This window comes from Spirosoma litoris (assembly GCF_054776755.1).
Window position 1 is genome coordinate 1 of sequence record NZ_BAAHBI010000031.1, and the last position, 57,010, is coordinate 57,010.

General features: G+C 45.8%; 55 protein-coding genes and 1 tRNA gene (1 of these 56 cut by a window edge). 28 read left to right on the forward strand and 28 right to left on the reverse strand.

All coding sequences use genetic code 11. The features are described from left to right. Positions 1 to 186 precede the first annotated feature (186 nt). Complete coding sequence (locus ACYVGR_RS17675) at positions 187 to 738, reverse strand: LOG family protein (protein ID WP_460959030.1); 552 nt, start codon at positions 736 to 738, stop codon at positions 187 to 189. A 36-nt stretch (positions 739 to 774) separates the two neighbouring features. Then, a complete protein-coding gene (locus ACYVGR_RS17680) occupies positions 775 to 2,148 on the reverse strand; it encodes a UDP-N-acetylmuramate--L-alanine ligase (RefSeq protein ID WP_460959032.1) in 1,374 nt (457 codons plus the stop codon). Positions 2,149 to 2,426: 278 nt separating this feature from the next. Here ACYVGR_RS17680 and ACYVGR_RS17685 point away from each other — a divergent pair, with 278 nt between their 5' ends. Beyond that, on the forward strand, positions 2,427 to 3,911 hold the full coding sequence (locus ACYVGR_RS17685) for a type III PLP-dependent enzyme domain-containing protein (RefSeq protein WP_460959034.1): 1,485 nt from the start codon (positions 2,427 to 2,429) through the stop codon (positions 3,909 to 3,911). Positions 3,912 to 3,998: 87 nt separating this feature from the next. Then, complete coding sequence (locus ACYVGR_RS17690) at positions 3,999 to 4,127, forward strand: hypothetical protein (protein ID WP_460959036.1); 129 nt, start codon at positions 3,999 to 4,001, stop codon at positions 4,125 to 4,127. 78 nt (positions 4,128 to 4,205) lie between these two features. Here ACYVGR_RS17690 and ACYVGR_RS17695 read toward each other — a convergent pair whose 3' ends face one another. Together ACYVGR_RS17695 and ACYVGR_RS17700 are read right to left on the reverse strand one after the other, a co-directional pair. Further along, positions 4,206 to 4,724, reverse strand: coding sequence for a D-glycero-alpha-D-manno-heptose-1,7-bisphosphate 7-phosphatase (locus ACYVGR_RS17695; protein WP_460959038.1), 519 nt, complete (start codon positions 4,722 to 4,724; stop codon positions 4,206 to 4,208). A 143-nt stretch (positions 4,725 to 4,867) separates the two neighbouring features. Then, positions 4,868 to 7,573: a valine--tRNA ligase gene (locus ACYVGR_RS17700; protein ID WP_460959040.1), complete on the reverse strand. Its 2,706-nt coding sequence runs from the start codon at positions 7,571 to 7,573 to the stop codon at positions 4,868 to 4,870. A gap of 164 nt (positions 7,574 to 7,737) precedes the next feature. On the opposite strand from ACYVGR_RS17700, the gene ACYVGR_RS17705 reads away from it, so the two are divergent. The 8 genes from ACYVGR_RS17705 to hisF all read left to right on the forward strand — a co-directional run bounded on the left by ACYVGR_RS17705 (position 7,738) and on the right by hisF (position 12,749). Beyond that, positions 7,738 to 8,649, forward strand: coding sequence for a DUF72 domain-containing protein (locus tag ACYVGR_RS17705; RefSeq protein ID WP_460959042.1), 912 nt, complete (start codon positions 7,738 to 7,740; stop codon positions 8,647 to 8,649). A gap of 14 nt (positions 8,650 to 8,663) precedes the next feature. Beyond that, positions 8,664 to 8,897: a DUF433 domain-containing protein gene (locus ACYVGR_RS17710; protein ID WP_182459463.1), complete on the forward strand. Its 234-nt coding sequence runs from the start codon at positions 8,664 to 8,666 to the stop codon at positions 8,895 to 8,897. Further along, entirely contained in the window at positions 8,894 to 9,244 is a 351-nt protein-coding gene (locus tag ACYVGR_RS17715) for a DUF5615 family PIN-like protein (RefSeq protein WP_182459464.1), read from the forward strand. Before ACYVGR_RS17710 ends, ACYVGR_RS17715 begins: the two co-directional genes overlap by 4 nt. A gap of 223 nt (positions 9,245 to 9,467) precedes the next feature. Next, positions 9,468 to 10,055 (forward strand): imidazole glycerol phosphate synthase subunit HisH, encoded by a 588-nt coding sequence (gene hisH, locus ACYVGR_RS17720; RefSeq protein WP_460959045.1) that lies wholly within the window; start codon positions 9,468 to 9,470, stop codon positions 10,053 to 10,055. A gap of 72 nt (positions 10,056 to 10,127) precedes the next feature. After that, positions 10,128 to 10,850 carry a 1-(5-phosphoribosyl)-5-[(5-phosphoribosylamino)methylideneamino]imidazole-4-carboxamide isomerase gene (gene hisA / locus ACYVGR_RS17725; RefSeq protein WP_460959047.1) on the forward strand — a complete coding sequence of 241 codons (723 nt, stop codon included), beginning with the start codon at positions 10,128 to 10,130 and terminating at the stop codon, positions 10,848 to 10,850. Between the two features lie 11 nt (positions 10,851 to 10,861). Continuing rightward, entirely contained in the window at positions 10,862 to 11,569 is a 708-nt protein-coding gene (locus ACYVGR_RS17730) for a hypothetical protein (RefSeq protein ID WP_460959049.1), read from the forward strand. A gap of 2 nt (positions 11,570 to 11,571) precedes the next feature. Next, entirely contained in the window at positions 11,572 to 11,994 is a 423-nt protein-coding gene (locus tag ACYVGR_RS17735; protein ID WP_460959051.1) for a GNAT family N-acetyltransferase, read from the forward strand. Continuing rightward, on the forward strand, positions 11,994 to 12,749 hold the full coding sequence (gene hisF, locus ACYVGR_RS17740) for an imidazole glycerol phosphate synthase subunit HisF (protein WP_460959053.1): 756 nt from the start codon (positions 11,994 to 11,996) through the stop codon (positions 12,747 to 12,749). The genes ACYVGR_RS17735 and hisF overlap by 1 nt, the downstream gene beginning before the upstream one ends. Positions 12,750 to 12,813: 64 nt before the next feature. Here the strand turns inward: hisF and ACYVGR_RS17745 are convergent, their stop codons facing one another. Then, complete coding sequence (locus tag ACYVGR_RS17745; protein WP_460959055.1) at positions 12,814 to 13,710, reverse strand: porin family protein; 897 nt, start codon at positions 13,708 to 13,710, stop codon at positions 12,814 to 12,816. 39 nt (positions 13,711 to 13,749) lie between these two features. On the opposite strand from ACYVGR_RS17745, the gene ACYVGR_RS17750 reads away from it, so the two are divergent. The 4 genes from ACYVGR_RS17750 to ACYVGR_RS17765 all read left to right on the forward strand — a co-directional run bounded on the left by ACYVGR_RS17750 (position 13,750) and on the right by ACYVGR_RS17765 (position 19,058). After that, positions 13,750 to 14,739 (forward strand): gliding motility protein GldB-related protein, encoded by a 990-nt coding sequence (locus ACYVGR_RS17750; protein ID WP_460959057.1) that lies wholly within the window; start codon positions 13,750 to 13,752, stop codon positions 14,737 to 14,739. A 71-nt stretch (positions 14,740 to 14,810) separates the two neighbouring features. Beyond that, a complete protein-coding gene (locus ACYVGR_RS17755; protein WP_460959059.1) occupies positions 14,811 to 16,616 on the forward strand; it encodes an ABC transporter ATP-binding protein in 1,806 nt (601 codons plus the stop codon). Positions 16,617 to 16,710: 94 nt separating this feature from the next. Then, complete coding sequence (locus ACYVGR_RS17760) at positions 16,711 to 17,127, forward strand: Fur family transcriptional regulator (RefSeq protein ID WP_460959061.1); 417 nt, start codon at positions 16,711 to 16,713, stop codon at positions 17,125 to 17,127. Between the two features lie 74 nt (positions 17,128 to 17,201). Continuing rightward, entirely contained in the window at positions 17,202 to 19,058 is a 1,857-nt protein-coding gene (locus tag ACYVGR_RS17765) for a MutS-related protein (protein WP_460959063.1), read from the forward strand. A gap of 244 nt (positions 19,059 to 19,302) precedes the next feature. Here ACYVGR_RS17765 and ACYVGR_RS17770 read toward each other — a convergent pair. Then, positions 19,303 to 19,378, reverse strand: a tRNA-Phe gene (locus ACYVGR_RS17770). A 126-nt stretch (positions 19,379 to 19,504) separates the two neighbouring features. Between ACYVGR_RS17770 and ACYVGR_RS17775 the strand changes: the two genes are divergently transcribed. The 7 genes from ACYVGR_RS17775 to nadD all read left to right on the forward strand — a co-directional run bounded on the left by ACYVGR_RS17775 (position 19,505) and on the right by nadD (position 25,013). Next, positions 19,505 to 20,878: a 4Fe-4S dicluster domain-containing protein gene (locus tag ACYVGR_RS17775; RefSeq protein ID WP_460959065.1), complete on the forward strand. Its 1,374-nt coding sequence runs from the start codon at positions 19,505 to 19,507 to the stop codon at positions 20,876 to 20,878. Between the two features lie 93 nt (positions 20,879 to 20,971). Beyond that, positions 20,972 to 21,772, forward strand: coding sequence for a (Fe-S)-binding protein (locus ACYVGR_RS17780; RefSeq protein ID WP_460959067.1), 801 nt, complete (start codon positions 20,972 to 20,974; stop codon positions 21,770 to 21,772). A 75-nt stretch (positions 21,773 to 21,847) separates the two neighbouring features. Continuing rightward, positions 21,848 to 22,345, forward strand: coding sequence for a hypothetical protein (locus ACYVGR_RS17785; RefSeq protein WP_460959069.1), 498 nt, complete (start codon positions 21,848 to 21,850; stop codon positions 22,343 to 22,345). A gap of 245 nt (positions 22,346 to 22,590) precedes the next feature. After that, positions 22,591 to 23,271: a sigma-70 family RNA polymerase sigma factor gene (locus ACYVGR_RS17790; protein WP_460959071.1), complete on the forward strand. Its 681-nt coding sequence runs from the start codon at positions 22,591 to 22,593 to the stop codon at positions 23,269 to 23,271. A gap of 129 nt (positions 23,272 to 23,400) precedes the next feature. After that, the gene (locus ACYVGR_RS17795; RefSeq protein ID WP_111350508.1) at positions 23,401 to 23,643 is read left to right on the forward strand and encodes a hypothetical protein; all 243 of its coding nucleotides are present in this window, start codon (positions 23,401 to 23,403) and stop codon (positions 23,641 to 23,643) included. Positions 23,644 to 23,739: 96 nt separating this feature from the next. Then, the gene (gmk, locus tag ACYVGR_RS17800) at positions 23,740 to 24,339 is read left to right on the forward strand and encodes a guanylate kinase (protein ID WP_182459478.1); all 600 of its coding nucleotides are present in this window, start codon (positions 23,740 to 23,742) and stop codon (positions 24,337 to 24,339) included. 101 nt (positions 24,340 to 24,440) lie between these two features. Then, positions 24,441 to 25,013, forward strand: a complete 573-nt coding sequence (gene nadD / locus ACYVGR_RS17805) for a nicotinate (nicotinamide) nucleotide adenylyltransferase (protein ID WP_460959073.1) — start codon at positions 24,441 to 24,443, stop codon at positions 25,011 to 25,013. A gap of 71 nt (positions 25,014 to 25,084) precedes the next feature. Here the strand turns inward: nadD and ACYVGR_RS17810 are convergent, their stop codons facing one another. From ACYVGR_RS17810 to cysS, 5 genes are all read right to left on the reverse strand, one after another. Then, positions 25,085 to 25,465, reverse strand: coding sequence for a hypothetical protein (locus ACYVGR_RS17810; protein WP_460959075.1), 381 nt, complete (start codon positions 25,463 to 25,465; stop codon positions 25,085 to 25,087). Positions 25,466 to 25,512: 47 nt separating this feature from the next. Continuing rightward, a complete protein-coding gene (locus ACYVGR_RS17815) occupies positions 25,513 to 26,535 on the reverse strand; it encodes a M28 family peptidase (RefSeq protein WP_460959077.1) in 1,023 nt (340 codons plus the stop codon). 201 nt (positions 26,536 to 26,736) lie between these two features. Beyond that, positions 26,737 to 27,084, reverse strand: a complete 348-nt coding sequence (locus ACYVGR_RS17820; RefSeq protein ID WP_460959079.1) for an element excision factor XisI family protein — start codon at positions 27,082 to 27,084, stop codon at positions 26,737 to 26,739. Next, complete coding sequence (locus ACYVGR_RS17825; RefSeq protein WP_460959081.1) at positions 27,069 to 27,485, reverse strand: element excision factor XisH family protein; 417 nt, start codon at positions 27,483 to 27,485, stop codon at positions 27,069 to 27,071. The genes ACYVGR_RS17820 and ACYVGR_RS17825 overlap by 16 nt, the downstream gene beginning before the upstream one ends. Positions 27,486 to 27,499: 14 nt before the next feature. Next, the gene (gene cysS, locus ACYVGR_RS17830) at positions 27,500 to 28,987 is read right to left on the reverse strand and encodes a cysteine--tRNA ligase (protein WP_460959083.1); all 1,488 of its coding nucleotides are present in this window, start codon (positions 28,985 to 28,987) and stop codon (positions 27,500 to 27,502) included. A gap of 257 nt (positions 28,988 to 29,244) precedes the next feature. Between cysS and ACYVGR_RS17835 the strand changes: the two genes are divergently transcribed. After that, positions 29,245 to 30,441 carry a hypothetical protein gene (locus ACYVGR_RS17835; RefSeq protein ID WP_460959380.1) on the forward strand — a complete coding sequence of 399 codons (1,197 nt, stop codon included), beginning with the start codon at positions 29,245 to 29,247 and terminating at the stop codon, positions 30,439 to 30,441. 124 nt (positions 30,442 to 30,565) lie between these two features. Then, the gene (locus tag ACYVGR_RS17840; RefSeq protein ID WP_460959085.1) at positions 30,566 to 31,483 is read left to right on the forward strand and encodes a PfkB family carbohydrate kinase; all 918 of its coding nucleotides are present in this window, start codon (positions 30,566 to 30,568) and stop codon (positions 31,481 to 31,483) included. 82 nt (positions 31,484 to 31,565) lie between these two features. Here the strand turns inward: ACYVGR_RS17840 and ACYVGR_RS17845 are convergent, their stop codons facing one another. Both ACYVGR_RS17845 and ACYVGR_RS17850 read right to left on the reverse strand, forming a co-directional pair. Continuing rightward, on the reverse strand, positions 31,566 to 32,375 hold the full coding sequence (locus ACYVGR_RS17845) for a ferritin-like domain-containing protein (protein ID WP_182459488.1): 810 nt from the start codon (positions 32,373 to 32,375) through the stop codon (positions 31,566 to 31,568). Positions 32,376 to 32,389: 14 nt separating this feature from the next. Beyond that, positions 32,390 to 33,124: a ferritin-like domain-containing protein gene (locus tag ACYVGR_RS17850; RefSeq protein ID WP_460959087.1), complete on the reverse strand. Its 735-nt coding sequence runs from the start codon at positions 33,122 to 33,124 to the stop codon at positions 32,390 to 32,392. 510 nt (positions 33,125 to 33,634) lie between these two features. Between ACYVGR_RS17850 and ACYVGR_RS17855 the strand changes: the two genes are divergently transcribed. Continuing rightward, positions 33,635 to 34,405, forward strand: coding sequence for an SDR family NAD(P)-dependent oxidoreductase (locus ACYVGR_RS17855; protein WP_460959089.1), 771 nt, complete (start codon positions 33,635 to 33,637; stop codon positions 34,403 to 34,405). On the opposite strand, the gene ACYVGR_RS17860 is transcribed toward ACYVGR_RS17855, so the two are convergent. From ACYVGR_RS17860 to ACYVGR_RS17870, 3 genes are read right to left on the reverse strand one after another with little or no spacing between them, the layout of a single operon-like run. Beyond that, entirely contained in the window at positions 34,391 to 35,338 is a 948-nt protein-coding gene (locus ACYVGR_RS17860; protein WP_460959091.1) for a polysaccharide deacetylase family protein, read from the reverse strand. The two genes, ACYVGR_RS17855 and ACYVGR_RS17860, sit on opposite strands and share 15 nt — an antisense overlap. Before the next feature lie 13 nt (positions 35,339 to 35,351). Beyond that, on the reverse strand, positions 35,352 to 35,771 hold the full coding sequence (gene ybeY, locus ACYVGR_RS17865) for an rRNA maturation RNase YbeY (RefSeq protein WP_460959093.1): 420 nt from the start codon (positions 35,769 to 35,771) through the stop codon (positions 35,352 to 35,354). Positions 35,772 to 35,829: 58 nt separating this feature from the next. Then, entirely contained in the window at positions 35,830 to 36,351 is a 522-nt protein-coding gene (locus ACYVGR_RS17870; RefSeq protein ID WP_460959095.1) for a GNAT family N-acetyltransferase, read from the reverse strand. A gap of 80 nt (positions 36,352 to 36,431) precedes the next feature. On the opposite strand from ACYVGR_RS17870, the gene ACYVGR_RS17875 reads away from it, so the two are divergent. The 3 genes from ACYVGR_RS17875 (at position 36,432) to bioD (ending at position 39,469) form a co-directional block, all read left to right on the forward strand. After that, positions 36,432 to 37,478: a zinc-binding dehydrogenase gene (locus ACYVGR_RS17875; protein ID WP_460959382.1), complete on the forward strand. Its 1,047-nt coding sequence runs from the start codon at positions 36,432 to 36,434 to the stop codon at positions 37,476 to 37,478. A gap of 183 nt (positions 37,479 to 37,661) precedes the next feature. Further along, entirely contained in the window at positions 37,662 to 38,828 is a 1,167-nt protein-coding gene (locus ACYVGR_RS17880; protein WP_460959097.1) for an aminotransferase class I/II-fold pyridoxal phosphate-dependent enzyme, read from the forward strand. Between the two features lie 20 nt (positions 38,829 to 38,848). Next, complete coding sequence (bioD, locus tag ACYVGR_RS17885) at positions 38,849 to 39,469, forward strand: dethiobiotin synthase (protein ID WP_460959099.1); 621 nt, start codon at positions 38,849 to 38,851, stop codon at positions 39,467 to 39,469. Positions 39,470 to 39,507: 38 nt separating this feature from the next. Here the strand turns inward: bioD and ACYVGR_RS17890 are convergent, their stop codons facing one another. The 12 genes from ACYVGR_RS17890 to fusA form a co-directional block, all read right to left on the reverse strand. After that, positions 39,508 to 40,329: an aminotransferase class IV gene (locus tag ACYVGR_RS17890; RefSeq protein ID WP_460959101.1), complete on the reverse strand. Its 822-nt coding sequence runs from the start codon at positions 40,327 to 40,329 to the stop codon at positions 39,508 to 39,510. Between the two features lie 205 nt (positions 40,330 to 40,534). Next, complete coding sequence (locus ACYVGR_RS17895; RefSeq protein WP_460959102.1) at positions 40,535 to 42,421, reverse strand: malate synthase; 1,887 nt, start codon at positions 42,419 to 42,421, stop codon at positions 40,535 to 40,537. Positions 42,422 to 42,470: 49 nt separating this feature from the next. Further along, entirely contained in the window at positions 42,471 to 44,255 is a 1,785-nt protein-coding gene (locus ACYVGR_RS17900) for a glycoside hydrolase family 9 protein (protein WP_460959104.1), read from the reverse strand. 14 nt (positions 44,256 to 44,269) lie between these two features. Then, on the reverse strand, positions 44,270 to 45,511 hold the full coding sequence (locus tag ACYVGR_RS17905) for an aspartate kinase (RefSeq protein WP_460959106.1): 1,242 nt from the start codon (positions 45,509 to 45,511) through the stop codon (positions 44,270 to 44,272). Positions 45,512 to 45,598: 87 nt separating this feature from the next. Then, positions 45,599 to 47,533: a 1-deoxy-D-xylulose-5-phosphate synthase gene (dxs, locus tag ACYVGR_RS17910; RefSeq protein WP_460959108.1), complete on the reverse strand. Its 1,935-nt coding sequence runs from the start codon at positions 47,531 to 47,533 to the stop codon at positions 45,599 to 45,601. Positions 47,534 to 47,767: 234 nt separating this feature from the next. Continuing rightward, positions 47,768 to 48,691 (reverse strand): rhomboid family intramembrane serine protease, encoded by a 924-nt coding sequence (locus ACYVGR_RS17915; protein ID WP_460959110.1) that lies wholly within the window; start codon positions 48,689 to 48,691, stop codon positions 47,768 to 47,770. A gap of 2 nt (positions 48,692 to 48,693) precedes the next feature. Continuing rightward, the gene (locus ACYVGR_RS17920) at positions 48,694 to 49,473 is read right to left on the reverse strand and encodes a rhomboid family intramembrane serine protease (RefSeq protein ID WP_460959112.1); all 780 of its coding nucleotides are present in this window, start codon (positions 49,471 to 49,473) and stop codon (positions 48,694 to 48,696) included. 37 nt (positions 49,474 to 49,510) lie between these two features. Next, a complete protein-coding gene (mutL, locus tag ACYVGR_RS17925; protein ID WP_460959114.1) occupies positions 49,511 to 51,547 on the reverse strand; it encodes a DNA mismatch repair endonuclease MutL in 2,037 nt (678 codons plus the stop codon). Positions 51,548 to 51,805: 258 nt separating this feature from the next. Further along, entirely contained in the window at positions 51,806 to 52,111 is a 306-nt protein-coding gene (gene rpsJ / locus ACYVGR_RS17930) for a 30S ribosomal protein S10 (protein ID WP_012930032.1), read from the reverse strand. 136 nt (positions 52,112 to 52,247) lie between these two features. Then, positions 52,248 to 52,571 (reverse strand): type II toxin-antitoxin system RelE family toxin, encoded by a 324-nt coding sequence (locus ACYVGR_RS17935; protein WP_460959116.1) that lies wholly within the window; start codon positions 52,569 to 52,571, stop codon positions 52,248 to 52,250. After that, the gene (locus tag ACYVGR_RS17940) at positions 52,561 to 52,794 is read right to left on the reverse strand and encodes a hypothetical protein (RefSeq protein ID WP_460959118.1); all 234 of its coding nucleotides are present in this window, start codon (positions 52,792 to 52,794) and stop codon (positions 52,561 to 52,563) included. The genes ACYVGR_RS17935 and ACYVGR_RS17940 overlap by 11 nt, the downstream gene beginning before the upstream one ends. A 124-nt stretch (positions 52,795 to 52,918) precedes the next feature. Then, positions 52,919 to 55,036 carry an elongation factor G gene (gene fusA / locus ACYVGR_RS17945; RefSeq protein WP_460959120.1) on the reverse strand — a complete coding sequence of 706 codons (2,118 nt, stop codon included), beginning with the start codon at positions 55,034 to 55,036 and terminating at the stop codon, positions 52,919 to 52,921. 214 nt (positions 55,037 to 55,250) lie between these two features. Here fusA and ACYVGR_RS17950 point away from each other — a divergent pair, with 214 nt between their 5' ends. After that, positions 55,251 to 57,010: the 5' portion of an ABC transporter ATP-binding protein gene (locus ACYVGR_RS17950; RefSeq protein ID WP_460959122.1), read on the forward strand. It continues 16 nt past the right edge of the window; 1,760 of the gene's 1,776 nt are visible here — the first part of the coding sequence; it begins with the start codon at positions 55,251 to 55,253; its stop codon lies beyond the right edge, outside the window.

A 57,010-nucleotide genomic window follows, 5' to 3' on the forward strand; every position in this document is an offset into this window, starting at 1 on the left:
CCCGTACTGCCGATGGTACTGCTGTCACAAGCGGGAGAGTAGGAAGGTGCCACCTGAATGAAATTAACAAAAAGCCTGTCCAGAAGACAGGCTTTTTTGTTGTTAGTTAATAATGTAAAATGCCCATTTTCATTGCGAGAATGGGCATTTTACATTATTGTCAGGTTTGAACCCTTTTTTGGTGAGCTACAAAGATTTCCAGAAATCACTTAATAGTTGCAAGGCTTCATCAACCGAACTAGCAACAAGCAGAAGCTTACGATTTTCGGCTTTCAAGAAGCCATCAGCGACCATACGATCTAGTTGTTGGAGCATTAGATCATAAAAGCCGTTAACGTTAATAACAACGACTGGCCCATCATAAAGCTTAAGTTGTCGCCAAGCTAAAATCTCAAATAATTCGTCGAGTGTACCGTAACCTCCTGGAAGTGTAATAACACCTTTTGCCAACTGCACCATTTTAAACTTTCGTTCGTGCATTGTTTCGACAAAATGTATTTCTGTAAGTGTAGTATGAGCAACTTCGAGATCGGCCAGGAAATTTGGGATTACGCCCGTTACTTCTCCACTACCCTGTAAAACAGCATTAGCGACATTACCCATTAATCCGAAACCACCGCCACCGTAAATCAGGCGAATGTTACGAGCAGCCATCTTTTGCCCAAGCTCAATAGCAACTTCGTTATAAATTGGATTGGTGCCAAGGCTTGATGCACAATAAACAACAATGCTTTGCATAAAAAAAAGACGGTTGTAAGCCGTCTGTGATTAGTGTTAGTAATGGGTTAGTTCGTCTGCCACAGCCTTTACTTTCATTCCATCGAATGTTCCAGAACTCATCAGCAGAAAAATGTAGTCTTCTTTACCTTGTTTAGTTCGTAGATAATCCTGTAAGGAAGCCGCATCAGTAAAAACGTGTAAATTCTTATGATCGAACGCGGCTTTAACTTCCTCAGTTGTGATCAGACTTAGATGATTATCTGCTAATGTTTTCGTATCAATAAATACTACAGCTTCATCTGCAGCATTCATTGTCCCATTATATTGATCCAGGAAGGCTTTGTTTAAGCTGCTAAACGTATGGAGCTCAACAATGGCTATTAATTCTTTAGAAGGATATTGTTGCTTTACAGCTTCCGTTGCCGCTTCAACTTTAGCTGGCGAATGGGCAAAATCACGATAAACAATCCGATTAGCTGATTCTGCGATTTTTTCTAATCTACAACTTACCCCTTTGAAACTTGGGATAGCTTCGTAAAACTGTTCTTCTGTGATGCCAATGCGGTCACAAACAGTCATAGCTCCAGCAACGTTTTTAAGATTATGCTGGCCAAATAACTGAATAGGTATCTGTTTGCCTTGTTTTGTAATTAGATAGGTTTGGCCGTTGATAACTTTGCCCGGATGAGGAAAATATGGGACTTTAGTTATATCATCCCGTTCCTTCTGGCCGATTACGTCAAGCATATCGTCTGACTCATCAAAAATCAGGATACCTGCTTTGGGCATGGCCTCTGCTAATGACTCAAACTGATCAACGTATTCATCCCAGGTTGGGTATAAATTGATGTGATCCCACGCAATCCCATTAATAAGCGCAATATGTGGCTTATAGTGAAGGAATTTTGGGCGTGAATCAATCGGTGACGATGCGTACTCATCCCCTTCAATAATAATTAACGGTGCTGTTGATGATAACTGGACAGTTGTGTCAAACCCATCAATTGGATCACCAATCCAGTAATCGAAGATTCGGTTATGGTATTTCAGCGCGTGCAAAATCATGGCTGCAATCGTCGTTTTGCCGTGACTACCCGCAATAACGATTCGCTGTTTTTGCTGACTCTGTTGATAAATAAACTCGGGATACGAATAAATGGGTAAACCTAATTCGAGTGCTTTCGCCAGCTCAGGATTGTCCTTCCGGGCATGCATGCCAACAATAACGGCATCTAAACCTGTATTGATTTTATCCGGAAACCAACCCATTTCAGCAGGCAGTAGATTATACTGTTGCAGTCGCGTTCGCGAAGGTTCATAAATCGTATCGTCGGAGCCAGTGATCGTGTGGCCTTGTTTCTGTAGGGCTAGTGCCAAGTTGTGCATGGCACTGCCACCGATGGAAATGAAATGAATAGACTGGGGCATTCGATAAATCAGTCAATGTCGATGGGCAAAAGTACGTCTTCTTTTTGGTTTGCCCGATGAACTTAAACAGTGTGCAGATTTTGTATGTTTTGAAACTGTTAAATTTCTACGATTCCCGAATCAAACTGCCTACTTTTTCGTTGACTAGCTTGCGAATAGGCTTTACTTGGAAAGCCGGATTTTCGGGGCCAAATTCGCGCCTATTTTTTTATTAACCAGAACCGCAACAGCGGAAAACCGGACCGCCGGATCACTCATTTTACGCGCTAACCGTAGGGATGAAGACATACTATGATCTGATTGACCAGACGTTTGAATTTCCAACACGGGAATTTAACGTCGAGAACAACGAACTGATGTTCAATAATGTCCCATTAATGGACATTGTCAAGGAGTACGGTACGCCCTTGAAATTGACGTATTTACCGAAAATTACGGAGCATATTGAACATGCCAAATTGCTGTTCAAAAATGCGATGAAGCGGTATAATTACAAAGGGAACTATACCTATTGTTACTGTACGAAATCATCTCATTTTCGGTTTGTACTCGAGGAAGCGCTTAAAAATAATATCCATCTTGAGACATCGTCGGCCTATGACATCCCCATTATTCGGGAGTTGGTTAAGATGGACAAGATTTCCAAGAGTACATATATAGTTTGTAACGGCTATAAGCGGCCTTTGTATACGCAGTACATTAGCGAACTCATCAACGATGGGTTTACAAACTGTATTCCGGTGCTTGATAACCTGAAGGAAATTGAGGCTTATGAAAATTCAATAACTGCCGATACTGTCAATTTCGGTATTCGAATTGCTACGGATGAGGAACCAAACTTTGCGTTCTACACATCCCGTCTTGGAGTTCGGTACAGCGATGTGAATGAACTGTATCGCAATAAAATCCAGCCCAATGAGAAGTTTAAGCTGAAAATGCTCCACTTCTTCATCAACACCGGTATTAAAGACAGCGCCTACTACTGGAGCGAGTTGAGCCGGTTTATGTACAAGTACTGCGAACTGCGGAAGATGTGCCCGGATCTTGATTCAATCGACATTGGTGGTGGTATGCCAATTCAAACGTCGTTCCAGTTCACTTATGATTATCAGGCCATGATTGACCAAATCGTGGAAAGTATTCAGTGGATTTGCAACAAGAACAACGTGCCGGTGCCGCATATTTTCACCGAATTTGGTTCGTATACGGTTGGCGAAAGTGGTGCGGTAATTTATAAAGTGATTGATCAGAAACTACAGAACGACAAAGAGCTGTGGTACATGATTGATGGATCGTTCATTACGCAACTACCTGATTCGTGGGGCTTGGGTCAGAAATACATTATGTTGTCGGTGAATAACTGGGATAATCCTTATCAGAAGGTAAATCTGGGCGGACTGACCTGCGATTCGCACGATTTTTATAATACCGAAGCTCACAGTGCTGACTTGTATCTCCCGATTTTCGATCAGGATACAGAAGATCAGTATATCGGGCTATTTCATACCGGAGCTTATCAGGAATCGTTGGGTGGCTACGGTGGTATCCAGCATTGCCTGATTCCGGCCCCACAGCACGTTATTGTTGATAAGGATGAGGAAGGTAACCTTCGGACTCGTTTGTTCGCTCCTGAGCAAAATAGCGAGGTTATGCTGAAGATTCTAGGCTATGGTGGTGCCGAACCCGGTATGACTGAATTAGAGGCTACAGAAGCCGCTGAAGAGCGCGAAGAGGAAGCCGAACTGTTGAAGGAGGAAAATTAGTCCCGATAAATCGTAAACTGTACAGGTTTTGGCACTATTTTCGTTTAATTATCTGGGTGTTAACGAGACAAACGGACGAACAACTTCATGAAAAAGCTACTGATTCTTGGGACTGTATTAGCTACCCTATCGCTTGGAGCCTGCTCGCGTAAGGCAAATTGTCCCGCCTATGGCAGTGTGCAGACGAAGCCCACACCAACGCAAGTACGAGCGTAAGGAAACGATTATTGACCAATAGTAAAGCCCGAATTATTCACAAATAATTCGGGCTTTACTATTGTGATAGAGTAAAAATTAGGCGTATTCCAGTACAAATCGGGAAGCTTCCAGCAAACTAGTTGCATAACCGTCACACTCGGCTGAATGCTCCGGATCGTGGGCAATACGCACCGTTCGAACACCTACACGCTTACCTGCCTGCATATCGCGTAAAGCATCGCCAATCATCCACGAGCCATCTGGCGCGATGTTGTATTTAGCCATCGCCTTTTCGAGCAGTAACGAACCGGGTTTACGAGTAAGTGATTCGCTGTCGTATTTAGGATGATGGGGACAATAATAAATATCATCAATGAGTTTGCCGCATTGATCCTGCAGGTAGTTATAACAGAGCATGACATCATCCCGCGTGTAGAGACCTTTGGCAATACCCGCCTGGTTTGTGATGACGATCAGCAAATAACCTGCATCTTTTAATAAACGCAATGCTTCCGGTACTCCATCAGGAATGATAAAATCCTCAACGCGATAGACGTAGTCCGTTCGATCTTCGTTCAAAACACCGTCGCGGTCCAGAAAAATACATTTGTTCATTGATGATAGAAAATGATAATCGGCAATAATACAATTATTCGATCAAATAATTGTATTATTGCCTTATAAGTTATTGTTATATTTCCTGAATGGCTAAAATATGGTCATAATCAGGAAGTAAACGGAAGAAAAGCCACTACTAACTACGCTCCTAAATCTCTGAGTCGCTGTTGTAATGCCTGAATTTTAGATTCGGCATCGGCCAGTTTCTGACGCTCGCGCTCAATAATTTCAGGTTTAGCATTAGCAACAAACTTCTCGTTCGATAGTTTTTTTAATACCGAATCGCGGAAGCCAATGTTATACTCCAATTCTTTACGAGTCGTTGCAATTTCCTGCTCCACGTCGATCTCGCCCGCCAGATTGATGAAAAACTCATCGCTCTTAATCAGGAACGAAACGCCCAACGACGATTCACTCTCGACCTTCTCGCTGATATAGCTAATGGTTGACACATTAGCCATTTTCTGAATCAGCGATTCCAGTGCCTCAAATCGTTTTGGGGTAGTTGTTTTTATCGCCAGTGGAAGTTCAGTTTTGGGCGAAATCTGCTTCGAGTTTCGAATATTCCGAACGTTGGAAATGATATCAAACAGCGTCTCAAAATCGGTCAGAATTTGCGAATCAACAGCTCCGGCTTTCGGGAAAGGTGCAATACAGATACTGTCTCCTTCTTTCCGTTCACGAATATCCTGCCAAATTTCTTCGGTAATGAATGGCATGAACGGATGCGCTAATCCCATCAGTTGCTCAAAGAAATTGATAGTAGCCTCATAGGTAGCTTTATCTATGGGTTGTGGTGTACCAGTCGAAGCATCAAAAGCAGGTTTAATTAACTCCAGATACTGTGAACAGAAATCATCCCAGATCAGCTTGTAAACAGCCTGTAACGCGTCGGAAATACGGAACTTGCTGAAATCGTCCTCAATTTGAATCAGCGTTGCGTTCAGTTTCGATTCAAACCAGTTAATAGCCGATTGATTAGTTGTACCATCGATCGATTCATTAACCGTCCAGCCTTTTACTAATCGGAAAGCATTCCAAACTTTGTTACTGAAGTTACGACCCTGCTCTACCAACTTCTCATCGAACATAAGGTCGTTACCAGCCGCTGAACTAAATAGCATACCTGTCCGAACACCATCGGCACCATATTTTTCAATCAGGTCGAGTGGGTCAGGCGAATTACCCAACGATTTCGACATCTTACGCCCCAGCTTATCACGGACAATGCCCGTCAGGTAAACGTTCTTGAATGGCGCTTCTCCCCGGTACTCGTAGCCTGCGATAATCATCCGGGCGACCCAGAAAAACAGGATTTCAGGCGCTGTAACCAGATCGTTCGTTGGATAGTAATAATTAATATCGGCATTGTTCGGATCTTTCAATCCATCGAATACTGATATAGGCCACAGCCACGACGAGAACCAGGTATCCAAAACGTCTTCGTCCTGCGTCAGATCGGCTTCGGTCATGGCGAAAAGCAGCATTTCGTGCTGTACTTTTTCCAGAGCCTCGTGTTTGTTTTTTGCCACGATGACTGTTCCATCCTGCATATAGAACGCTGGAATCCGCTGTCCCCACCACAATTGCCGACTGATACACCAGTCATGTACGTTCTCCATCCAGGACCGGTACATGTTCTTGAACTTGGGTGGAACCAGTTGAATGGTATCGTCCATGACGTTCTTGAGCGCAGGTTTCGACAGTTCGTCCATTTTCAGGAACCACTGCAACGACAGCTTAGGCTCAATAACGGCACCTGTTCGCTCCGAAGTACCAACGTTTGATTTATAATCTTCGGTTTTTACCAGATTACCCGATTCTTCCAGCAACTTAATAATCGCCTTCCGAGCTGCAAATCGATCCATTCCGACCAGAATCTGCGCTTTCTCATTCAGCGTACCGTCGTCGTTCAGTGTATCCAGAACAGGCAGGTTATGCTTAATGCCCAACGCGTAGTCATTCGGATCGTGGGCAGGCGTAACTTTCAGGCCGCCCGTTCCAAAATCCATCGTTACGTACTCATCAGTAATAATGGGAATTTCGCGATTAATGAGCGGAATGATGGCTTTTTTACCATGCAGATGCGTGTATCGCTCATCATTTGGATTGACCGCAATCGCTGCATCGGCCATGATCGTTTCTGGCCGAACCGTAGCAATAGTAATATAGCTCGGGGCATGGGGCAAGGAGCCGGGCCTTTGTTCGTTCCCTGCTCCTTGCTCCCTGCTCCCTGCTATCTCGTACTGAATGTAGACCAGCTTTTGCTGAATTTCTTTCGTGATAACTTCTTCGTCAGAAACGGCCGTTTTGCCTTGCGGGTCCCAGTTCACCATACGGACACCCCGATAAATCTGGCCTTTGTTGTAGAGGTCAACAAATACGTCGATAACCGAGTCGTGCAGAGACGGCTCCATGGTAAAACGAGTGCGATCCCAATCGCAGGAGGCACCAAGCTTACGAAGTTGCTGTAGAATGATACCACCGTATTTGTGAGTCCATTCCCATGCATATTCCAGAAACTCTTCTCGTGTTAATTCCTTCTTACTAATGCCTCTTTCTTTCAGCATAGCCACCACTTTCGCTTCGGTAGCGATGCTGGCATGGTCGGTGCCGGGTACCCAACAAGCATTTTTGCCTTCCATACGCGCTTTACGAACCAGCACGTCCTGGATGGTATTGTTGAGCATGTGGCCCATATGCAGTACGCCCGTTACGTTCGGAGGTGGGATGACGACCGTGTAAGGCTCTCGATCATCGGGTGTAGACTTGAAAAATTGGTTATCAAGCCAATATTGATACCATTTTTCTTCAATCTCCTGGGGGGCATATGTCTTTGAAATCATAATCTATGAAAACCCTATCGCGTTCTACTACTATGAACAAAATTCATACAGTAAATAGCGACTTGGGAGTTATGGATAAACCACAAAATTAGTTAAATTGGATAGGGGGAAAAAACGAAAGCGGGTCTTTGCCAGTTTTATCGCTACACTTCTCCAACATAGGTATGGAATTTGGAAAAATACAGAACCCTGATGCCGTAAATTTTACCCTGCCTCCCGGTTCGGCGTTCAACGCACGAATCTGGGCCGCCGTTGAACCAACGCATCGGCCTATAGTCTCTATTGGTGGCCCTATCTGGGCTAACAAAGACTATGTCGGGAAGGTATATCCGTCGAATGCCAAAGAGCGCGATTTTCTGCATTATTACACGCGCCAGTTCAATACAATCGAGCTAAACCTAACGCATTATCAAATTCCGACGGCGGGAATGATCGAGCGTTGGAAAGCCGAAGCTGCGCCGGGGTTTACTTATTGCCCCAAATTTCCGCAGATTATCAGTCATGAACGACAATTGATTGCTACAGAAGGGCTTACTGAAGAATTTATCAATGCCGTTTTGAATCTGGAAGAATTTCTGGGAATGACATTTTTGCAACTGCCGCCCAATTTCGGACCTGATAAATGGCCTGTCTTACAAACTTATCTCAAAAGCCTGCCCGATGAACTAGACGCAGCTGTTGAGTTCCGGCACCCGGATTGGTTCAGTAAGGCAACGGTCTGGCAACAGACGCTCGAACGATTACATTTACTACGTCGTCATGTCGTTATTACCGATGTAGCGGGTCGGCGTGATGTCTTGCACATGGGTTTAAGCAGTCCTGTACTAACACTACGATTCATCGCCAACGAAGGCCACCCTACAGATTATACCCGCACCGACGCTTGGATTCAACGATTGAAAACCTGGTTTGAAAAGGGTCTACAAACAGCCTACTTATTTATCCACGGTGGGGGTGATAACGACACAGCCCCAGAGTTGATCCTGTACTGGATTCGCGAATTAAACAAGCATTGCGGTCTGAATCTCCGCGAGCCAGTCTTGCAACCCAAAGTTGTACAAGGGAGTTTGTTTTGATTAATATTGTAGCAATGAACTATAAAGAACGAATTGAGTCTGACCATCGGGTAATGCTTGGTAAACCTGTTGTTAAAGGGACTCGCATTACCGTCGAGTTATTGCTCCGTAAATTGTCGGAAGGGGCCACAACACCTGATCTGCTAAAAATGTATCCACATCTTCAGGAAGCGGATGTTATGGCTGCCCTTATGTATGCGTCTGATGTACTGGCAAACGAAGAAGTAATTATGTTGAAAGCCGCATGATTATAGCGGACGAAAACATTGACCATAGCCTTATTTCGTCTATTCGCGATTTAGGAATTGAGGTATATTCTGTATATGAATCAAACCGGGGGATTCGCGATGAAGCTGTAATTGAATCATCTCGCAATCCGCCCCGTATTATTCTGACGGAAGACAAAGATTTTGGTGAGTGGGTATTTGCCCATAATGTAAAAGGAATTAGTGTCCTGTTTCTCCGATATCATTTCAAGGAAACAGAAGTCATGCGTCAAGTACTAACCCAGTTGCTTTCAGAACGTCTTACGGAGTTAATAGGTTGTTTTACGACCGTAACAATTCAGAAAATCAGAATTCGGCGAATCAATTGACTCAGCGCAAAAGTCTAAATACCTCCAAAAGAGTTTGTTTTGATTTACAATCCCAAGCTTTTACCTTTGCCCTATGATTTTAGCAATCACAAACCATCGGCATCATCATTCTGAGCGGTAGCGCAGCAGAACAAGATGCTCGTGTTTGTGAATTCGGAGAGATAATTCTGATTACCACAATATACAAAGCCCGGTTCTGCGAAGGAGCCGGGCTTTTTGCTTTATGAAAACCGTCATTATCAAATACAACGCGGGTAACGTTCAGTCCGTCATGTACGCGCTGGAGCGCCTGGGAGCCAGTTACCTGCTCACCGACGATGAAGCTGAAATTCGCTCGGCCGATAAAGTGATTTTTCCCGGCGTGGGCGAAGCCAGCACGGCGATGGCCTATCTGCGGGAACGCGGAATGGATAAGTTGATTCCGTCATTGAAACAACCGGTATTGGGAACCTGTGTAGGTATGCAACTTATGTGTCGGTATTCGGAGGAGAACGACACGACCTGCATGGGTATTTTCGATATTGATGTTCGGCGGTTTCCATCAGACGCTGGCTTGAAAGTGCCTCATATGGGCTGGAATAATATTCACAGCCTAAAAGGCCAGCTTACGGAAGGCGTGCCAGAAAACGCATATATGTACTTTGTGCATAGCTATGCGGCCGATGTTTGCGCCGAAACTACAGCTGTCTGTGATTACGTCCGACCATTCAGTGCCATGTTGCATCGGGATAATTTTTATGCCGCTCAATTTCACGCTGAAATTAGTGGAAACGTTGGCCAACAGATTCTGGATAATTTTTTGAAACTGTAACGCGGCCGGGCTGGCGTTCCAGCATTTTGGCCGTATGTCATTTAATAGGCGGACAGAATGTCCGCGTTACTTATGTATATCATTCCCGCAATTGACATTATCGAAGGCAAGGCCGTCCGCTTAACACAGGGCGACTACAGCCAGAAAAAAGAATACAATGCCCGCCCTCTGGAAGTGGCGAAGCAATTTGAAGATGCCGGCCTGACGCGGCTACATTTGGTTGATCTGGATGGCGCGAAAGAAAAGCGCGTCATCAACTGGAAGGTATTGGAGCTGATCGCATCCAAAACCAGCCTGCACGTTGATTTTGGCGGAGGGGTTCAATCTGACGATGATTTACGGATGGTGTTCGAATGTGGTGCTAAGCAGGTAACGGGTGGAAGCATTGCCGTAAAGCAACCCGATGTACTGGAACGCTGGCTCTCGCAACATGGACCGGATAAAATTATTCTGGGTGCCGATGCTAAGAACGAGAAAATTGCGGTGAGTGGTTGGGAAGAAGGTACCGAAGTCTGGATTTATGACTTTCTGGAAAAATGGACCGAAAAAGGCATAAAATATGTCATCAGCACCGATGTTGCTAAGGATGGTCTTTTGCAAGGCCCTTCGTTCGACTTGTACCGTAACATGCAGGATCAATTTCCTGATCTGAACATCATTGCCAGCGGTGGGGTCAGTAATATGGCTGATATCGAAATGCTGGCTGATATGGACGTTTTCGGCGTTATTGTCGGAAAAGCGATCTATGAAGGAAGGGTGACGTTGAAGCAGCTGTCAGACATCCACAATCTGTAAATACGATAACAGTGAAACGGGCATCACTAATACTATGCTTTTTTCTTCTACTTACTGTAGAAGCGTTTGCTAGTGCCTTATCAGATTCGACAGCGAAAAATTTGTACCCAAAATTAGCGGAACAGATAGGGTTGAAATATCCTGACCTAAAAGAAGATGAGTACGAAGTGCGGATTTGGTATCGTGCAGGGTTACTATATGGTGACTCGCAAACGGCTTATGTATTGCACAAAACAGAGAAGCGATTCACAATAGTAAAGTATATAATACAGTCGAATCAGCAAGGATTTCAGTTTGCTAAACGGCGGAAACCAAAAGTTACCATTACGCCAACTTTATGGCAACGGTTTTTGAGACAAAATATCTTGACCTTGCCGAATGAATCCATTGTATTTGATCGATTATATCCTAAACCAAAACCGCGTCCGCCTATAGATACAGTTGGCGCTGGAATGCAAGCAGATGGGAGTTTTACGGTTAAAGGGTATAAGCCGGAAAGAAGACGGAGCCTTTTTACAGATGGAGACGGATATTCATTTGAGTTGTTCGGGCCATCTAATTATCGTGTTTATCATTACAGTAACCCAGACGCTTATCTTAAAGATGACCCTCAATGCGAAGAGTTACAGAATGTAGTTGGTATTTTAGATGATTTGAGTTTACTATTTCGCACTGATAAGATAGGTCGAGAGAAGGCTAAGGTGATAAACGAAGAATAAAAATGAACCAGCAATACTCCATCAGTGCCGATAAAACCAAACTTGACCTGGAAGTCATTCACCGTTTTCTGAGTGAGGAAGCGTATTGGAGTCTTAATATTCCGCTTGAGATTGTCCAGCGTTCAATTGAGAATTCGCTTTGTTTTGGCGTTTACAAGGAGGAAAACCAAGTTGGTTTTGCACGGGTAGTTACGGATACGGCCACATTCGGGTACTTGGCCGATGTATTTATCCTGCCCGAACACCGGGGAAAGGGGTTATCGAAACAATTGGTAGCATATATCATGGCTTATCCATCCTTACAAGGCTTGCGTCGTATCATGCTTGTTACGCGGGATGCTCACGGATTGTACGAGCAATTTGGCTTCCGAACAATTGATACCCCCGAAAATACCATGTCCATTAAAGCTTTTACTGCCTACTAATGCTTACTAAACGAATTATTCCCTGCCTCGATATAAAAGACGGTCGCACAGTAAAAGGCACCAACTTTGTGAACCTGCGCGACGCTGGCGATCCGGTAGCACTTGCCGCTGTTTATGCTCATCAAGGTGCTGATGAGTTGGTTTTTCTGGATATTACGGCTACCGTAGATGGACGCAAAACGCTAATTGAGCTGGTTCGGAATGTTGCTCACACGATTAATATTCCATTTACCGTCGGAGGAGGTATATCATCTGTGGCGGATGTGTCAGCGCTTCTCAATGCCGGTGCCGACAAAATTTCCATCAATTCTTCGGCCGTACGAAATCCAGATCTGGTCAACGAACTGGCGTTGGAATTTGGTAGTCAATGCATCGTAGTAGCCATTGACACGCGCTATGTCAATGACGAACACATCGTTCACACACATGGTGGGCGTAAACCTACCGAACTTCGCACCATTGCCTGGGCGAAAGAAGTGGAAGACCGGGGGGCAGGTGAAATTCTGCTCACCTCAATGGATACCGATGGTACAAAGGCTGGTTTTGCGCTTGAGTTGACGGCCCAGATTTCGGGAGCCGCTAACATTCCAGTTATTGCCTCGGGTGGTGCTGGCTCAATGGAGCATTTCGTGGATGTTTTTACAACCGGAAAAGCCGACGCTGGACTGGCCGCCAGTATTTTCCACTTTAAAGAAATCGAAATCCCAGCCCTGAAAGGCTATTTGCGGGAAAAAGGAATTGAAATGCGGATTTGATTATTGTACCACGGACTTCAGTCCGTAATCTGCCTGATACGGACTGAAGTCCGTGGTACCAGGCTCAAAACTTGAATCCTAATTCCAGCGAAACAACACGGTTTTTAGAAATCAAATTATTATCGCGGGCTACATTGATAAGCCCGCGCTGATAACTCATACCCAGGTTAAAAGCGTTGTTCTGGTTGATTTTATATTGTATACCCGCTCCGAGCAATAACTCAACATCCCCAAATCCGTACTGCCGACGACTACCCCCGCTTTCGGCGGTATACAGTCCGTTTCGGGCCTCATCAAGTGCCTTTTCGGCCAGTTTGATGCTGAACAAACCGCCCGTTTGAATATATAATCGCATGTCTGGTGCAATGTTGTTGGCAAACATTTTTACCGTGGCTGGAATTTGTAAATACTGCAAATTATAGACCGATTCTTTTTCGGGTGCGCCCGGATTCCATACACTTGAGCCAAACGTACCGGGCATTTGAAAACCAGATCGTTTGATGGTATACCAAAGCCCCGAACTAAAGGCGTAGCGATCTTTGAAGAAAAAGTAATCGAGCGAAGGTCCAACACTCATCCGAATCCCTACGCCGTTCGAGCGGAAGCCTGCATAAGTCCCCGTTCCCTGGGCGGTATTCAGATCGAGCGAGGGAGCAAACCGGATGCTCATTTCGATGAGATGACTTACCCAGGAATAATCTGGGCCTGAGCCAAATCCGTTATTTTCGGTTTGTTCGCCCGTTTGCTGTTTTCGACGACGGCGTTTTCGATCATCGTCGTACTCTTTACGATTTTTATCTTGCCCATCGTAATTATCACCCAGAATTTTACGAAATCGTCGTTCTGTAACGTTCGATTCTTTAGTACGCATCTTGTATAAGGCGGGTGATGTTGACTGAGCCCAACCGTGGCTAATTGTCAGGATGACCAAAATCAAACCGAACCCTGCAACTTTTTTCATAATTTTGCACGTTTTCTATATTGAAAACTCGTGATTTTCATGCGAATACACACAGCCCTTGTGGGGCTTTTTTGCTTATTTTTATTGGCTTCGTGTACTAAAAACGAAGACATTACACTTATCCGGTTCGACCAGCAACTTTTCGCCGGTAAATCACCCGAGCAGATTAAAACATTGCTGAACCAGAATCCGGCTGTCGCTCAATTGTACTTTAACGCGAATGGAGCCGGAAATGATACAGCCCTCGTTCATGAATTGACCAACCGGGTCAATAACCCAGCTCTCAACGAACTCAATACCCAGATTCAGGGCGAGTTTGGCGATATGACTGATTTACGCAGTCAATTGGCCCAAGCCTTTACAAACATAAAAAAAGACTTTCCCGATTTCCACTCTCCCAAAGTTGTAACCGTTATGACGGGCTTCTTTGGGCCTGATCTGGTGGTTACGGATAGTCTAATCGTTATCGGTCTCGATTATTTCGCGGGTCCGAAAGCGAAATACCGACCACAAGGTCCTGAGTATCCGCAATACATTCTGCGTCGCTACGCGAAGGAATATATTGTTCCCGCTATAGTTTTCGCGATATCTGATAAATACAATGCCACGAACCGGGCCGACCAAACGATGCTGGCCGATATGGTATATTATGGCAAAGGTTATGTATTTACGAAAACAATGTTGCCTGATGTTGGGGGCGAACCCATCGCCGACAGCCTTGTTATCGGTTATTCAGACAAACAACTAACTCAAACGTTTAATGCACAGGATATTGTTTGGGGGCATTTTATTGATAATCAGTTGTTGTATCAGACCAACCCGGCGATAAAACAGCGATATTTGAATGAACGACCTTTCACTGCTGAAATTGGCCCGGATTGTCCCGGCGCTATCGGGCGTTGGCTCGGTTGGCGGATTGTGGGTCGGTATCACGACGAGCATAGTGGCGTAAGCATTGCCGATTTGATGCGCAATGCCGATGCCCGGCAAATTTTTGAACAATCAGGATATAAAGGACAAAAAGAATAATGCAGGTGGTGTCGGGTTCTCAAACCCGACGCTATTTAATGTCGGGTTTGAGAACCCGACACCACGAAACAATGGCAAAGCGAGGAGGAAATTTTGGCGAAGCAGCCAACGAAGAAGATAAAAAGAGATTTAGTAAAGAAGGGTTCAAAAAGGCCCTGAATATATTCCGGTTTGTAAAACCGTATCGGTTTCAATACATTATTGGGTTTGTATTCCTGATTTTATCGACGGGCACAACTATGAGCTTCGGGCTGCTCATTGGCCAGATTACCAGCGTTATTCAGGGAAAATCGGCGTTTACCTTAAATCAGGTAACACTATTTTTTGTGGGCGTACTAATTGCGCAGGCGGTTTTTTCGTTCTTCCGGATTTACTTTTTCTCGCAGGTAAGCGAGCGGGCCATGGCCGATGTACGCCAAGCCACCTATAGCAAAATTATTACGCTGCCAGTTCGATTTTTTGAACAACGTCGCGTTGGTGAATTAACCAGTCGCATCTCTGCCGATATCTCGCAGCTACAGGATGTACTAACCTTAACCGTGGCCGAGTTATTTCGCCAGGTTGGTACGCTGACAATCGGTACAGCCATCATTTTTTATGTTTCCTGGAAACTGACCCTGTTCATGCTGGCGACCTTCCCAGTTATCATCGTAGCGGCCATGTTCTTTGGTCGGTTCATCCGGAAACTGTCGAAGCAGGCGCAGGATTTACTGGCCGAGGCCAATATCATCGTCGAAGAAACGCTTCAGTCGGTGAATGTGGTGAAGGCGTTTACGAACGAAAAACTGGAAATCAATCGCTATGGAACAGCGTTGCAACGGGTTGTGGGTACGGCACTGCGGGCGGCCCGATTCCGGGGCGTGTTTGTATCGTTTGTGATTTTCGCTCTCTTTGGAGGAATCATCGGTGTCGTTTGGTTTGGCGGATCGCTGGTTATGGCTGGCGAAATGCCGTTTGCTGACTTACTGACCTTTATTGTTTATACAACTTTCATTGGTGGCTCGGTAGCAGGTATGGGTGATTTATACGCCCAGTTGCAGCGGACGATTGGCTCCTCGGAGCGGGTTCTGGAAATTCTGGACGAACCATCGGAAGTGAATGCGAATGAAGAAACACCGCTGTTTGTGCCCGTGCATGGCCACGTTCAGTTCAACGATGTGCGATTTGCCTATCCATCCCGTCCTGAAATCCCCGTCTTAAAAGGCATCTCGTTCGATGTCGCTGCCGGACGAAAAATTGCGTTGGTTGGCCAGAGTGGTGCCGGAAAATCGACTATCGTTCAATTGCTGATGCGCTATTATCAAATCGGCGGTGGGCAAATTACAGTGGATGATCGCGATCTGGCCGGTTTCAATGTGACAGAATTACGGAAAAACATTGCTGTTGTGCCTCAGGAAGTGATGCTGTTTGGGGGTACCATTCTGGAAAATATTCAATACGGTAAACCCGGTGCTACCGAAGCCGAAATACGGGAAGCTGCTCGTAAAGCCAATGCACTTCAATTTATTGAATCTTTCCCGGACGGGTTGCAAACCATTGTTGGCGAACGGGGTGTTAAATTATCAGGAGGTCAACGGCAACGGATTGCTATTGCCCGCGCTATTTTGAAAGACCCCGCCATTTTAATTCTGGATGAAGCCACGAGTTCACTCGATGCCGAATCGGAACGGCTGGTACAGGAAGCGCTGGACGTATTGATGCAGAACCGGACAACGATCATTATCGCCCACCGACTGGCAACGATCCGGAAAGTAGATCGAATTTATGTGATGCGCGAAGGCCAGATTGCCGAGTCGGGTACGCACGACGAGTTGGCGATTCAGGAAGATGGCATCTACGCAAATCTGGTTAAATTGCAGTTTGAGATAACAGAATAAATATGGTATTCTGTTTTAGGTTTACGGTAGCTGACGCGAGAGTAGCTGACGCACCAGCTACTGTAAACCTAAAACCGTAAACCTAAAATTAACCATGACACTAGCCGAAAAAACCCTGAAAGACTTCAGCCTCCGCCACACCAATGGCCGCGAGGAGGTACTGGATTTGTTTCTGAACGCCGGTCATGCGCTGGCGCACAACGATGTGGAAAACGGCCTTGGCCCCGACCACGATCGGGTTACGATTTACCGAACACTGCGCACGTTTTTAGATAAAGGACTCTTGCACAAAGTCCTTGATGATGAAGGAGGGACGAAGTATGCCCTTTGCCGCGAGCGCTGTGCCGATGGCCACCATCATCATGATCATGTTCATTTTAAGTGCGAAGCTTGTGGGCAAACGACCTGTCTGGATCAGGTTAGCATTCCATCGGTTGCGCTTCCAGAAGGCTATAACCGAAAAGAAATGAACTTACTCATTCAAGGCGTTTGCCTGGATTGTAATAAATAATGCGGCCGGGCTGGCGTACCAGTGGAAACCCGCGATTTTCAATACAATCGCGGGTGGAAACCCGCGTTACTAAAATGCTTACCGAAACCACTTTTCAAGACCGTCAACAACAATTCAGTAAGGCCGAACAAGCCGCTCAACGTCAGCATAATCAACTGGCGTTTTGGCGGCTTGTCTGGTTTATAGGCAGTGTTGCCGCTGTTTGGCTCCTTATTCGGCTCGATTATCAATTAGGAGCTGTACTCGTTGTTTTAGCGGGTATAGTTGGCTTTCTGGTCTTGTTGAAAAAGCACCAGTCTGTTCGACGTGAGCGCGATTTGAACCATCAACTGGTATTTATTAACCAAGACGAAGCTGCCCGGCTCAAACGACAATATTTGCGCCCCGAAACCGGCGACTTGTTTGGCAGTCAAACACATTATTACTCGGGAGATCTGGATGTGTTTGGGAAGCATTCACTTTTTCGATTGCTTAATCGAACACATACTTACGAAGGACAAAGCCGATTGGCAGCATGGCTCAAGGCTCCTTCTAATCCTGATGCCATTCGACTCCGTCAACAAGCCGTTACGGAACTAAAACCTCAACTCGATTGGCGACAACAACTGGAAGCTCTGGCTACTATAGAAGAAACGGTTGGCCGCTCGCCTGATGCGTTGGTCAAGTGGGCGATAGCGAAAACAACTCCGTTACCGGGCTACCTAAATGCCGTCCGTTTTTTATTCCCAGTCATTACGTTAGGCTTATTTATAGCTTGGTTACTGGGCTATGTACCTGGAACAGCCGTACTATTAGGGTTAGCCGTTCATGGTCTGGTGCTTAGTCAGACTTCAGCAAAAGCGAAGGAGGTAAGTGAACAAACCTTCGAGATTTCGGCCGCTTTACGAGCATTTCAATCACTCATTAAGCAAGCTGAGCAAGTGAAAGGCGATTCGGTTCGCTTACGGGCTATTCGGGAGGCACTGACATCAAAAGACCGTTCAGCATCCGAAGCGATTGGTCTGCTCAGTCAGCTAACCGAAGGGCTGAATTACCGACGAAATCCTTATTTCTTTCTTCTGTTCGGAATTGCTACCCTGTGGGATATTCATTACCTATTCCGGCTCGAACGTTGGCGGCAGCAGTATGGTCCTGACCTGAGTCGTTGGTTTAAAGCATTAGGTGAACTCGAAGCGCTCAATAGTTTAACTGGCTTTGCCTACGCCCATCCGACGTACACAACGCCCGATACTGTTGATGATGAGTTGCTGTTGGATTTTACACAAGCGTCTCATCCATTACTGCCTCCAGATCGTAGTGTGGCTAATTCACTTACCCTGAGTGGTGCTGGCCAAACGATATTGATTACTGGGTCGAATATGTCGGGCAAAAGTACGTTTCTGCGTACGGTTGGTGCCAATGTCGTGCTGGCACTGGCAGGAGCCGTTGTGAGCGCCGAACGATTCTGGTGCTCGCCTGTTCGCGTATTTACAAGCATGCGCACACAAGATTCGCTCGAAGAAAGCACATCATCGTTCTACGCCGAATTAAAGCGATTACAAACACTTATTGGTCTGACAAAGCAAACAACTGCATCTGCAGATCAAAATAGCTCTCCACAAGATCGTTTGCCTCAGGATCGCCTGCCGGTCCTTTATTTTCTGGATGAAATTCTGAAGGGCACTAACTCCGCCGATCGCCATCGTGGGGCCGAAGCCCTCATTCGGCAGTTGCATCAAACAAACGCTTCAGGTTTTGTTTCTACGCATGACCTCGAATTAGGTCAACTTACAGATGCCGATAATTTTGTGCGCAATTTCCATTTCCAGTCTGACCTTCATGATGGTGAGCTAGTATTCGATTACAAGCTTCGGAATGGTATCTGCGAGAGTTTCAACGCCAGTCAGCTGATGAAAGCGATTGGTATTGAAATGGATGCCGTTAAGAAATAAAGCTATCGAACAGAATATAACTTTATGTCATATTTATGGGCTTTCTATAAAGCTAAAACAACCCCTGTGAGTACTTGTTAGATAGTACGAAAGCAGTATATTTGCCTCACAAAAAAACAGTATGCTTGCATACTGTTTTTTTGTGATTGATAAAAGGGTATGCTGAAGAGCCAACTAATCACCAATGGAACTAAGATAGAGGCAATAAAAAAGCCTTCTCAATTGAGAAGGCTTAACGTTAGGGTGGTGGTGATGGACGGAATCGAACCGCCGACACAAGGATTTTCAGTCCTTTGCTCTACCAACTGAGCTACATCACCCTGAAACGTGGGTGCAAAAGTATGCATAGCACGCCATTTTGCAATACTTTGCTTGTAATATTTTTTAAGAAAGTTTTGGTACCTGATTTATTGCGTTGATTATCAGGTGAAATAAGTTAAAAGCGAATGGAGATTATTCAGCAAATTTTATTTGTAGCGGCTTTGGCGGCTACAGCTTGGTACATAGCTAAACGCGTACGACTTATCGCACGTGCTATTAACCTTGGCCGATCCGAAAATCGCTCCGATCACCCTGATGAGCGACTGAAAACAATGTTATTGGTCGCTTTTGGGCAGAAGAAGATGTTTACCAATCTGTTAGTGGGCATCATGCACTTTGTCATTTATGCTGGTTTCCTGATTGTTAATATCGAAGTTTTGGAAATTATCCTGGATGGCGTTTTAGGAACCCATCGACTGTTTGCACCCTATATCACGCCTATCTATCCAATTCTAATTGATGTTTTTGAACTACTGGCAGTAGGTGTACTGACCGTCTGCGTCATTTTTCTGTGTCGTCGATTTATTGCCAAAGTACCCCGGTTTCAGCAGGAGCGACATCGGGAAATGACCCGCTGGCCGCGAACTGATGCAGCTATTATCTTAACTGCCGAGATTCTGCTCATGATTGCTTTCCTGACCTGGAATGCTTCCGACAGTATTCTTCGCGATCGGGGCGTTGGGCACTATGCCGAACTGAAAGGCATTGTTCCCGACTTTTTGATCAGTCAGTTTTTGAAACCTCTTTTTTCGGGCTTTAGCGATACTGGCTTAATTGTTTATGAACGTACGGCTTGGTGGTTGCATATTTTGGGTATTCTTTCTTTTGCCATTTACGTCACCTATTCGAAACACCTTCACATTGCGCTTGGCTTCCCAAATGTTTATTTCTCAGACCTTCAGCCAAAAGGAGAAATGCAGAACATGCCCGAAATCACCAAAGAAGTTCAACTCGCGCTTGGGCTACCCGTTACGACCGAAGTAGACGGTTCTCAAGCTAATGACAATGGTGAACAAACCCCAGTAGAAATCGGGCGTTTTGGAGCTAAGGATGTTCAGGACTTGAAGTGGATTAACTTGATGAACGCCTACAGTTGCACTGAATGCGGGCGCTGTACATCAGCTTGTCCGGCTAATATTACCGGGAAGAAGCTATCACCTCGTAAAATAATGATGGACACTCGCGACCGGCTTGAAGAAATCCAGCAGGGTTGGAAGCGCAATGGATATGACTACAAGGATGATAAATCGCTTCTAAACGATTACATAACCGCCGAAGAACTCAATGCCTGTACAACCTGTCAGGCTTGCGTTAATGCGTGCCCGATCAATATAAATCCGTTAGATATTATTCTTCAATTGCGTCGGTACCGGGTTATGGAAGAGTCGGATGCGCCCGCTTCGTGGAATGCGATGTTTAGTAATATCGAAAATAACATGGCTCCCTGGAAATTCTCGCCAAGCGACCGTTTCAATTGGGCTGATCAAGTGAATGATTAATTGTTTCAGGTTTCAAGTTCAAAGTTATACGTTGGTTGATCCACAATCCACAGGAACCTTGAACCTGAAACCTGAAACCTTGAACAAAAAGAAATGACGACTGAAAAAACATACAAAGTGCCAACAATGGCCGATATGGCTGCATTGGGTGAAGAACCGGAAATCCTGTTCTGGGTTGGTTGTGCGGGGTCATTCGATGATCGTTACAAACGGGTGACTATTGCCTTTGTCCGTATTCTGAATTATGTCGGCATTAAGTTCGCCGTGTTAGGGCCAGAAGAAGCCTGTACCGGCGATCCAGCTCGTCGGGCAGGGAATGAGTTTTTGTTTCAAATGCAGGCGATGTCGAATATTCAGGTGCTGAACGGCTATAATGTCAAAAAAATAGTGACAGCCTGTCCGCATTGCTTCAATACGATTAAAAATGAGTATCCAGAGCTGGGTGGCAATTACGAAGTGATTCACCACTCCCAATTTTTGCAGGGCTTGATCAACGAAGGTCGTGTAAAGGTGAAAGACGGCCAACCATTTAAAGGGCGCCGGATAACGTTTCATGATTCATGCTATCTAGGCCGAGCCAATAAGGTGTATGAAGCACCACGTGATGTTTTGGCGGCACTGGATGCCGATCTGGTCGAAATGAAGCGTGTACGGGCTAATGGTTTATGCTGCGGAGCAGGTGGTGGTCAATATTTTAAAGAACCAGAACCCGGCAAAAAGGATGTGAACGTTGAACGTGTTGAGGAAGCGCTCAGCACTGGGGCCGATACCATTGCTGTAGCTTGCCCATTTTGTATGACTATGATGTCGGATGGCGTTAAGAATAAGAACCGCGAAGATTCTGTTCGTGTATTCGACATCTCGGAACTCATCGCCCAGGGGCAAGGGCTTTAAAAAAATGATGAATGATGAATGATTTTGGCTGTTAAATCATTCATTATTCATCATTCATCATTCATCATTTTCTCTATGTACATCGATTTTGATAAACTGCCTGATACTGCCCGCGTTTGGGTTTATCAGGCAAATCGTCCGCTTACGGATGGCGATATAAAAACGATTGAGGCCGCTTTGCAGCCAGCCTTGAGTCAATGGGCAGCACACGGTCAACCATTGTTAACCTCAGCTAAAGTGGTTGAAAATCGTTTTGTTGTAGTTGGTGTTGATGAAGGCTACAGCTTACCCAGTGGTTGCTCGATCGACTCGTCCATGCGGACAATACAGGAGATTGGCCGTCAAATTTCAGTCGATTTTTTCGATCGTTCGGCGGCTGTTCAATTAGCCAACGGCACTGTACAGACAATTGCATTGCCAATGATCAAAGCAGCTGTTGCAGACGGCGCTATAACACCCAATACGCCTGTGTTTAACACACTGGTGAAAACGAAAGCGGAGTTTTTGGCAGATTGGCGTATTAATGCTGCCAACTCCTGGCTTAAACGGTATTTTAAGACGATAGACGCATAAATAACCAGTTAATAGGTAAAGCCGGTCAAATTCTACCCACTAGAGTAGAATTTGACCGGCTTTAACGTTGTCTTATGTAAGAACGTTCACTGCCAAATCGTCATATTGACTAACTTTGCGCATTCTTTTTCAACAAAGGATTAATTTTTGTAGTAAGAAGTTTACGATGCTCAGCGAATCTGATTGTGTAATTATTGAATTCGTTGGTCATAGCCGATAGGAAACGGCGATTAACTCTTACTTTTATGGCGACTATTCCCGAAGTTATGTCAGATACGCCAATTCGCGACGACGACCAACTGGTACCCGACAGCGACCCGACCGAACAAACCTCGGCCGATACGCCTGCTCGTGGTTATTCCGACGCGCAGAAATACCAGATTTTCAATAAGGAGTTCATGCCCCACATTGACTCCATGTACAACTTTGCTTTTCGGTTGACAACCGACGAGGACGATGCGAACGACCTCGTACAGGATACGTACCTAAAAGCGTTTCGATTTATTTCGTCTTTTGAGCAAGGAACTAACGCCAAAGCATGGCTGTTTCGGATTCTGAAGAACAGTTTCATTAACGATTATCGGAAAAAAAGCAAAGAACCTGCCAAAGTAGATTATCAGGATGTAGAAACAACCTATAATTCTGAAGACGCAGAATCTGAGCATACGGTTGACTTACGGGCCGAATCTGTTTCCGACTTAATTGGCGATGAAGTGGCAACGGCTTTAAACTCGTTGCCAGTGGATTTCCGAACAGTCATTATCCTCTGCGACATCGAAGGGTTTACGTATGAGGAAATGGCAAAAATTTTGGATATCCCAATAGGTACGGTTCGCTCTCGATTACACCGGGCTCGTAACCTATTGAAAGAAAAATTGCGTGATTACGCGTCTTCGATGGGCTATAAAGAAGAAAATGAAGAATAAACCGAACTTTTTATAAGCCTAAATTGGTTCTGCTAATAACTTAATGGTATTATTATTCTTGGAATAAATAAAACTTTTCCAATGCAAACCTCGTTGCCGTCATCAGCTTCATCCAGTGGTAAGCCCGACATGAAAGAACATTGTAATCACAGCGCCGACTGCCTGAAGATGATTCAGTTGATTCTGGATGGAGAAGCTACAGATCAACAGCTTGTCAGAGTGAAAGCGAACCTCGAATCATGCAGACCCTGCATTGAGATGTATCAGCTTGAAAAGGAAGTGAAAGAGTTATTGACGAAGCGCATGGAGAAACGATGCTGCCCCGAGCAACTAGTTGCAACGATTAAATCCCGAATCCTGAGTTTCAGCTAAGAGTAATCAACGTAATTGGGGTAATTAAGGAAGCGCTTACGAAAGCAGCCTTAATTACCCCAATTACTTTTTTAATTAACCAACCCATCATCCACTGTGGACGGTAAACTTATTATTTTTTCAGCCCCCTCTGGTTCGGGCAAAACCACGATTGTTAAACATTTGCTGGCCGAGAATGCAAATCTCGGCTTTTCTATTTCGGCTTGCACCCGCGACCGGCGGGGACGTGCCGAGGAAAATGGCAAAGATTATTACTTTTTGACTCCTGAAGATTTTAAGCATAAAATTGATGCCGATGAGTTTGTTGAATGGGAAGAAGTCTATACGGGCGCTTTCTACGGTACGTTGAAGTCTGAAATTGAACGCGTTTGGGCAACTGGTAAGCACGTTTTGTTTGATGTGGATGTACAGGGAGGGCTGAAGCTGAAAAACTTCTATGGCGATAAAGCGCTGGCCGTTTTTGTAAAAGTACCGGATGAAGAAACTCTCCGCCAGCGCCTGATTGGACGTGGTTCCGAAACCGAAGAAAGCTTATCCCGACGCTTATTTAAAGTACACTTTGAAATGAGCTTTCAGGATCGTTTCGATGTCATTTTAATGAACGATGATTTAGAAACGTCGCTCCAAAAAGCCCAGAAACTGGTCAATGACTTTGTAAACGAAAACAAAGTACCTGCCAAAGCGACGATAATTTAACAGTATTAGAAACGAGTAGCGAGGAGTGAGAAGGGCTGACGCAAAACCAGATAGGTGGCGGAGCTACTATTCTCGCTCCTCGCTCCTCGCTCCTCGCTCCTATGAAAATCGGTCTATTCTTCGGTTCATTTAACCCCATTCATATCGGGCACCTAATTATCGCAAATACGATGGCGACCACAACTGATCTCGAACAAGTGTGGTTTGTAGTGTCACCCCAGAATCCCTTCAAAAAGACTAAAAGTTTGTTGCACGAGTTCGACCGACTCGATATGGTAGAGCGAGCCATTGCCGATAATAGTCGCCTGAAAGCCACGAACATCGAGTTTTCGATGCCCAAGCCGAGCTACACAATTGACACGCTGGTACGGTTGAGTGAAAAGTATCCACAGCATACCTTCCGCTTGATTATGGGCGAGGATAATCTGGAGCAGTTTGCCAACTGGAAGAACTACGACAAGATTCTGGAATACTACGGCTTGTATGTTTATCAGCGCCCCCGAGCTGTGGAAAGCCCCTTTAAAACGCACGCCAACGTCCGAATCATCGAAGCACCATTGCTGGATATTTCAGCAACGTTCATTCGAGAAAGCATTCGTGCGAATCGATCCATACGGTACATGGTGCCTGAAGTTGTGGAAGAAATGATCGAGCGGAAGAAGTTTTACGTGTAACGCGGACATCCTGTCCGCACGTATGCCTATTAGACATCCCTTATCCAGTACGGGCAAGATGTCCGCGTTACTCAAGGCAAACCATACTGAAACGTAACCTCGGTGGCCAGCCCGATAGCACTCATACGAATAGCCACCGAACGACTATTGGATTTCACACCAGGTTGGTCGCAGTGGGGGCCTTTTTCCAGAAAGTAGATGTAAAACTTCTGGTTACGATCGGCAATCTGGTTGATGTCTGGCCGGCCGAGGAGTTCGCCGATGGTGTTGGTTGTTTTGCCTTTCAGATTTTGTATTTCAGCTCTGAAATCGGGTATGAGCGTAGCCCGAACGCCATTACAGCCTCCCCGGTCACCACGCCATTTTTTCAGGTCTAACTTACCAAATTGGTCAGGAACGGAGCTACATTCCGACAAACTAATTACCAGAAGGAAGGTAGCAAACAAACGCATTAGAGATCTAGCGAAAATTTCGCTCTTTCGCTCTTTCATTCTTTCACTCATTGTTCATTGTAAAGTACCTGCAACAAAGTCTGACCAACGGCCTTCAAGGTTGCCCGATCAATATTACTCATGTTATCTTCGGCAGTATGCCAGGCTGGAAAGAAACCTCCTGTCGCGATGTTGGTATGAATAATGTCGATCATCGGAATCTTGGCGATCGTATTAGGGGCCACGTGATCATCGGTGATTTGGCCACCGGGCGTATCGACAAAATATTGACTGTAGCCTGCACGGCTAGCCGTTTGCCAAACATTATTAACAACCGTAGGGGCAAACTGCATCGACAATCCTTCTTTGGCAAACGTAGCTCCCTTGGCCCCAACCATATCCAGCAAAATGCCGAAATAAGCCGAGTAACCGGGTTTATGCAGGTTTTTGGACCAATAACGAGACCCTAAACAGAAGCCAATATAATCGAATTGATTACCGCTGGCCTGTTCAAAATCGTTGCTGGCTTTTTCGCCGTTGCCCCAATCTTCGGCGTCGAAGAAAATAATATCGATTCCTACGGTTGGTTTTTGCTGACTTTGTTGGATACTACGAGCCAGTTCGAGCAGAACACCGACACCACTAGCCCCATCATTAGCCGCTGTAACAGGCTTTGTTTGGTCCGCTTTGTCCTGATCCTGATCGGCATGAGGGCGTGAATCCCAGTGCGATGCCAGCACAATACGCTTGGTTGCAGTTGGATTGATACTCCCAATAATATTACGGGCATTCAGTTTCTTACCATCCCAGGTATTTGCCACAAATGTTTGCTCGATAACCGTACAGCCGAACTGCTTCAGCTTAGCCGCCAGGTAATTCCCTGTCTGAACGTGGGCAGGCGTGTTTGGTACGCGCGGCCCGAACTTCACTTGTTGATCAACGTAGGTATAAGCAGAATCGGCATTAAAAGCCGGTGCCGTAGCAGTAACAGCTTGCTCAGCGGTTTTTGTCGTATCGCTTTGCGACTGCTTGGTGCGACAGGCACTTGTTGAGAGTACTACAACTAAAAAGGCAAGGAGGATTTTTTTCATGATAGTGCAACATGACCTACTAAAGCCGGGATGTCATGCTGTAAAAACGATTTACTATCGGTTTTGTGTACCGGTCCGCAAAAATACCGAAAAGTCGGTCGTTTAAATAGTTAGATGGTGAGAATGAATAGGTGAAAAAAAGCGAAGAGGCTCGACTGTAACTCGTCAAGCCTCTTATATAGATATATGATGCAGTGGGAATTAAGCTATTGCATAGCCAGATAAAGCACGTTTATAAGGTGGTTGAAAGGCTAATACAATATCAGTCTTAGCGATACCCCGACGCTCCAATTCGCCTACTAAATCAAAATCCGTAGCATCTTCCTGGACCCAAATTTTTCCTTCCCGGATGTCAAGGTGGAACACAGGGTAATAGACTCGTTTGCCATTTTCCCAGCCAATTGTCAAAATTTGATAATGATCACGTTCTGAGTCTAAAATAAGCTGCTCCTCGATTTGATCACCGCCGACAGTTATAGCAGGTGCATTCGCGTAATTAGTCAATAACTCCGTAATGATATTCCGGTACTTTTTCAGCGTGTTATCCATTGCAGAATTCGTTTAGTCACTGTATCAAAAACAAGTAGTGAAACGGAATCACTCTCAAGAAGTTGAGCAATAAGTGATTTCTGAAAAAACGATTGGAAGATATCGCTATCAATGGCTAAATACAATTTTCGGGATAGAGAATCTTCCGACAAACCTTTCCTATATACATCATACTGCCCTTTTGCTTCGTAGAAATCATTGAGTTTTGACTTGCTCAGAAAGCTTTTCACTTCTACTGCAATATACTCAGCACCCCGTTCTGCAGCTAGTACTTGCTCAGCAGCCAAATCAATTTCCATCCGCAATCCACCTGATTTCAGAATCAATGGATCATTTGTAATAAGCCAGCCGTCTGCTTCTAGTGCTTCTCTGACTGCTTGATGAAATAAATCGCGTGCCATACCAGTTTTGAGACTTACTCTTCATAAGCCCAGTCGATCTGGTGCTTCATGTCTTTGATAGCCAGGCCTTGCGCTTTGAAATAGGAGCGGATCTGATCGACTTTGTCGTATTGACGTTGCTCCTTATATTCACGATAAAGAGTCAGTAGCCCTTCCAGAATAGGTTGATTGTCAGTGCCTTCTTCTTTCAGGCCTAGCACCTCAGTCATGAACGAGATGAACGACTCTTTCAGCAGAGTAAATACCTCTTCGCCAAGGACTGCTGCCTGAAGTTGGTTCAGATAGAGCATGTTGACGTATTTTAGCAGAGTAAACAATTGAGCAATGCCGACGGCCGTATTGAGATCATCGTTCATCGCTTCGTAAAACTGCTGAACTGTCTGACGAATCTCTTTCTGTTTTTCTTCGCTTACCGTAGCCGTCTCATCCGCCGAGTAGGTCAGCGTTTTAATAATGCGCAAGCCATTGGCTAATCGACGATAGCCTTTCTGGGCGGCTTTAAGGGCATCGTTCGAAAAGTCGAGTGTGCTGCGGTAGTGCGATTGCAACATGAAAAACCGAACCGTCATCGGGCTATAGGGCTGATCGAGCAGGGGATGATTGCCTGCAAACAACTCGGCGGGCAGGAATGAGTTACCCAGCGACTTCGACATTTTCTGGCCATTGACGGTTAGCATGTTCGAGTGCATCCAGTACCGAACGGGATCAATACCACTCAAGCCATCTCCCTGTGCAATTTCGCATTCGTGGTGAGGGAATTTCAAGTCCATTCCACCACCATGAATATCGAATTGTTTGCCCAGGTATTTGGTACTCATGCAGGTGCACTCCAGGTGCCAGCCAGGAAAGCCTTCGCCCCAGGGCGAGTTCCAGCGCATAAGGTGTTCAGGAGCGGCCCGTTTCCAAATCGCAAAATCGAGCGGGCTGCGTTTTTCGGATTGCCCATCCAGTTCGCGGGTCTCGTTTAGCAAATCGTCCAGAATTCGGCCGGACAGCTTACCGTAATTCCCCCCACGCTTGTTGTAGGTTTCAATGTCGAAATACACCGAACCGTTTGATTCATAAGCTAATCCATTCGCGAGTAATGACTGAACTGCTTCGATCTGTTCCACCATGTGGCCAGTGGCCGTGGGTTCAATGCTGGGTGGAAAGGTGTTGAACTGCGCCATCACCGTATGGAAATCGTTGGTGAAGCGCTGTACAATTTCCATCGGCTCAACTTTTTCCAGTTTGGCCATCCGTCCGATTTTATCTTCGCCTTCGTCGCCATCGCCAACCAAGTGGCCAACGTCGGTCAGGTTGCGGACGTACCGTACTTTATAACCGATAAAGGTTAAGTACCGATAGAGTGTATCGAAGGTGAGGAACGTACGGACGTTGCCCAGATGAACATAATTGTAAACCGTCGGGCCGCAAACGTACATGCCTACGTACGGTGCATTGATCGGTTCGAATAGTTCTTTTTTACGCGAAAGCGTATTGTATAAGTGAAGCGGTTGCATTGGTAGATTGACTATTTCGGGAATACTACAAAAGGAATTGAGTTGCCGGATCGGCATCTATAGGCGAGATAAAGCGTTCAGCGACAACAGCATGTCGATAAAGCAAGGTTTTCCTTAAGTAGCATAGCAAAAATGATACTGTTCATGAGGGCGAAGTTACGGATTGTTCGTTGTAAAACGCTAGCTCATCTACACGACCCGTAGCTTTTGGCTATATTCGCGTTTTGTTTTTACAAATCGCCCGCTTAGGCTCAGGGATGCAGGTAGTTGAAGTGGGCACAAATGCCCAATATCAGAAAGAATTTATTCAGTTTCCCGTCCGTCTCTATCGCAACGATCCCAATTGGATTCGTCCGCTGGATAACGACGTTGAGGAAGTGTTCGATCCAGTCCGCAACAAGCGGTTTGAGCATGGCGAATGTGTTCGGTTTTTGTTGCTAAACAACAAATCCGAAACCATCGGGCGAATAGCCGCATTCATCGATCACGAAATTGCGAATCTCGACAACGACCAGCCGACGGGTGGCGTTGGTTTCTTTGAATGCATCGAAGACCAACAGGCTGCTTTTACGCTGTTCGATGCGGGGAAAACCTGGCTTCAACAGCGAGGTATGGAAGCTATGGATGGCCCAATCAACTTTGGTGACCGCGACCGCTGGTGGGGTTTGCTGGTTGATGGGTTTGACCGGGAGCCGAATTACTGCATGCCGTATACAAAGCCATATTACATCCCGTTTTTTGAGAATTATGGTTTTAAGGACTACTTCAAGCAGTTCACGTTTGGGATTCCCACAACCTGGTCGAAGTTAGTCGATATGTCGCAGGCGGTGAAAGACCGCGCCCGGCGTATTTATGAAAATCCGGATTACAGTTTTCGGACGATTGATAAAAAGCAATTACCCGCAGCGGCTGAGCAGTTCCGACATATCTATAATGCTGCCTGGGGTGGCCATAGTGGCGTTAAGGAAATGTCGGCGGCACAGGCACAGTTGCTGATGCAGAAACTAAAGCCGGTTATTGACGAAAAGATTATCTATTTCGCCTATTATCAAGGCGAGCCAGTCGCTTTTTTCGTGTGTCTACCCGAATTAAACCAGGTATTCAAACACGTAAACGGCAAGCTTGATCTGATTGGGAAGCTGAAGTTTTTGTGGCATATGCTGCTGAAGACGAACCACAAAGCGTTTGGGGTTGTGTTTGGTGTAGCGCCTGAGCATCAGGGAAAAGGCGTTGAAGCGGCTATTGCCCTTCGAATGCCCCACGAAGCCGATCATAATCCGAACTTCCAGTACACCGAATTAGAAATGAACTGGGTCGGTGATTTTAACCCAATCATGGTTCGCTTTGTGAGTCAACTGGGTTCAAAAATCGTCAAAACACACATTACGTACCGCAAACTTTTCGACGAAACCAAACCATTTAAACGCTGCCCGGTTATTGGGCGGAAGAAATAAATTTATGGTATTTGGTATAAGGTTTTTGGTTTACGGTGGGCTGACACATGAATTGCTTATGCGTCAGCCCACCGTAAACCAAAAACCTTATACCAAATACTAACCATTACAAACCAAGAAATAAATGAGCTTAGTAACTGTTGGTTCCGTCGCATTCGACGCCCTGGAAACCCCGTTCGGTAAGACCGACAAAATCATCGGCGGTGCTGCCACGTATATCACCCTTTCGGCTTCGTACTTCACGAAAGAAAATAATCTGGTTGCGGTCGTGGGCGACGATTTTCCGCAGAGCATGATTGACGATCTCAATCAGCATGGAATCAATACCGAAGGTCTGGAAATTCGGAAAGGGGAAAAGACCTTTTTTTGGTCGGGTAAGTACCATAACGACATGAATAGCCGCGACACCGTTGAAGTGCAGCTAAACGTAATGGAACACTTCGATCCGATCATTCCCGATTCGTTTCAGGATTGTACGTACCTGATGCTGGGAAATACGGCTCCATCTATTCAACAAACTGTAATTGAGCGATTGCATAAACGGCCTAAGCTTATTGTGCTCGATACCATGAACCTCTGGATCGAAATCGCTAACCCTGATTTGATGAGTTTGCTCAAACTGGTTGATGTGCTGGTTGTTAATGACGAAGAAGCTCGTCAACTAACGCACGAATATTCGTTGGTGCGCGCTGCCGCTAAAATTCGGTCGATGGGCCCTCAAACGGTCATTATCAAGAAAGGCGAACACGGCGCTTTGTTATTTAACGAAGATCAGATCTTCTTTGCTCCAGCGTTACCGCTTGAAGAAGTCTTTGACCCAACCGGTGCGGGCGATACCTTTGCTGGTGGATTCATTGGCTATCTGGCCAAAACCGATGACATCTCGTTCGATAACATGAAACGGGCAATTATTTACGGTTCGGCAATGGCTTCGTTCTGTGTTGAGAAATTTGGTACTGAACGGATTATGAATTTAACTCAGGAGGAAATTCAGGCGCGGGTAAGCGAATTTGTGACGCTATCCGCTTTTGGACTGGTCTAAAGTATAGCTGATAATAAACGAACAAGCCGCTGGTAAGTTACCAGCGGCTTGTTCGTTTATTGGTGGATTCAGTTCGAGCGTGTTACGCAAAGAAGGGCGCAACAATGCCTAAAATAGTAGGTTTGTCTAACGGCTCATCAAAGGCCTGCATTACCATAGCAGGAGTTATCCGGCTGTCACCTGCCAATGCGGCAGCTAGATCGACACCCGCCTGAACGGTGTTTTCTTCCCCTTTGTAGCTAGCATCAACTACAGATGGAAGACCCTGCAAAGCAGCCGTGCCGCCTGTGATCCAGCCTTTCTGACCACGCATATAGCGTACATTAGCTGCGTGAGCTGCCTCTGTAGCGTGAATTTGCAAAGCTACCTGCAAAATAGCGGGTGCTGCCTGTAAATTACCTGCCTGACCTTTATAAGCACGAACACCGGTATCTTCAAACGTCTGAGCAATAGCCGAGAACGTAGCGAAATTGGTAAATGTATCCGTAAATGTGCCTTTTGCCGAGAAATCAAACTTAGGCATTGGAATCGCATCTGCACCCAATACCGTTTTTAACAGCCGAACGTGTACTTCTTCGTGTTGACGAATCAGTTCAAAGGCTGGCCGATAATTGACCGGAATCATGGATAGATTGCGACCGTAGTTGTAAAAATTGAATTCCAGATACTCTAATGCAAGTGCAAAATTGAGTACATCTTTCACACCTTGCGGTAATGAGCTAGACTGCCCATAGGACTTAGTCAAAGCTGAAGCCATAATGGCTGGAGCAGCTGCGGCAATCGTTTTTTTGGTCAGAGAGCTAAATAATCCCCGACGAGAAACATGGGCTAAGCGGTCAAAGATCTCGCCATCCACTTTCTCAATTTCGCTGAATAAGTTTTGTAAGTTCATTGGAGTTGAGTGGTTTATGCGAGGCTTTTAACTAAGGCGCTTGCGTCAAGTGTTTCAAGGATATATTTCTGTGCAATAGGGAGCACAAATGTTGGCTCATAAGCCAGGTGTAAGCCCGTATCGCTGGTAACAATTGTTGGACCCGCGAAGGCGTCAGAATAAGGATACTGCAATTCGCGAAGAATAGAGTGGTGGCGAGTTTCAACCGATACAATTTTACCCGCCAGTGTCAGATAACTAGCATCTTTGATGTACTTACCAGCACCGTTGTAAGCACCTACGCCTGTTTTTTCGAAGGCTTCTGCATTGGCAATTACATCTGCACGATTGTTAAAATCAATGCTAGAGAAATTGAACGTCAGATCTGGTACGTTGGCCGCTGTTCCAGCACCTACTGCTGCTTTGAAAAGCGCACGGTGGATAATTTCATGGCCGCGGATGTCATTCCATAAGGCCATGTCTGCCGAAGACATGTTAGGGTAAGGTTTCGCAAGCACCATTTCATAGAAAGCAGCTTCGAGCTGTTCTAGTACATAAGCGAAAGCAAGCACACCCGCATCACCAGTAGGAAGGGCGACAGTTGTGCCGGCAGCACGAGCACTTCCTGTTGGATTAACGAAAGCTTCGTCCCCTTTAGAGCAAGCTGTGAGTAGTCCGCCAGTTACGGCTGCCGCTCCAGCTACCCGCAGAAACGACCGGCGACTAGCTGCCGAAGATGGCGTTTCGGGCCGATTAGTAATGTTTTCCATTGAGCAAAATAGTTAGGTGATTTGTTGTCTTAGTTATTTGGCAACCAAGGTGATGTACCTACGCGCTCATCTGGAATAAGGATTTTTTAAATTTTAGAATAAGGTATAAATCCAACTCTGCGATAATGCTAATGGGCTATTATTATATATATCACGCTTATTTGGCTATTATTTTTTGAAATATTATTGAAAAAATACAAAATGCTTTTCGCCGAAAATTAGAACTATAAGCAAGCTATAGTTGCTTGAGAGGTGGGCTGAACGGTTTTGGGCGTGGCGTTTCCATCCAAAATAAATGATTCCCAAACTGCTCAATATGACTAATTTTTTCTGGACTACTGGCTTGAAGGACTCACCGTTTAGCCAGGTAAACCATAGGCCGAATGCGCCCCAGCTGAGCAAGAATACCGCGAGCAGGATAACCGAATATTTTCTTAGGGTACTCGCCATAAAAATGATAAATGAGCCACAAAATAGCCTTATTTTCAGGCATTATTAAGCGCTGTAACTATGTCATCATTTGCGAATCAGGTTGCTTTTATAACGGGTGCTGGCTCAGGAATTGGTAGGGCAACAGCATTGGCTTTTTCTAAGGCAGACGCAACTGTCGTTGTCGCCGAAATTAATGAATCTAGTGGCCGAGAGACAGTTGAATTAATAACGAAACAAGGTGGTAAAGCAATCTTTATTCTTTGTGATGTTATTGACTCAGAACAGGTTAAAAAAGCTATCTATCAAACTGTTCATTCATTTGGTCGTCTGGATATTGGTATTAATAATGCCGGAATCGGCGGTAAATTTGGCAAGTTACTCGATCAAACAGAACAGGACTTTAATAAGATAATGGCGATAAATGTTGGTGGAGTATTTTACGGCATGCAAGCCCAGATTCGCCAAATGTTAACGCAAAAAAGCAACCCTACGGGTGGCAAAATTGTGAATGTGTCCAGTATTGCCGGCGTTCGGGGAATGCCGATGGGTGCACCTTATAGTGCCTCCAAACACGCCGTAATTGGACTGACAAAAACGGCGGCTCTGGAATATGTGAAGCATCATATCCGAATCAATGCTGTGTGTCCTGTGTACACGCATTCGCCTATGGTGGATGAACTCATTAGTACAGCACCGGGTATGGAAGAACGGATGCGCCGAATGGTTCCGATGGGCCGTTTTGGCGAACCGGAGGAGATTGCCCAGACTATTTTGTGGCTTTGTTCAGACGAAAACGCATTTGTTACCGGGCAGGCACTTCAAATTGATGGCGGCTTAACGGCTGGGTAAGTTTAGGGTTCGATTCGCCAACTCATCGATCATTGCTGGGACCTCCGGTTCTCCTTTAAAAAAGGCGCCCCGTTTACCCCTCGTTAACGCCCAACGGTGCAGCCAGGAGATGCCGCCTTTTCCATAAAAATGATCTACCGATTGATAGGCGTTGTCAGTTAATGCCTGCTCCAGCGACACAAACGTATATCCCTTCTGCTTGAGTCTGGTCAGCAATTCACCCAGGAAATCAGCGTTGATCGTGTTGGCATGAAGTAGCAATGTCTGCGAAATCTGCCGATTGAAAAGGGAATCACTCTGGGCTTCGTAATAAGCCACGCAGTTGAGCATATACGTCACGTACTGCTTGCCAACCTGAGTGGCTAACGTAGTGTCGCCCAGGAGTATCGCATTATCGTAAGCGCCCGAAAATAACCAATCCGAATTGTCGATAGTAACAGGCGCTTCCAGATAAGCTCGTTGTTGCAAAAAATGCTCTAGTGAATCTTTTTTGGCTTGCGTATCACCTTTGCGTAGATAAGGATGTCTGAAATAGCGAAAGGGTTTGCCTCGTTGTTGAACAAGGTTCTTCACAATCTGCTCACCACCAACGATATCCGCTTTTGATTCGCTAAACGAAATAAGATTGTAGTCTTTATGGGCAAGTGTATGATTTCCTAATTCAAAGCCAGCATCGAGCCATAATTTTAATAGGTTGATCTGGCTTGAATCGGGTTGACGATTGGCCAGTAACGAATTGCCAATGACAAATCCAATTGCCGGAACCTGAAACGTTGTGCAGTGCGAAAGTAGTTTTTTAGTTAACTGGAATCGGCCTGGCGGGGATCGATAAACCTTTGATACAGTTGGCAGATCATCAATGGTAATGGCTATTTTTTTCTGCGCCTGTGCCGTGTATGCTAGAAAAAATATCAGAATGATCAGTAAACGCATGGGCTGAAACAAGCTAGGAACTGTATTGGCCCAACCATTCTTCTTCTTTCGCCCGCATCTGGGCAGCTTCTTCATCGGTTTTATCGCCATAGCCACACAAATGTAGCAGACCGTGAGCCAACACGCGTCGCATTTCCTGCTCAGCCGATACGCCTAATTGGGTAGCATTGTCGGCAACTCGCTCGACACTGACGAAAATATCGCCTTCGATTTTATCGTCTTCCTCGCTCTGATCGAACGTAATGATGTCGGTATAATAGTCGTGCTGAAGGTAATCGCGGTTAACCTGTAGCACATGCTCGTCGGAGCAAAAAATATAGTTTAAGTCCCCCACGGCAAAGCCTTCCCGCTCAACCTGTAGCTTCAGCCACTGGCGGGTTACTTGCTTCTTCGGAAGCTTATAAGGCACATCTTCATTAAAAAAGCGAATCATAAGGTCAGACTATCAATCGTTTGTGTAAAAGACTGAACAGCAAAATTAAGGCGATTGGTCAAATTAATTTCGTTAGGTCAGGCCAAACGTATCGATAAGCCTCGGACGAGCCACCGTCTGGGGTTTCGTGCGTAACTAATTCCTGATTGACTCCGTCCAGGTGCTCATAAAATTTTTGCGCACTGGTATTTTGCCTCAATACCCATAAATAGAATCCTGATTTAAGGTTTTTCGTATAGACCCACTGCGCTGCCGATTTAATCAGAACAGTGCCAATTCCGTGGCCTTTCTGCTCGGCGTGAACGTGCAAGTTGTCGAGCAGTGCCCCATACGTAGGGTCTTCATCGGCATAGGTACAGGAAAAACCACACACCTGACCTTCCGATTCGGCTACGATAATGTGCTGATTTGGGTCGGGTTGATTCAATCGACTGTACCAGGTTGCTCGTCTATTTTCAAGTACGGGGCCATCTAAAAACTCATCTCTCCAAATACCTCTGTAGTTTTGTTGCCAACTAAGGCTATGCAACTGAGCAATCTGCTCGGCATCGGTAGGAGTCGCTTCTCGATAAGTAATCATAGCCCCGTTAAACGTAGTCGGGCAAAGATAAAAAGCCCGGTATTGCTTTACGAATTCACCCTACAATTATGAATCAGTTTATGAAAGCAATTTATCTCGAAGGCATTCACCAACCTGTTCAACTGATTGATGCGCCAGTTCCTACTGCTGGCCCCGGTGAGGTACTGATTAAACTACAGGCTGCTTCCCTGAATCATCGCGATGTATTCGTGCAGCAGGGGTTATATCCGGGAATCAAATTGCCGGTTATTCTGGGTTCTGACGGGGCCGGTGTCGTTGTCGATACGGGCGAAGGTGTCGATCCGGATTGGCAGGGTCAGGCGGTTATTATCAATCCGGCCATGAATTGGGGCGATAATCCGAAGTTCTACGGTGCTGATTTTCAGATTCTGGGCATGCCTACCAATGGTACGTTTGCTGATTATGTTGTTGTTAACAGTCGATATATTCATCACAAACCGCAGCATCTGACTTTCGAGCAGGCGGCTGCATTGCCGCTGGCTGGTTTAACGGCCTGGCGAGCACTCATGACAAAAGCAGGGTTGAATCAGCGTGGTGTGAATGGGCCAGAAAAGGTATTGATTACGGGGATTGGTGGAGGGGCCGCTTTGTATGCCTTGCAATTTGCCGTAGCCGTTGGGGCTGAAGTCTGGGTTACGTCGGGTTCTGATGAAAAATTAGAAAAAGCGAAAGAACTCGGTGCCACGGGCGGAGTCAATTATCGTCAGGACGACTGGCATAAAGCTTTAGTAGCGCAAGCCAGAGCCGGAAAACAAGGCAATCCAGCCGGAGGCTATTTCGACGTCATCATCGACAGTGCAGGGGGCCCTGGTTTCGCTAAACTCATTGATGTGGCAGCTCCGGGCGGCCGAATTGCTTTCTTTGGTGGAACAACAGGCGCTATTACCAATATTATTCCTCCCAAAGTATTTTTCAAACAGCTCTCCATTTTCGGGACAACCATGGGTACCGAAAGCGAGTTTGCCGACATGATCAAGTTGGTAAATGATCAGCAGATTGTGCCCGTTTTAGACGAGATTTTTCCGCTTGCTGCTATCGAAACGGCCATGACTAAAATGGAGACGGGCAAGCAATTCGGTAAAATTATTCTCTCAATAGATAGCTAATCGGTTGCCATATTAACGTAGGGTTAACAGATGTACCTATTTATTCGAAAATTCAGCAGTAATATTTTCTTAAATCGAAGTTATCCACAATCAACATGTGGATAACTAACGACTTACACACATTTTCGTAATTAGCCCTTTAAAACGACTCATCATTCAATAGGGACGATTTACCTTTGTAGCATGGCTACATTGACGCACTCAGTTGCCCAGCTAGTATCAGAACGATTAGCAGTTTATAAACACAGAGGCCTGCTTCGTCAACTCCGAACAGCCGATGGTTTAGTCGATTTTTGCTCGAACGATTATCTGGGTTTTGCCCGGTCGGCCGAACTAAAGGCGGCTATCCAAAAAATAGATAAAGCACAAAAACGTGCTCGTACTGGCGCTACTGGATCGCGGTTATTGGCAGGGCAAACTACCCTGGCTAATGTGGTTGAAGAAGAACTAGCTCGATTTTACGGTACCGAAGCCGCGTTGATTTTCAATTCGGGTTACGATGCCAATCTGGGTTTACTGTCCTGCCTACCCCGAAAAGGAGACACCCTTCTGACTGACGAGCTGATCCATGCCAGTATGATTGATGGTGCCCGACTCAGCTATGCAACCCGCCATCGCTTTCGGCATAATGACTTACAGGATCTGGAAGATAAACTTAAGCAGACGAACGAGCCGCCTTTAGAAGGACAGGTGTTTGTGGCCGTGGAATCCATTTACTCGATGGATGGCGATGCGGCCCCTTTGCGTGAAATAGCCGACCTCTGTGATCGTTATCACGCGGCTTTAATTGTCGATGAAGCTCACGCAACTGGTCTTTATGGGTCAAATGGAGAAGGATTAGTGGTTGCCTTAGGTTTGCAGGATCGAGTGTTTGCCCGCGTTCATACATTCGGGAAAGCGTTGGGCGTTCATGGAGCGGCCGTGGTTGGACCAACTGTTCTGCGAGACTACCTCATTAATTTTGCCCGCCCATTCATCTATACAACAGCCTTGCCTCCACACAGCCTGCTCGCTATCCGTTGTGCACACGTGTATGTAACAACAAATACTGCAAACCGGACTCAGTTGTATAAGCGGCTTACGTATTTCCGCCAGCGTGTCAGCGAATTGTTGCCGGATGCCACCTGGACAAACAGTCAATCGCCGATACGATGCTTGCTTGTTCCCGGAAACGACAGTGCTCGTTATGTGGCAAGCGAGGCTCAAGCCATTGGCTTAGATGTGCGAGCTATTCTAAGTCCAACCGTTCCAGTTGGTCAGGAGCGGTTGAGGTTGTGTATCCATTCCTTTAATACGAACGAAGAAATTGACCAGCTATTAACGATTTTACAAAAGGCCTTATTGGGCTAACTCAACGTATAAATTTATCCATGTCGCATCAAATCATTGTTGCCGGAATTGGCACAGAAATAGGGAAAACGGTTGCATCAGCCGTATTGGTAGAAGCCCTGAAAGCCGATTACTGGAAACCCATTCAATCAGGAGAATTGACAAATTCTGATACAGATGTTGTTCGCGGATTGGTCAGCAATCCGACCTCTCAGTTTCATCCAGAAGCCTACCGATTGACACAACCTTTATCTCCGCATGCTGCTGCCGAGATAGATGGGGTGGTAATTGATTTATCCAAAATCAGTTTACCCGAAACAGACCAAAGTCTGATTATCGAGCTGGCTGGGGGCTTAATGGTGCCGCTGAATAACCATGATCTAAACATTGATCTGGTAAAGAAGATGGGCTTGCCCGTTATCCTGGTTTCCCGAAATTATTTAGGGAGCATTAATCACACCCTTCTATCGGTCGAAGCCTGTCGAAGTCGGAATATTCCGCTTCTGGGAATTCTGTTCAACGGGCCAACCGTTGAGACTACAGAGTCATTTATTTTGTCTTATACCGGGCTACGCTGCCTTGGACGAATAGGGCAGGAGGAGATTGTAGATAAGGAGGTTATTCTAAAATATGCTGACTTATTAAGCCTGACAGACCTATAAGCCGGGCCGTAGGGGAGAGTGGTTTATAGGTCTGAAAATCACCAGGTTTTTATCAGTTCATCGAATCGCTCTAAGAGAAATTTAGCGGTTGGTCCTGGATTACCGTCGCCAATTGTCAGTTCGCCAATCTGAACAATAGGAAGCACTTTCTTGGTCGAACTGGTTGTAAAGGCTTCACTAGCGTCATAAAGTTCGGATAGTAATACCGGACGCTCTTCGATCTGAAAGTCGTTTTGCGCTAGTTGAAGAATTGTCCGGCGGGTAATGCCGTGCAGAATATGCCGATTGGGCGTAATCAGGCGATCTCCTTTTACGATAAAGAAATTGCTTCGGCTCAACTCACTGATTTCCCCGCCTTTCTGATACAACAGATCGGATGCTCCAGCCGATTTAATGGCTTGTGCCATCAAAATCACTCGTTTATAGTCCGTGCTTTTCACTTCGGCCATCTCCCGAACATATTCGTCCAGAATAACTTTGATTCCCTTTTCATACTGAATCAACGGAGTTGGATGAATTGATTCAGTCAGAATAAGCAGATTTGGACGCTCAATTGAGATGCTATCGGCCGAATAGCCACCTGTCATTACAAACCGGAAGGCTATGTCAACGCCACCACTACGTTCGATCAAATCTAGCAGGATGTTATACGTTTCATCTTTGCCAAGAGGCAACGGTAAGTGCATCCGGGAAGCAGAATTCTGGAACCGCTCCCAGTACCAATCCCACTGAAAAGGACGCCCGTTGTAGGTTAGGAAATAATCGAACAAACCATAGCCCCGAAGCAGGCTGAGATCCGTAACCCCGACAGCAAGCTGGTCGGTAGGAGCGATAGTACCGTTGAAATAACCGTAATGCATAATGAAGCGTTGGAATTCCTAACCTCAAAGATAGGGCAAATGGGCTTATTATGCCCTGTGTAGAGCATAGAGAATAATAGCCCGTTTGTCATTTCGACCGTAGGGAGAAATCTCAAGTTTAACTAATGAGAAACTTGAGATTTCTCCCTACGGTCGAAATGACAAAAGTCAGCTTAGATTTTTCCACTGAAGGGTGTGCGTAACTTCAACCTATGAAATCGAGGTTTTCAGTGATGCGAGTACCCTGGTTGATTAGCGTATCCATGTATAAACGGATTCGCTGCTTCGCTATATCCAGATCGGTGTTATTGAGGTTGATGTTCAGTAAATCAATAAACCAGGGGGGCTTAACCTCACTTAACATATACACATCAGCGATTTCGCGGGCTATAGGCAGCGTGGTGGTTTTCGATGCGTCGTAGACATCCTTGTTGGCTGCTTTCAGGAGTTTATCATATTCCTGATCCAATAATTTTCGATATAACGCTTCGGAAAAAACTGTCCCGGCTTTTGTGCCGGTCTCTGGGTCATCCTCCGTAAGAATGGCTCCTTTGTGCATCCACTCCCATAGAATACTCAGACGAATTTCGCCAGTGGCCATGTCCTCCATCAGATACAGAATATCATCGTTACCGAAGAAATCGGCGGGTTTTAGGGCTGCTGCCTGCATGCCTTGCCCAAAAGCATTGCCATATTGTAAAGCAACACTCAACAGATTCCGCGCTCCCCGAATGTCGGTAGGGGCGGGTTCAATCAGGATCAGTCCATCGGCATCCTGCTGAGTGTAGGTAAGCCGTGGAAATTCTCGGCCTAGCTGATTGGCAGCACCCGCTTTTTCCCAAACGGGCCGCACAATGTGGACCATTTTCCAGTGTGCTACCCATTTCCCACTGGCTCCTTCGCGCTGTTCACGTTCGGCACCGGCCACCGCTTTTTTCATACTGGCCGAAACACCTTCTTCTGAACCTACAGGTATGTTGGGTTCCATGCCGCCCTGCCAAAGCGCGAAATTGCCGTTTTTGTCGGGCGTATTGACGGCCCGTCGGACGCGGTCTTCGTAATTGCGCATGTAGCCATAGGTCATGGTAATGGCTTCGATATTCGGATTGATAAAGGTTTTATCCCACGCCATCGCATCCGATACGCTATTGATATAATCCCAGCGACCCGTGTTGAAACCCACAAAATGCTTACCGAGAACGGCCCGAATTTCCATTAATTGATGGGTAGCTTCGAGCTGCTCAACGAGTACATAGACCTTTATCGTACCAATTTCGAGGCCAACATGATTTTCCAGGGCGCTTAGTAGCTCATTCCAAACGCCTGCTTCTTCGGCGGTCTGGATTTTCGGTAGATATAATACAATAGATGACCCCGCTTCCTGTAGCGCTTTATAATTATTGACGACATAAAGTGTGGCATCGACAATCGAAGCGGCTAGTGCCACGCCATTTGCATCGCGAATATGCCGATCATCGAGGTGAAGGCCGCGCGCCCGAAATATCTTGGTGGTAAAGTCAAGTTGGGTTTTCCAGTTGGCAATTGTTTCTCTTCCTAAAAAGGATTTTGCCCATCGATTCATTTCCGAAGCTACCTGTTCAGCCACGTTTAGAAACAACGGGTCTTTGTGAATCGCTAGTTTCAGATTTCGCTGGTTATCAAGCGACATGGTTGCGATTTGGCCGAGGGCATCTTCGCCGTCGAACATCCAGCCATCGGCACCTGAGAGCAGCGCATAAGCCACATTCCGGATACTATTTTCAACAGGGGCATTCGGTTTAGCCGCTGGGCCTGTTCCCTGAATCCACTGTCGTTGTAAATCAGCAGGGATAACAGCTCCTTCAAAATTTCCATTGCGGGCATCCTGAACGGTGATTGCCGTTCCGGGAATCGTACTCGCTGCATCAAGAAAATTGATTCTTGTTTGACTTTGCTGACGCATTGCTCTTCGTTGCATGCGCGTAGCCATAACATCTTTAATACGTGTATTGAAGTGGGCTAAGGCAGCCAGTGCCGCAAGGGCTTCGGTAGTATATACATCCTTGTAGATGTCCTGTAAATTATCCCGAATGCTAATGGCTTGGTCGTTCATACGTCTCAATCTACGGTTTAATTAAGGGTTCGGTTATAAAACCATCAACTCATTTTTGAAGCGTGCTGTAATTCGCTCTCTTTTGTAAGGCTTCTACGGCTGTTGCCAGATAAACCAGTGGAGCGTTCCAGTTGATGGCAATTTCGTTGGAGGCATAGGAGCAGGCATCGTCGAGATAAACTTCATCGGCAACCGTTGTTGTATAGCCAGTGCATTTATCCTGACGGGCTGCATTGGCATTTGTCCCACCCGATAATAAGCCCGGAACAGGTGCCTCGATACCGTCTGCTACGGACGGACGATGATGTGGGTGCTGAGGTGTTTTGCTGCCAAAACCGGTTACGAACGAATACCCTGTAGCGTTACGGCCAAGTAAGTAGTCGAGATTGCTCAAAGCGGCATCAAGATACGTTCGGTTGTTTGTTAACCGATACGCCTGGATCAAGGCAATACCCTGGTTGGCGGCAACTGCACTGCTTCCCCAAATAAAATCACCTGCCGATCTGCCCATCACCGTTTGAAAAGCCTGTTTATCCACACCTTCCCGAAGTTGATTGGCAAACTGAATCAGGCGATTGGTTAGTTGAGGCAAGTCCTTTTGACCTATTGGCGTCAGGTTTTTAGCTAACCGAGCGAATGAATAATAAGCTAATGTACGCACCTGCGACCATGAGGGGAGTGGCGTTTTCTCGTCAGGAAACAAGTTGACGGCGGTATAATACGTGTCGTCTTTCGTTGTCAAATAGAGTTCCGTTGCGGCCCAAATCCATTCGTCGCTGGCATCCCTATCTTCGTAACCGCCCGTTACAACATCTGGGTCGAATTGTCCGTTCATGGCATTCTGATCATAACGAGTATTCGGATTCTGCTTCGCCCATTGCCAGGCATGAACAGCTGCTGTTAGGCAGGAGTCGGCCAAACCAGGAAGCTCTCGATCATAAGGCCGAAGTACCCGACTTGCCTGCGCCATCACAGCGGCAAAGTCTAGTGTCGCAGTGATGCTTTTCTGAACAACGTAGCGATCTTTATCAGCCTTATCGGGCATGATCATTCCATCGAAACGCGCATTGGTCAGCTTATGGTAAACGCCCCCATCGGCTGGGTCCTGCATAGTTAACATCCAGCGAAGGTTCCATAACGATTCGTCCAGTAGGTCGGGCAGGTTGTTTTTACTTTCAGGAATATTAATGTTTATCGTACGACAGAAGTCAGGAAAGTCTTCATAAAGCGACAGCAACGTTCCCATCGTAATACCTGAGTTAACAATGTACTTGTTATAGTCCCCTGCATCGTACCAGCCACCTGGCGATGAAATAGTTGTTTCCGCCGGACGCGTAGCTGATGCTGCCGATGGATGAATCAGTACATGCGTATCGGGGTGCCCAGCGGGTCGGTGCCATTGGCCAGCGTAGGTTTCGGGTAATGAAGTGGAAGCTCGCTGGTAATAAAATCCTTTTAACGCCCCAATGGCCAGCGTACGATGTACGTTTGGCTGGATTGTAAATGGATAGGATTGGCCTAAACCGGGGATAACAAGTATGAATGTTCCGGTTGTGTGAAAAGCCGAAAAGTCAGCCGTTCGGGTTGTTTTACCAGAAATAGTGTTTTGCCGGGATTGGCTAAGCGTGCCTGAAAAAAAGACTTTCTTCCTGTCGGGTGTAGTTACCTGAAACGGGCCAGTAACATCCCCTAACACAATAGCCACTTTTGGGGCATTGGGGTAAAAACCGAGTTGATTCAGGCGAATGGATTCGGAAAGAGATTGGGCCTTAATGCCAATAGACAGTAGACTAACTAACAATAAACAGCAAACAATCCCTTTCCCGACGCTCATAACTAAGTAGTTGATTATCCTAAATCCTTAACGACCAGTTGTACGGTGTAGCGGCTTTTTTGCTCTAACAATAGCCGTTTGTTGACTAGTACCCGATCAATGGTTCCCTGATCGTAATACCGAATTGTAATCAGCTCCAGGTTATCGTTATAACTAACCCGGAAATCCTGCCTTAATTGCTCCAGTAAAGTCGGTACCCGGTCTGGATTGTTATCGACAACGACCGAAAAACTGATCGCTGTGTTTTGCATGAGGTTGATTTTCACGCCAGCCTGAGCAAAACGACCAAAAATGCGGCTTAAATTATCTTCGGCAATAAACGAAAAATCATTTGGACGAAGCGAAATTAAAACCTGATTGACCTTAAAAATAAAGGATGGTGTTGACAGGTGTTGCTCAAAATTACCGATAACGGTACCGGGGGCTTCTGGTTTTAGAAACGACCGGACATAAAGTGGTATGTTCTTGTTTTGTAGTGGTTTGATTGTTTTCGGGTGAATGACCGTAGCACCATAATAGGCCAGTTCAATCGCATCCTGATACGTCAGTTTATCTAACAAAATCGTTTCATCAAACCAACGTGGATCGGCGTTTAGTACACCCGGTACATCTTTCCAGATAGTGACGCTCTCGGCGTTAAGGCAATAAGCAAAAATAGCAGCGGAATAATCGGACCCATCGCGACCAAGGGTTGTTGTTCGATTCGTTGGCGTTTGGCCAATAAAGCCCTGAGTTATTTTGACTCCGCTACCGGCCACGCTTTGTTTGATCCGTTTGCCGGTTTCCGTCCAGTCGACGCGGCCTTCCCGAAAGGTTATGTCAGTGCAGATCAGCTGTCGGGCGTCGAGCCATTGAGCAGCAATATTGTTTTTCTGTAAATAAGCGGCCACAATTTGAGTAGAGAGTATCTCGCCTAGAGACACAATCTGGTCGTATACTTCATCGTAGAGGGCAATGGCTGGGGGTAATAAAAGCGATTCCAGTTGTACGAACGTTTCCTGAATTGGGGTCAACTCACCAAGGAGTTCGTGGCTGATTTGGGAGTGGAACTCTTTTATTGTTTTCAGAGCCGCCGTCATATTTTCGGGCTGACGATTTACATAAGCACGAACAAGGTCTTCGAGTGCATTGGTCGTTTTGCCCATTGCCGACACAACTACGAGTGCATCCTGACCCTGTGTTTTAACGATTTCGGCCAGGTTACGTACACCGGCTGCATCTTTTACGGAAGCACCACCAAATTTGAAAACTTTCATAGACTGGAAAAAAATAGACAGGATTGCGGAATTAACCAGAATGGGCTTCATTCTATTAATTCCACAATCCTGTCGAAAAGGAAACTCTTATACCGTTATGGCTCGGCCTGTAAATAACAATTCACGAACCGCATCGGCAATACCTTGAGGATCAAAGCCGCACTCGTGATGTAGCTCGATTTGCTCACCATGTTCAATAACCGCGTCGGGGATGCCTAACCGCTTTACACGGGCCATATAGCCATGATTGGCCATAAACTCGAGTATTGCGCTGCCAAAACCACCCATAACACAACCGTCTTCAACGGTCAAAACACGGTCGAAGCGACTGAAAATCTGATGCAATAAGGCTTCATCCAGTGGCTTTACATAACGCATATCGAAATGCGCAGGCCGGATGCCTTCTTTCGCTAGCATTTCGGTGGCCTGAACGGCATAATTACCAATGTGGCCGATGGTCAGAATGGCGACCTCTTCCCCGTCGCTGATCAGTCGGCCTTTACCAACCACTTGTTTTTCGAAAGGAGTACGCCAGTTCGGCATTACGCCCTCGCCACGTGGGTATCGAATTGTAAAGGCTTGTTTGCCCTGCTGTATTTCATCGGATTGAGCCGTGAACATCATGTTCCGCAACTCCTGCTCATTCATGGGGGCAGCCACAATCATGTTAGGAATACAACGCATGAAGGCTAAATCGTAGGCCCCGTGGTGAGTTGGACCATCGGCTCCAGCAAAGCCAGCCCGGTCTAAGCAGAAAATAACCGGTAACTCCTGAATACAGACGTCATGAATAACCTGATCATAAGCCCGCTGCATAAACGTCGAGTAAATGTTACAGAACACCACCTCGCCTTGCGTAGCCATACCCGCCGAGAAGGTTACGGCATGTTGCTCAGCAATACCCACATCGAAAGCCCGCTTTGGCATGGCTTTCATCATGATATTCATCGATGAGCCAGACGGCATGGCTGGCGTTACACCTACGATGCGGGAATTTTGTTCGGCCAACTCGACAAGCGTATTCCCAAAAACCTCCTGATATTTTGGTGGCTGTGGGGTATCGTATACTTTCTTCTGAATAACCCCCGTCACCTTATCAAACAAACCGGGCGCATGCCATTTCGTCTGATCTTTTTCGGCTGGGCCATAACCTTTACCTTTTACAGTCAGAACGTGCAATAGCTTTGGACCAGGAATATTTTTGAGGTCGGCTAACACACTGACCAGGTGGTCGATGTCGTGTCCATCTATCGGCCCAAAATACCGTAGGTGAAGCGACTCGAACAAGTTACTCTGTTCCAGCAAGGAGCTTTTAATGCCCGACTGAACCTGCGAGACTAACTCCTGAGCTGTTTTGCCCAGCTTGTCCATTTTCCCGAGCAGATTCCAGACTTCATCTTTTACCTTGTTATAGGTTTGCGATGTTGTAATATCGGTCAGGTATTCACGCAATGCCCCTACATTGGGGTCGATACTCATGCAGTTGTCATTCAGTACAATGAGCAGATTGCTGTCCGTGGCACCTGCGTGGTTCATGCCTTCAAATGCTTCACCCGCAGTAAGGGCGCCATCGCCAATAACGGCAATATGGTTCCGCTGGAAGTTCCCCTGCAATTGTGAAGCTACGGCCATACCTAGTGCCGCAGAAATCGACGTAGACGAATGTCCCACACCGAATGAATCGTAAGGACTTTCTTTCCGTTTTGGGAAACCGGATAGGCCTTTATAGAAGCGATTCGTATGAAACTTCTCCCGCCGACCCGTCAGAATTTTATGACCATAAGCCTGATGGCCTACATCCCAAATAAGCTGATCATCGGGCGTATTAAAAACGTAATGAAGTGCAACGGTCAACTCAACTACGCCCAAACTGGCTCCAAAATGGCCGCCATAAACCGAAACATCGTCAATAATAAACTGGCGAAGCTCATCGGCTACTTGGGGTAAGCGGGATTTATCGAGTTTACGAAGATCGTCGGGAGTATTAATTGTGGCCAAAAGACTGCCAGGGGTAATCAGCATGATGGTAGCAGATAAACGTCTGTCTTACAACAACACACACCCAGAATAGATTGTTCTGAGTCGGGTTTGCCCATTGTATTGAAACAACGAAGCTACTATATTTTTTACGAACTATAAAAAATCTAAGCCTCTGTGCCTCTGTATATATACGTTGGCGCCAAAGGCTTAGATTTTAAAAAGAACTGTAAACAAGTAACCAGGCCCAATAATGACCGATTATTGATCGCCTGACTATTAATTTCGTTGGCTGGCCCGGAAAAGTTTTTGTTTTTCTTCCCGAGTTAAACTTTCGTAGCCTGATCGTGAAATTTTATCTAAAATCATATCAACTTCATCCTGATCGGGTGTTGATATTGGCGACGAAGTACCTGCTGATGAAGCATAGGCGTTGGCTTGGGTACTGGCGTTACTGCGTTGCCGATACGATACTTTAACCGCAGGTTTGGGTTTCAATAAATTACTCCATCCATCGGCAATCCAATAAATTGGACGGCCCAGGTCTGTTCCATTCTGAAGCAATTTAACGTAGAAAAAGCCCATTAATGCTCCTCCTAAATGGGCCAGATTACCACCTGCATTAGCTCCTGCCGATTGGGCCACTGAAAGCACAATGAAAAAGAAAACAATGTATTTGATCCGAACCGGGCCAAAAAAGAGGAGGTGAAACGTATAATTTGGTAAAAGTGTGGCAGCGCCAACAGCAACTGAAAACGCAGCCGCAGAGGCTCCCAACATACGAGCGCCTTCGGCATAATGTTGAAAATAAGGGACCAGATTGTACATGGCCAGGTAGAGTAAACCACCTGCCAGCCCGCCCATAATGTAGAGACCAATTAATCGACGATTGCCTAGGTATTCGTCAATTAATCGACCAAACCAGTACAGGAACAACATGTTGTAGAGAATATGGAAAATCTCATCATGTGTAAAGAAATACGTGACTAGCGTCCAGGGTTTATGCGCAAAAGCCGTAATAGTACCGGGCAGCATCAACTGCGACCTAATGAAGTCATACACATAGTCTTTCTCGCCTAATGTCAAACCAACTTTGGTCAGCAGAAGTACCAGAAACACAACTGTATTAATGAGAATCAATTGCACCAACGTATTGTTGGGCTTATTGAATTCGCTCCGAAAATCCTCGAATAAGCCGCTCATCACTAGTAAAACGTTTTTCGTTGGGAACCCCAGTATTTTATAAGAATAAATGCAAACAACATGCCACCTATATGGGCAAAGTGAGCCACATTATCTGACTGCGCCCGGTAAATTCCCGAGTAAAGTTCATAGCCCCCGTACATGATAACGAGGTACTTTGCTTTAATCGGTATAGGTAGAAACAATAAAAATAACTCAGTGTTCGGAAACAATAGCCCAAATCCCATTATTACCCCAAAAACAGCGCCAGATGCACCAACCATCGGTTCATCAACCTGGTTGGTGAAGATTTTATTGGCAATAGCAATACTATCCTGAATGGTTTTGCTATCATTTGGGAATTTCTTAAACTGTTCAATAAACGGTACTAATCGGTCGTAATACGAACCAGCGTGCTGGTCGATAAAGGCCGAAAAACTCTCAAAACTAGGATTTGCCCGATAAGCCTGGATGGCTTCATATACGTCGTGCATTTCAAAATAGTTTACCGCTGAGAATAATAATGCAGAGCCTAAACCGCAAAAAAAGTAAAAAAACGTAAATCGGCGCGGCCCCCAAAACTGCTCCAGCATTGGTCCAAAGACAATTAACCCGATCATATTACTGAAAATGTGATTAAACCCACCATGTAAAAACATGTGTGTCAGCAATTGAATCGGATTAAATTGATCAGAGAGAAACGAATGAAGCCCAAATTGGTCAATAATAGCGTCATTCGTGACTAGAAAGACCAGTACATTGATTAATAATAATACGCGAACTACCGGAGTAAAGTTAAACATCTTAATATCAACTAATTTAGGCTGATAAATACAAATATCAGCGTAAAAGACCTGCAATTTTATCTAACGTAAGGACAACTGTCACCGGTTCGCCCGTAGGTGTATAACTTGGATTCGTTGAAGCGAATAATTGATTGACTAAAGCCCGGCACTCAGTAGGACTTAAGCGAGCCACATGGTGCATAGACGACCGTCGCGCCAGCGAGCGGGCCATCGATTCAATTTTATCCAGTTTCAACCGGCCCGTATCGGCACGAAGTTGGGCGAGCAGATTGGCAAAAAGCTCTTCTTCGTTTTCGCCCATTGTCAGGGTTGGAACACCCCGAATAACAAATGTGTTCGCGCCCAGTTCATCGAATTCAAAGCCAAGGTGGGCCAGGTCTTCACGCAAATCGAGCGCTAGTTGAAAGTCAACGGGTGCCAGCGTTATTGTTTTAGGAAACAACAGTTGCTGCGAAGCGCCATTCTGCTTGGTTAATGCGGTATGAAATTGGTCGTACAGAATCCGTTCATAAGCCCGACGTTGGTCAATGAGCATTACTCCTGACTTAATGGGGGCTAAAAGGTAACGATTCTGAATCTGAACGATAGTTTCATCTTCTGCTAATGTAGGAATGACCTGTTCCGATGATTCTAAACTTACCGGCAACTGATTGGCCCGGCTTCCCATTGTAATCGGGCCTTTTTCCGAATTGGATTCTTCAGTAGCGGTTGTTGGCCGAGTTACCCCTAACCAATCGCCATTGGTAATACCAACGTCGGACGAAGGCCGTGAATTATCCGTTCCAGCAACGCCTTCGTATAAAGCCTGCCAATTATTGGCCGATTTTTTTGGGGGGATGTCAAAACTACTACCAGCCGCTTTGTCTAAAGCATCGGCGCGTAATGTGGTTCGCTCATTTACGGGTTGGCTGGTCGATGATGCCCACGAGGGTGTAATAGGACGGGCCGAGCCTGCACCCTGGCCATTTGCTCTGGATGAAGGCTGAAACATAGCACTGGCGCTGGTTGCCGATTTTGAGGCATCAGGCCGAACACCAGATAGAAAATTAACGTCAGAATCGAAATCAAGCGAAGGCGATAAGTTATAAACGCCCACGGCCTTACGAACAGCAGCCATCATAATGGCATAAACCGATCGTTCGTCGTCGAATTTGATCTCTGTTTTTGTGGGATGAATATTGATATCAATATGGGATGGATCGATGTCAATAAACAACACATAGAAGGGATGGCTCCCTTCGGGAAGAGTGCCTTCGTAAGCACCTATAACTGCATGATGCAGGTAATTATGTTTGATGAAGCGGTTATTGACAAAGAAAAACTGTTCATTCCGAGCTTTCTTGGCCGACTCTGGCTTGCCTATATAGCCGTGTACGGTTACGTAAGGTGTTTGTTCTTCGCAAAAGTTTAACTGTTCGCGGTAACTTTTGCCAAACATATCCACAATTCGACGACTGAGTTTTCCGGCTGGCAGGTTGTAAATTTCCTGATCATTATGAAACAGCGAAAATGCCACATCGGGATTGGCAAGCGCTACCCGTTGAAATTCGTCAATGATATGGCGCATCTCCACAGAATTTGATTTCAGGAAGTTGCGTCGGGCAGGTACATTGAAAAATAAGTTTTTAATAAGCAGGTTAGTGCCGGGCAGGCAGGAAATTGCTTCCTGTGCTTTAATGTCTGAGCCTTCAATTCGGATTAACGTTCCTAATTCATCGCTTGCCCGGCGCGTCCGCATCTCGATTTGAGCCACAGCTGCAATGGAGGCAAGTGCTTCACCCCGAAAACCCATTGTACGAATGCGAAATAAATCGTCAGAAGAACGTATTTTAGAGGTTGCATGTCGTTCAAAACTCATGCGCGCATCGGTCTCAGTCATTCCAACGCCATCGTCTACGATCTGAATCAGATTACGGCCTGCTTCCCGAATGATTACCTGAACCGATTTGGCTTTGGCATCAACCGAGTTTTCGAGCAACTCTTTTACGACCGAAGCGGGCCGCTGCACAACCTCGCCAGCGGCAATTTGGTTGGCTATCGAGTCGGGCAGTAGCTGAATGACGTTTAACATAACGGATAAAATCTCACAGGGCGGCTGTTCGCTGTGTCATACAATATACAAAAATAACAGGCATATTGGTCTTATAATTCAGATAAACTAGGGAAGAGTTTAAAGTTTCAGCCGGGCCGCCGACGCGGTTTCACGTTCCAGGTTATGCGAGTAACAACATTGAACTTGAAATATGAAACTTTAAACATTAAAAATGCCGCAAGCCCGAAACCTGTACGTTCGTTCTTGCGGCATGGTAAGCCTTAAGAAAAGAAGTCGTTAGACTTTGATTTCTACATCAACACCGCTCGGTAATTCGAGTTTCATCAATGCATCAACCGTTTTAGCACTGCTGCTATAAATGTCTACCAACCGCTTGTAGGTACAAAGTTGGAACTGTTCCCGTGCCTTCTTATTAACGTGGGGCGACCGCAGAACGGTGTAGATTTCTTTGTTAGTTGGCAGAGGGATAGGGCCGCTTACGATAGCACCCGTTGATTTAACCGCTTTCACGATTTTCTCTGCCGACTTGTCAACCAGCATGTGGTCGAACGACTTCAGCTTAATGCGAATTTTTTGGCTCATTGTGTTTTTGGTTCGTTAGGTAAATAGACCCGCCGAAAGAACCATTTACTCCGGTCGGGTAGGTAAATGCGGGTGCAAAGGTAGGGAAATTTATACAGAAGGAAAAGCTATTGTCGTGATTTTGTGGAGATTACTACTATATATCTGTAAGTAGCTGATCTAATTCACCAGGTTCTAAATCAGTTTTATTTTTCTTGTCGTAGATAGTCAGTAAAACTACCTGTTCATCGTCAGTAACAACGTAGGTTATAACTCTGGCACCGCCACTTTTTCCTGTGCTTTTGCTACGAATAGCAAGCCGAATTTTGTAACAGCCTTTTCCCAAAGAAACGCCTTGATTGGGATTATGCTCGAGCGAATCAATCAAATCTATTAATTCAGCCTTGAGCGACTTGTATTTTTTTGCTAGCTTTTTGACGTCTCGGTCAAAACTAGCAGACGATTCGACTTTATAATTCATTTAGGAGTTCTCTTGCGGATTTCAATTTGACTTTACCTTCTTTCGCAAGTTTCACTTCTTCCAAGGCTTCACGAATGTTAGACACTAATTGATCTTTAGTCAATTCTGGTTCTTCCTCTTCGACAGGCAAATCGTATCTCTTTGTTATCTTTTCCCATTCTTTAATCGGGATGTAAACCCCTGTACGCTTGCCTTTTCGATCAGAAATATATTGAATATTCATCGTTCTCTTACTTTATGTATCCTACTAAACTAGAAAAACAATCGCGAAAATTCAAGTAGCTTAAAACAGCAATGGACGCATGAATTTCATGCGTCCATTGTGAAATTTATCTATCTAAAGACAATTAAGCCCGCACAGCACCTTTTTCTTTCGCTACAACTGCGTCCGAGATATTTTGCGGTACTACTTCATAGTGCGCAAATGTCAGGTTGGCAGTAGCCCGGCCCGACGACATCGTACGGAGGTCAGTAACGTAACCGAACAGTTCAGAAAGGGGAACGTCAGCTTTGATCACCTGCGAACCAGCTTTCGTATCCATACCCTTCATCACACCCCGGCGACGGTTCAGGTCACCTGTGATTGGACCGGTGTATTCTTCTGGTGTCAGCACTTCAACCGCCATGATTGGTTCGAGCAATTTCGGACCAGCCTGACGTGCAGCTTCACGGAATCCTAAACGAGCAGCCATTTCGAAAGACAGCGAATCGGAGTCAACGTCGTGGTACGAACCGTGGAACAACCGAACTTTCATGCTTTCGAGTGGGAAGCCAGCTAACGGACCGTTTTTCAGCGATTCATCGAAGCCTTTTTGTACAGCAGGGATAAATTCGCGAGGAATAACACCACCCACAATACCGTTTACGAACTGTAAGCCAACTTTCGTGCTACCATCTTCTTCCAGGTCACGTGGTCCTAGTTCGAAAACGATGTCAGCAAATTTACCGCGACCACCCGATTGTTTTTTGTAAACTTCGCGGTGTTCAACGCTTTTCGTCAGCTTCTCTTTATAAGCCACCTGTGGCGCACCCTGGTTTACTTCTACCTTAAACTCACGACGCATACGGTCGATGATGATTTCAAGGTGAAGCTCACCCATACCACGAATAATGGTTTGGCCGGTTTCTTCGTTCGATTCAACTTTTAAGGTTGGATCTTCTTCGATCAGTTTACCGATAGCTTTAGAGAAGTTATCCTGATCGGCCGTTTTCTTAGGCTCGATAGCATACCCGATAACTGGGTCTGGGAATACCATCGACTCCAGAACGATTGGGTTCTTTTCATCAGACAGCGTATCGCCAGTCTTGATGTCTTTGAAACCAACTACGGCACCAATATCACCAGCTTCCAGACGTTCGATCTGGTTTTGCTTGTTCGCGTGCATCTGGAAAATCCGAGAGATCCGCTCTTTGTTACCCGAACGGTTGTTCAGGATATAAGAACCAGACTCAAGAACACCCGAATACGAACGAACGAAACACAAACGACCTACATATGGGTCAGTTGCAATTTTGAACGCCAGCGCAGAGAACGGCTCCGACGACGAAGGTTTCCGAGAAATCTCTTCGCCTGTGTTTGGGTTGGTTCCTTTGATGCTCTCCTTGTCCAACGGCGATGGCAACAGCGCCATCACGTAATCAAGCATGGTTTGAACACCTTTGTTTTTGAAAGACGAACCGCAAAGCATCGGAACGATTTTCATCGCGATGGTTGCTTTACGCAAAGCCGTCAGAATTTCGTCTTCCGAGATCGATTCTGGATCTTCGAAATACTTCTCCATCAGCGAATCGTCGAATTCGGCAACTGCTTCAAGGAGTTTCTCACGCCATTCGGTTGCCTCGTCCAGCATGTCAGCAGGAATGGGGACAACTTCAAACGTCATGCCTTTATCTGACTCATTCCAGACGATACCCCGGAAGTTCACAAGGTCAACAACGCCTTTGAAAGAATCTTCTTCACCGATTGGCAACTGAAGGGGAACAGCATAGCTACCCAACATTTCCTTCACCTGCTTACACACGTTCAAGAAATCGGCGCCAGAACGGTCCATTTTGTTAACGAAGCCCAAACGAGCTACGTTATAGTTGTTTGCCAGACGCCAGTTGGTTTCTGATTGAGGCTCAACGCCATCAACAGCACTAAACAGGAATACCAGCCCATCAAGTACACGCAATGAGCGGTTTACTTCAACCGTGAAGTCAACGTGGCCAGGTGTATCAATGATGTTGATATGGTATTTATTTTCACGGTAGGTCCAGTCAACAGTTGTAGCAGCCGACGTGATGGTGATACCCCGTTCCTGCTCCTGTTCCATCCAGTCCATGGTAGCGGCACCATCGTGTACCTCACCAATTTTGTGGCTTACCCCGGCGTAATAGAGAATGCGTTCGGTTGTGGTCGTCTTACCCGCATCAATGTGGGCAGCGATACCGATGTTTCTCGTGAAATTTAAATCGCGAGCCATTAGCTTGTTATACTGAAAGTTATGTTTTTCTAAACTCGAAAGGTAAGGGTCGCTACAAACGGTAGATGACCCCTTTGCAAATCAGGACGCAAAATTACTGAAAGTCAACCAGAAAACCAACGGTTTGACTAATAATATCATAGAAACTATTCTCCTTTTTTGTCCATTTTACTGGTTGGCTGCGTTTCAGAAAATGAGCCTTTAACTTGGAATCATGCAAAACCCATACATAGCCTTACTCCGAATAGCCTGGACCTACGCCCGGCAGGAAAAGCGACAGTACTTACTCGTTTATTTCATGTTTATTATGGCCAATGTGGTTGCGGCTGTACGCCCGTTGCTATTTGGCTGGTTTATTGGGAAGCTTCAGCAACAGGATACGAATATATTACAAGTCGTCTGGCTGTATGTTGGGGGGTATTTTGGGCTGGAGGTGCTGGAATGGGCTTTTCATGGTCCGGCACGGATTATGGAGCGTCGGTTGGCCTTCAACTTGAGTCGTAATTTCCTGGACGAACTGTTCCATCAGACTTTACATTTGCCCGTCGGCTGGCACAAAGACCACCATAGTGGAGCCACCATCAATCGAATTCGTAAAGCCTACGACGCGCTCAAAACGTTTTTTCAGGATGGATTCATTTACCTTCAGGCGCTCTCAAAATTTGTTTTCTCATTTGGTGCCATGCTGTATTTCTCGCCAGCTTTTGGACTGGTCGGCGTAGCTTTGGGGGCATTGACTATTTATGTCATTCTGCGTTTCGACAGACCGTTTATTAAAGCACTTGACGAAACCAACGAACGAGAGCACGTCGTTTCATCCACTTTGTTCGACAGCCTGTCGAATATTATTACCGTTATTACCCTGCGTCTGGAAGCGCGAATTCAGCAGGCATTGGCGAATAAAGTATCGCTTGTTTTTGTGCCCTTTATGCGGCAGGTAAAGATTAACGAATGGAAATGGTTTGTGGCGTCGATGTTAGTAGGCCTTATTTATATTGTTCTGGCGATGGGCTATGTTTATCAGCATTATGTGCCCGGACAGGTGTTTCTGATTGGCGGTTTGGTAACTCTACTAGGTTATGTCAATCAGTTTACGAGTGTGTTTCATGATGTGGCCTGGCAGTATACCCAAATTGTTCAATTTAATACGGACGTACAAACCGCTCGGGGCATTGGTGAAGCCTACGCCCGTCATGAACGGCCCGAATATGAAACACTACCAGAACGTTGGCAGGCGATTAGCATTAGCGGACTCAATTTTTCGCATGGTCGAACCAGTGGAGCGACTCATAAAGTGCCTAATTTAGTTGATCTGAAAATTCAGTTAGGCAGAGGAAAGCGAGTTGCGTTTATTGGCGAAAGTGGCTCTGGTAAAAGTACGCTCCTAACCTTGCTTCGAGGATTGTATTTACCTGAGCCGGGTTTGTCAGTCCGGGTCGATGGGCAGCCAATTCCTGATTTGAACGCTGTTGCCAACACGGTAACGTTGTTTCCGCAGGAGCCGGAAATTTTCGAGAATACCATTTCCTATAATATTACGCTCGGTTTACCCTTTGGCGATGATGAAGTCAATGAAGTGTGTCGGGTTGCCCATTTTACGGAAGTGGTGAAACAACTGCCAAACGGTCTTGAAACGAATATTCAGGAGAAAGGAGTGAATCTGTCGGGTGGACAACGGCAGCGATTGGCACTGGCTCGTGGCGTATTAGCTGCCCGATCGAGCGAAATTGTGTTACTAGACGAGCCCACGAGTAGCGTAGACCCTAAAACAGAGTTGGCGATCTATCGGGGACTCCTGCGGGAGTTTGCCGATAAAGCCCTTGTGTCAACGCTGCACCGGCTTCACCTGCTGCCCTTGTTCGATTACATTTATATTATGCAGGAAGGCAAAATCATTGATGAGGGAAGCTTTTCGGACCTACACCAGCATAGTGCTGTTTTTCAGGAAATGTGGGCCCATCAGAAAGAGGTTAT

What these genes read in the sequence shown, in the direction of transcription:
- ACYVGR_RS17685 (WP_460959034.1), top strand. Translation starts at nt 2,427, where the DNA reads ATGAAGACATACTATGATCTGATTGACCAGACGTTTGAATTTCCAACA.
- ACYVGR_RS17780 (WP_460959067.1), top strand. Translation starts at nt 20,972, where the DNA reads ATGACGACTGAAAAAACATACAAAGTGCCAACAATGGCCGATATGGCT.
- ACYVGR_RS17870 (WP_460959095.1), bottom strand. Translation starts at nt 36,351, where the DNA reads ATGATTACTTATCGAGAAGCGACTCCTACCGATGCCGAGCAGATTGCT.
- ACYVGR_RS17765 (WP_460959063.1), top strand. Translation starts at nt 17,202, where the DNA reads ATGCTTACCGAAACCACTTTTCAAGACCGTCAACAACAATTCAGTAAG.
- ACYVGR_RS17745 (WP_460959055.1), bottom strand. Translation starts at nt 13,710, where the DNA reads ATGAAAAAAGTTGCAGGGTTCGGTTTGATTTTGGTCATCCTGACAATT.
- ACYVGR_RS17710 (WP_182459463.1), top strand. Translation starts at nt 8,664, where the DNA reads ATGAACTATAAAGAACGAATTGAGTCTGACCATCGGGTAATGCTTGGT.
- ACYVGR_RS17820 (WP_460959079.1), bottom strand. Translation starts at nt 27,084, where the DNA reads ATGGATAACACGCTGAAAAAGTACCGGAATATCATTACGGAGTTATTG.
- ACYVGR_RS17760 (WP_460959061.1), top strand. Translation starts at nt 16,711, where the DNA reads ATGACACTAGCCGAAAAAACCCTGAAAGACTTCAGCCTCCGCCACACC.
- ACYVGR_RS17705 (WP_460959042.1), top strand. Translation starts at nt 7,738, where the DNA reads ATGGAATTTGGAAAAATACAGAACCCTGATGCCGTAAATTTTACCCTG.
- ACYVGR_RS17845 (WP_182459488.1), bottom strand. Translation starts at nt 32,375, where the DNA reads ATGAACTTACAAAACTTATTCAGCGAAATTGAGAAAGTGGATGGCGAG.
- cysS (WP_460959083.1), bottom strand. Translation starts at nt 28,987, where the DNA reads ATGCAACCGCTTCACTTATACAATACGCTTTCGCGTAAAAAAGAACTA.
- ACYVGR_RS17750 (WP_460959057.1), top strand. Translation starts at nt 13,750, where the DNA reads ATGCGAATACACACAGCCCTTGTGGGGCTTTTTTGCTTATTTTTATTG.
- ACYVGR_RS17835 (WP_460959380.1), top strand. Translation starts at nt 29,245, where the DNA reads ATGCAGGTAGTTGAAGTGGGCACAAATGCCCAATATCAGAAAGAATTT.
- hisH (WP_460959045.1), top strand. Translation starts at nt 9,468, where the DNA reads ATGAAAACCGTCATTATCAAATACAACGCGGGTAACGTTCAGTCCGTC.
- rpsJ (WP_012930032.1), bottom strand. Translation starts at nt 52,111, where the DNA reads ATGAGCCAAAAAATTCGCATTAAGCTGAAGTCGTTCGACCACATGCTG.
- ACYVGR_RS17785 (WP_460959069.1), top strand. Translation starts at nt 21,848, where the DNA reads ATGTACATCGATTTTGATAAACTGCCTGATACTGCCCGCGTTTGGGTT.
- ACYVGR_RS17875 (WP_460959382.1), top strand. Translation starts at nt 36,432, where the DNA reads ATGAAAGCAATTTATCTCGAAGGCATTCACCAACCTGTTCAACTGATT.
- ACYVGR_RS17840 (WP_460959085.1), top strand. Translation starts at nt 30,566, where the DNA reads ATGAGCTTAGTAACTGTTGGTTCCGTCGCATTCGACGCCCTGGAAACC.
- ACYVGR_RS17880 (WP_460959097.1), top strand. Translation starts at nt 37,662, where the DNA reads ATGGCTACATTGACGCACTCAGTTGCCCAGCTAGTATCAGAACGATTA.
- ACYVGR_RS17795 (WP_111350508.1), top strand. Translation starts at nt 23,401, where the DNA reads ATGAAAGAACATTGTAATCACAGCGCCGACTGCCTGAAGATGATTCAG.
- ACYVGR_RS17895 (WP_460959102.1), bottom strand. Translation starts at nt 42,421, where the DNA reads ATGAACGACCAAGCCATTAGCATTCGGGATAATTTACAGGACATCTAC.
- fusA (WP_460959120.1), bottom strand. Translation starts at nt 55,036, where the DNA reads ATGGCTCGCGATTTAAATTTCACGAGAAACATCGGTATCGCTGCCCAC.
- ACYVGR_RS17935 (WP_460959116.1), bottom strand. Translation starts at nt 52,571, where the DNA reads ATGAATTATAAAGTCGAATCGTCTGCTAGTTTTGACCGAGACGTCAAA.
- ACYVGR_RS17775 (WP_460959065.1), top strand. Translation starts at nt 19,505, where the DNA reads ATGGAGATTATTCAGCAAATTTTATTTGTAGCGGCTTTGGCGGCTACA.
- mutL (WP_460959114.1), bottom strand. Translation starts at nt 51,547, where the DNA reads ATGTTAAACGTCATTCAGCTACTGCCCGACTCGATAGCCAACCAAATT.
- ACYVGR_RS17735 (WP_460959051.1), top strand. Translation starts at nt 11,572, where the DNA reads ATGAACCAGCAATACTCCATCAGTGCCGATAAAACCAAACTTGACCTG.
- ACYVGR_RS17790 (WP_460959071.1), top strand. Translation starts at nt 22,591, where the DNA reads ATGGCGACTATTCCCGAAGTTATGTCAGATACGCCAATTCGCGACGAC.
- ACYVGR_RS17850 (WP_460959087.1), bottom strand. Translation starts at nt 33,124, where the DNA reads ATGGAAAACATTACTAATCGGCCCGAAACGCCATCTTCGGCAGCTAGT.
- nadD (WP_460959073.1), top strand. Translation starts at nt 24,441, where the DNA reads ATGAAAATCGGTCTATTCTTCGGTTCATTTAACCCCATTCATATCGGG.
- ACYVGR_RS17890 (WP_460959101.1), bottom strand. Translation starts at nt 40,329, where the DNA reads ATGCATTACGGTTATTTCAACGGTACTATCGCTCCTACCGACCAGCTT.
- ACYVGR_RS17860 (WP_460959091.1), bottom strand. Translation starts at nt 35,338, where the DNA reads ATGCGTTTACTGATCATTCTGATATTTTTTCTAGCATACACGGCACAG.
- ACYVGR_RS17825 (WP_460959081.1), bottom strand. Translation starts at nt 27,485, where the DNA reads ATGGCACGCGATTTATTTCATCAAGCAGTCAGAGAAGCACTAGAAGCA.
- ACYVGR_RS17700 (WP_460959040.1), bottom strand. Translation starts at nt 7,573, where the DNA reads ATGATTTCAAAGACATATGCCCCCCAGGAGATTGAAGAAAAATGGTAT.
- ACYVGR_RS17815 (WP_460959077.1), bottom strand. Translation starts at nt 26,535, where the DNA reads ATGAAAAAAATCCTCCTTGCCTTTTTAGTTGTAGTACTCTCAACAAGT.
- hisA (WP_460959047.1), top strand. Translation starts at nt 10,128, where the DNA reads ATGTATATCATTCCCGCAATTGACATTATCGAAGGCAAGGCCGTCCGC.
- ACYVGR_RS17920 (WP_460959112.1), bottom strand. Translation starts at nt 49,473, where the DNA reads ATGTTTAACTTTACTCCGGTAGTTCGCGTATTATTATTAATCAATGTA.
- ybeY (WP_460959093.1), bottom strand. Translation starts at nt 35,771, where the DNA reads ATGATTCGCTTTTTTAATGAAGATGTGCCTTATAAGCTTCCGAAGAAG.
- bioD (WP_460959099.1), top strand. Translation starts at nt 38,849, where the DNA reads ATGTCGCATCAAATCATTGTTGCCGGAATTGGCACAGAAATAGGGAAA.
- dxs (WP_460959108.1), bottom strand. Translation starts at nt 47,533, where the DNA reads ATGCTGATTACCCCTGGCAGTCTTTTGGCCACAATTAATACTCCCGAC.
- ACYVGR_RS17695 (WP_460959038.1), bottom strand. Translation starts at nt 4,724, where the DNA reads ATGAACAAATGTATTTTTCTGGACCGCGACGGTGTTTTGAACGAAGAT.
- ACYVGR_RS17690 (WP_460959036.1), top strand. Translation starts at nt 3,999, where the DNA reads ATGAAAAAGCTACTGATTCTTGGGACTGTATTAGCTACCCTATCGCTT.
- ACYVGR_RS17915 (WP_460959110.1), bottom strand. Translation starts at nt 48,691, where the DNA reads ATGAGCGGCTTATTCGAGGATTTTCGGAGCGAATTCAATAAGCCCAAC.
- ACYVGR_RS17675 (WP_460959030.1), bottom strand. Translation starts at nt 738, where the DNA reads ATGCAAAGCATTGTTGTTTATTGTGCATCAAGCCTTGGCACCAATCCA.
- ACYVGR_RS17810 (WP_460959075.1), bottom strand. Translation starts at nt 25,465, where the DNA reads ATGCGTTTGTTTGCTACCTTCCTTCTGGTAATTAGTTTGTCGGAATGT.
- ACYVGR_RS17900 (WP_460959104.1), bottom strand. Translation starts at nt 44,255, where the DNA reads ATGAGCGTCGGGAAAGGGATTGTTTGCTGTTTATTGTTAGTTAGTCTA.
- ACYVGR_RS17715 (WP_182459464.1), top strand. Translation starts at nt 8,894, where the DNA reads ATGATTATAGCGGACGAAAACATTGACCATAGCCTTATTTCGTCTATT.
- hisF (WP_460959053.1), top strand. Translation starts at nt 11,994, where the DNA reads ATGCTTACTAAACGAATTATTCCCTGCCTCGATATAAAAGACGGTCGC.
- ACYVGR_RS17940 (WP_460959118.1), bottom strand. Translation starts at nt 52,794, where the DNA reads ATGAATATTCAATATATTTCTGATCGAAAAGGCAAGCGTACAGGGGTT.
- ACYVGR_RS17755 (WP_460959059.1), top strand. Translation starts at nt 14,811, where the DNA reads ATGGCAAAGCGAGGAGGAAATTTTGGCGAAGCAGCCAACGAAGAAGAT.
- ACYVGR_RS17680 (WP_460959032.1), bottom strand. Translation starts at nt 2,148, where the DNA reads ATGCCCCAGTCTATTCATTTCATTTCCATCGGTGGCAGTGCCATGCAC.
- ACYVGR_RS17855 (WP_460959089.1), top strand. Translation starts at nt 33,635, where the DNA reads ATGTCATCATTTGCGAATCAGGTTGCTTTTATAACGGGTGCTGGCTCA.
- ACYVGR_RS17905 (WP_460959106.1), bottom strand. Translation starts at nt 45,511, where the DNA reads ATGAAAGTTTTCAAATTTGGTGGTGCTTCCGTAAAAGATGCAGCCGGT.